Raw genomic sequence first — 55,630 nt, forward strand, 5'->3', positions numbered from 1 at the left:
CCTGCAATCCCTGTTCGGTCGTCGGATAGCGCTGGTTGTCCAGCCGGTAGAGCTTGAGCGCCTGCATGATGTTGGTGATGTCGGTGCGCGCCGCCGTGCGACGCGCGTCATCCGCGCGGTCGAGCAGGTTGGGCACGATCAGCGCGCCGAGCACGCCGATGATGACAAGCACCACCATCAGCTCGATCAGCGTGAAACCACGCTGTACGGCCTGGCGCAGCGGGCGCGCCGGTGTGCATTGCGGAACTGTCATGGAATTCAGTAGCTGTAACGTCATATGAACCCATGATAATGCGTCATGGTGACAAATTCGCTTCAAAATTGGCGCGTGCGTTTGTGCACGTTCATTCTCTGGGCGGTCGCGGGAGCGTGCCTGGTGTTCTGGACTCTGCGCCTGGCTTCCCCGGTCGAGGCGGCGATGGTCGCGGTTGCCGCGCCCGGCCCCGTCGCAGTGGACCTGCAGGCGCTGGCCCAGGTGCTGGGTGCGGGACCGGCCGCACCCACGGCCCAGGCGCCGGCCACGCCCAGCCGTTATACGCTCCAGGGACTGTTGGCGGGACGCGACAGTGGCCGCGGCGCAGCGGTGATCGGGGTCAACGGCCAACCCGCGCGGGCGTTTCCCGTGGGCGCGCAAGTCGATCAAGGCCTGGTGCTGCAGTCGGTCGGCGTACAGCAGGCGCGGCTCGGGCCTTCGCGCCAGGGTGAAGCCACCGTGACGCTAGAACTGCCGATCAAGAAATAAACCACTGCCCGGGCGCGGGCGCGGCCTGGGTCCACGCAGCGGCCGTCGCCGGTTTTCCGCGCTCGGTGCGCAGCCAATGCACGCAGCGCGCCACGCCCGCATGGCTGATCCAGACCCTGTCGGTGTCGGCGGGGCCCGGTTCCTCTAGCGCCAAACGCACGCGCGCGAGCATCGCGGCCAGTGCCTCGCCACCGCCGGGCGCATAGCCATGCAGGTCGGCGGCCCAGGCATCGAGTTCGGCGCGCGGCAGCGCATCCCAGGGCTGGCCTTCCCAGGCGCCGAAATCCATTTCCTGCAGGCGCGCATCCGCCTGGCTGCACAGGTCGGGCCGCAGCGCGCGCACGGCATCCGCCAATTGCACGCAGCGCCTCAGCGGTGAATGGCGCAGCAGCACGCCGCCGGGCAAGGCCTGCGCCAGTTGCTGGGCGGCCTGTTGCGTCGCCTGGGCATCGGCGTCCACATCCAGCCGGCCGTAGCAGATGCCCGGCGCGACCAGCGGCAGCGCATGGCGTACCAGCCACAGCCGCGTCATCCGGCGCCGCGCAGCACGCCGACAGCAGCGCCCAGGTAGAACGCAATCTCGCTGATCTGCTGGGTCGCGCCCAGGCAGTCGCCCGTGAAGCCCTGCAGCCGCCGGGCAAACCAGCGCGCGAGCCACAGCGCCGCGAATGCGCTGCCCAGCAGGCCCAGGCCCAAGGCCAGCACGGGCTGAGCCAGCGCGTACAGCGCCAGGGGAGCGAGGCACCACAGGCCGGCCGCGACCAGCGTGCGGGCGCTGATCTGGTCCGCCAGGGGTTTGCTCTTGGAGCGCGCGGTGTCGCCTACATGCGGCAGCAGGCGCACCAGGCACAGCGGCCAGAAGCGCGAAACCACATGCGCGACGGCCACGGCCGCGGCCGCGGCGGTCAGGCTGTGGCTGCCCAGCACCGCGAGCAGGCTGATCTTGGCCAGCAAGGCCAGCACCAGCGCCAGCGCGCCATAGGCACCCAGGCGCGAGTCCTTCATGATGTCGAGCGCGCGCTCGCGGTCGGCGCTACCGCCCAGGCCGTCGGCCACGTCGGCCAGGCCGTCTTCATGGAAGCCGCCGGTCATCCAGGCCGTGGCGATGCAACTGAGCACCGCGGCGGCCAGCGGCGCGAACACGCTGGGCGTGAGCGCGGCGCAGACTGCCGCATAGGTGCCCGCGCCGACCGCGCCCGCGATCCAGCCTATGCCGGGGAAGTGGGCCGCGCTCGCGCGCAGCATCGCCGGGCTGAAGCCCACCCAGGCGGCGAGCCGCCCGGTCACGGGAATGCGCGTGAAGAACTGCAGGGCCAGCAGGAAGTGGCGCAGGGCTTGCATGGTCGGGTGCCGGCCGCGCGAGAATTACTGCAGGAACAGGCGGTAGGCCGGATTGAGCGTTTCTTCGACCCAGGGATAGCCCACCGAGGCGAGGAAGGCGTCGAACGCAGCGGCGTCCTCGGCCGGCACCTGCATGCCGACCAGGATGCGCCCATAGTCCGCGCCCTGGTTGCGGTAGTGGAACAGCGAAATGTTCCAGGTCGGCGCCATCATGCTGAGGAACTTGAACAGCGCGCCCGGGCGCTCGGGGAACACGAAGCGCAGCAGCCGTTCTTCCTGGGCCAGCGGCGAATGGCCGCCCACCATGTGGCGCAGATGCTCCTTGGCCATTTCGTCGAACGTCAGGTCGAGCGCCTCGAAGCCGTTCTTCTGGAAGTTCTTCGCGATCTTTTCCGATTCGCCCTTGGCCGCCGTCGTCAGGCCGACAAACACATGCGCGCGCTGCTGGTGGCTGATGCGGTAGTTGAATTCGGTCACATTGCGCTGGCCGCCGGGCAGCTTGCCCACGACTTCGCAGAAGCGCTTGAAGCTGCCGCGTTCCTCGGGGATGGTGACCGCGAACAGCGCTTCGCGCTCCTCGCCGACTTCGGCGCGCTCGGCGACGAAGCGCAGGCGGTCGAAATTCATGTTGGCGCCGCACAGGATGGCGGCATAGGTCTCGCCCTTGGTCTTGTGCGTGGCCACATATTGCTTGATCGCGGCCACGGCCAGCGCGCCCGAAGGCTCGACGATGGCGCGCGTGTCGACAAACACATCCTTGATCGCCGCGCAGACCGCGTCGGTGTCGACCACCACATATTCATCGACCAGATCGCGCGCAATGCGGAAGGTCTCCTCGCCCACGAGCTTGACGGCCGTGCCGTCGGCAAACAGTCCCACATCGCCCAGCTCGATGCGCTTGCCGGCCTGCACCGAACGCGCCATCGCGTCCGAGTCGCGCGTCTGCACACCTATCACCTTGATGTCGGGGCGCACGGCCTTGAGGTAATTGGCCACGCCCGAGATCAGGCCGCCGCCGCCTATGGCCACGAACACCGCATCAAGGCGCTGGGTGCCGAGCTTTTGCAGCTGGCTCAGCATTTCCATGGCGATCGTGCCCTGGCCCGCGATCACGTCCGGATCATCGAACGGGTGCACGAAGGTCAGTCCCTGCTCCTGCTGCAGCTGCAGCGAATGCTTGTAGGCATCGGAATAGCTTTCACCCGCGAGTACCACTTCGCCGCCCAGTGCCTGCACAGCATCGACCTTGAGCTGGGGCGTGGTGGTGGGCATCACGATCACCGCGCGGCAGCCGAGCTTGCGCGCGCTCATGGCCACACCCTGGGCATGGTTGCCGGCCGAGGCACAGATCACGCCGCGCTGCAACTGCTCCTGGCTCAGGTGGGCCATCTTGTTATAGGCACCGCGCAGCTTGAAGCTGAACACCGGCTGCTGGTCCTCGCGCTTGAACAACACCTTGTTGTGCAGCCGGCGGCTCAGGTTCTTGGCGGGCTGCAGGTCCGATTCCACAGCCACGTCATAGACGCGCGCGGTCAGGATACGGGTGAGGTAGTCGGCGGGAGTGAGGTGTTTTGTCATGGTCGGCGAAAAGGCTGGGCCGCGAAGGCAAGCCCGCGGGTAGGCTGGGCCGCCATCATAGGCGTTCGAGCGTTTGCGGGTGAGTCCGACAGGTGTTCGCAGGCTTGCGATCCGCCGGTCTGCCAAGTCAATCGACCAAAAAAAAGCCCCAGGCTGTGAAGCCTGGGGCTGAATCCACCATTAGAGGAGGTGGAGGAGACAAAGGGTGCGATACAGGAATAATGTCCTGCGGTCCGCCTGAAAATTACAATCACTTCAGGTAACGCTTGAGCCAATTGTATCGCAAAAGATGCTGCGTTGCAGCAAAATCAGGGTTTACCGGAATGGCGATGCCATTTCGCAACAGTTAAAGCAAAGGAATCGGCATGGAATGCACAGTGAGTTGGACCGGTGCCAGCGGCACCCGCTCGGGAATGGGCTTTGTGGCGGAGACCGGCAGCGGCCATATCCTGGCAATGGACGGTGCGCCCGATGAAAAGAATCCGGACAACGGCGGGCGCAACCTCGCGCCGCGCCCCATGGAAGCGCTGCTCGCCGGCACCGGCGGCTGCACCGCCTATGACGTGGTGCTGATCCTCAAGCGCGGTCGCCACGATGTGCGCGGCTGCAGCGTCAAGCTCAGTTCCGAGCGCGCCGACACCGACCCCAAGGTCTTCACCAAGATCCACATGCAGTTCACCGTGACCGGCAAGGGCCTGCCCGCGAGCGCCGTCGAGCGCGCGATCGCCATGAGCCACGAGAAGTATTGCTCGGCCAGCATCATGCTCGGCAAGACCGCCGAGATCACGACGGGTTTCGATATCGTCGAAGCGTAAAAGGAAGCACCCGCCAGGCGGTGGGTGTTTCTATACGTAATGCGCGGTGGTGGTCATGACCTTGGCCGCGGCGCGCATCAGGTTCTGCACGGGCGGCGGCAGCAGCACTGCGCCGGCTTCCAGCGCGTCGGCCGCATGCCGCTCCTCGTCTTCCTTCATGCGCTGCACCACGGCGCGCGAGGCCAGGTCCTGTTCGGGCAGGCGATCGAGATGGCTGCCCAGATGCGCCGATACCTGATTTTCCGTTTCCACCACGAAGCCCAGGCTCACGCGGTCGCTGATCTTGGCGGCCACCAGGCCGATCGCAAACGCTCCCGCGAACCACAGCGGGTTGAGCAGGCTGGGACGCTGGCCCAGCGCATCCAGGCGCGCGCGCGACCAGGCCAGGTGGTCGGTCTCCTCGCGCGCCGCTTCGATCAGATGTTCGCGCAGATGCGCATCGCGCGTGACCATGGCCTGGGCGTTGTACAGCGCCTGGGCACAGACCTCCCCCACATGATTGACACGCATCAGTGCGCCTGCGAGGCGCTGCTCGGCTTCATCCAGGTCTGCCTCGGCAATGCCCTGCGCAGGCGAGGGCTGCGACGCCGCCGGGCGGGCAAACAGGGTGCGAAGCGCAGCGTCCGCTGCCGTCAAGATCTTGTCCATAGAGATAAAAAGCTGCTGCAAGGCGAAAGGCGCGGGCTGACCGGAGGCAGCGCCGCGAGAAGCCGGGACCGGGTGCGGCCCCTGTGCACGATTGTGCCGCGCATTGAAGCGGTGTTGCAACCGTGCAACGAATTCCCGGAATCGAGCGGCTTATCGGTGAATTGCTTTGCGCATCGGTCGGTCGTCTGTTGCAATAGCAAGAGCTTCCCCACCAGGAGGTTGGCGCGGGTAACCGGCGAATCCAGGGTTTGACCCTGCTCTTTTTGCCTACCGACGCCCTCTGTTAAACCTTGGAGTAATTCGCAATGAAAAAATCCCTGATTGCCCTGGCCGTGTTGGCTGCTTCCGGCGCCGCCATGGCCCAATCCTCCGTGACCCTGTTCGGTATCATCGATGCCGGCGTTGGTTACGTTGACAACGTCAATGCAGCTGGCGACAACAAGTTCGGCGTGGGCACCAGCGGCAACGCTACCAGCCGTATCGGCTTCCGCGGCGTGGAAGACCTGGGCGGCGGTCTGAAGGCTGGTTTCTGGCTCGAAGGCGAAGTTTTCGCTGACGGCGGCAATCCTGATGGCCTGAACTTCAAGCGTCGTTCGACCGTTGGCCTGGAAGGCAACTTCGGTGAAGTGCGCCTGGGTCGTGACCTGGTTGCAGGCTACAACAAGACCAGCTCGTACGATCTGTTCAGCCAAACCGGCATCGGCCAATTCTCCGGCTGGCGCAATTGGGACAGCGCTGCTGCCACCAACGGTGACGAAAACGGCATCCGTTCGAACAACCTGATCAGCTACTACACGCCTAACTTCGGCGGCTTCAAGGCTGGCGTGAGCTACGGTTTCGACGAACAAACCACCGGCAAGGCTGGTCGTTACGTCGGCGGCAACGTGTCGTATGACAACGGCCCCATCAGCGCTGCAGTGTCGTATGACCGCCTGAACGTGATCGGTGCCGGCACGCGCGGCGCTGGCGACCGTGACGCCCTGACCCTGGCTGCTTCGTACAACTTCGGCGTGGCCAAGCTGATCGGTATCGCTCAGCGTCAAGAGTACTCGTACAACGCTGGTGCTGACCGCAAGTTCAACAACTACGCTCTGGGCGTGTCGGCACCTGTCGGCGGCGCTGGCGAAGTCAAGCTGCAATACGCACGCTACGACCAGAAGGCAATCAACGGCGAAGCCGACCAACTGTCGCTGGGCTACGTGCACAACCTGTCGAAGCGCACTGCTGTGTACGGCACCGTTGCTTACCTGAAGAACAAGGACGGCTCGGCTCTGGGTCTGCAGTCGAAGGGTATCAACACCACTTCCGCAGCCAACGAAAAGCAAACCGGCGTGCAAGTCGGCGTGCGCCACTCGTTCTAATGATGGGCTGAGTTCGCTCAGCTTTTCATAGAAATCAAAAAAGCCAGTCTTCGGACTGGCTTTTTTTATGGTGTTTTCGCTCAGAGGGAAACTGCTATCTAGGGAAAATCCTGCAGGGAAAACCTGTGTTGTGATGCTGCACTGCTATCTAGGCGCAATAAAAGTGGGTACTTAGAATGGATTCTCCCAGCCACACTTTTATTCATAAAGAGAGACAGCAGCATGCAAAAATCGTTTGTGAAAAATGCCATCGCATTGGCCGCCTTGGTGGTTGCAACCCCTGCCGTATTCGCCCAGCAGGGCACCAGCAGCGTTCAGCTGTACGGTATTGTGGATGCTGCAGTGCGTCATACCAATAATGAAGGCGTAGGCGGAAACTCATCGTTGACCAAAATGATTGGTGGCGGCATGTCGCAAAGCCGCTGGGGCATTAATGTGACCGAAGACCTGGGTGGCGGCCTCAAGGCCATTGCCAATCTGGAAAATCGTTTCCTGACCGATTCGGGATCGACGGCAACCGCCAACTATTGGCAGCAATCCTGGCTGGGTCTGCAAGGCGGCATGGGCCGGCTGACCATGGGTCGCCAGTACAACGTGCTGTTCGATCTGGTGACTTCGACCTATTCGTCGTTCCCCTACTCGCCTTACATGGAAGCCTACAAGCCTGAAATCGGCATGTCGCTGGGCGCGCGCGCCAACAACATGCTCAAGTACACGGCCGAGTTCGGCGCCGTGCGCGGTGCCTTGCAGTATTCGTTCGATGAGAAGGACGTGAGCGGCGCGAGCGCGAAGACCGCGGGCGGCTATCTGCGCTATTCGGCCAACGGCATTTCTGCGGGTGTGGGCTACCAAAACTATGACCTGCCGCAGAACGCCAAGGTCGATGCCTGGACCCTGGGTGGATCCTACCGCATGAATGCGCTGTACTTCAATCTCGGCTACGGCGTGAACAAACTCAAGGGCACGCCTGGACCGGTCGATTCGGCGATTGTCGGCGGCATGTGGGGCGGCGACACCAACGGCGGCTTCACGCGCGGCGCGGCCGACAAGCGCCAGATGGCCAAGATCGGTTTCGGCTACCAGGTCACGCCTCAGCTGAATGCCGGCCTGCATTACTACCATGCCAAGCAGTCGGGCAGCCCGGTGGCAGCAGACAACGGCAAGGCCAACTTCATTGTTGCCGTGGCTGATTATGCTTTCTCCAAGCGTACCGATGCCTATTTCGGTGTGGATTACACCAAGATCAAGGGCGGAACCAATATTGTGCTGGACCCGACCAGCCGCGCGCGTGATCGCACCGGCATCACTGCCGGCCTGCGCCACCGCTTCTAATCCTGATAAATCCCCGCAAGGGGATTTGCCCGGGATATATTGCGTATTCAGAGGTTTTTTGGCAGGGGTGCCTATGTTCGATGCATGAATAATCGAATATAGGCACCCCTGCTGTTTTGCTGCTCAGGTATATCGCTTGGCGTGCAGACTGTCCTTCATTTTCTGCAGCACGGGTTGCAATGGCTCGCCGATGCGCAGCGCTACGCAGGTGGCGAGCACATCGATAATCAGCAGGTGCATCAGCCGCGAGACCATGGGGCTGTAGCGATCGTAGCCTTCGGGGTGGTCGGCGGCGAGCAATATGTCACAGGCATGGGCCAGGGGCGAGCCGCTGGCCGTGATCGCAATCGTGGTCGCGCCGCGCTCGCGCGCGATGTCGGCCGCATCCATGAGGTCGCGTGTGCGCCCGGAATTCGAGATGATCAACGCGCAGTCGCCCGGTCCGAGCAACGTGGCGCTCATCACCTGGATATGTCCGTCGCTGCTCGCAAGGCTGGTCACGCCCAGCCGGAAGAACTTGTGCTGGGCATCCTGGGCAACGATGCCCGAATTGCCGGCGCCATAGAACTCGATGCGCCGCCCCTGTTGCCAGCTGCTGACGATGGCCAGCGCTGCGCGTTCGAGGTCGGGCACGCGCGCGGCATTGCGATACTGCAGGAATGCGGCCACGGCATTGTCGACGACCTTGACCAGCACATCGCCGGTCTTGTCATCGCTGTCGACGCTGCGGTGAATGAAGGGCACGCCTTCGTTGGCGTTGTTCACGAGCTTGACCTTGAAGTCGGCCAGGCCGTCATAGCCCATGCTGCGGCAAAAGCGCACGACAGTCGGCTTGCTCACATGGGCGCGCTCGGCAAGCAGCCGCACCGGCAGTTGCGCAAAGGCCTGCGGGTCGGCCAGCACGAGACGCGCCACGCGCTGTTCGGCCGGGGCCAGGGAAGGCAGGGAGGCGGTGATGCGATCTAACATGGAAGTCCTGGGCGGTAAGCGCTGCGTGCGTCAATGTAACCGCAGTTGCGGGCCTTGGCCGGCCCCTGCATGGCTGCGCCTACACTGCGCATTTGTATCGTGCTGTGTCTGCTCGCGGGTGCTGGCGCAGTGCGGTGGCCGCTGCTTGTAAGATAACAAGGCTACAGCATCGTGTCAGACAGGTGCTTTTCAAGAATGGAACAGGTCATGAGTCAGCTCGACGCGCTTCGACAGTTCACCACCGTGGTGGCGGACACCGGCGATTTTCGCCAGATTGCACAATATTTGCCGCAGGATGCGACCACCAATCCGTCCTTGATCCTCAAGGCCGTGCAGATGCCAGAGTATGCGCCACTGCTCAAGGCGACGGTGGTGCAGCGCCGTGGCCGGCCGCTGGACGAAATCATGGACCGGCTGCTGGTGCGCTTCGGCTGTGAAATCCTGGCACTCGTGCCGGGCCGGGTCTCGACCGAAGTCGACGCGCGGCTGTCGTTCGATACCGAAGCCACCGTGACCCGGGCGGAACGCATTGTCGAGCTCTATCAGGCCGAAGGCGTGCATATCGACCGGGTGCTGATCAAGATCGCTGCGACTTGGGAAGGCATCGAAGCCGCGCGCCGCCTCGAGCAGCGCGGCATCCATACCAATCTGACCTTGATGTTCTCGCTGTGCCAGGCGGTCGTCTGCGGCCAGGCCAGGGTGCAATTGGTGTCGCCGTTTGTCGGTCGCATCTACGACTGGTACAAGAAGCAGGCGGGCGCTTCCTGGGACGAAGCCGCGATGGCCGGAGCCAACGACCCGGGTGTGCGCTCGGTGCGCGCTATCTATGCGCATTACAAGAAGTTCGGCATCGCCACCGAAGTCATGGGCGCGAGTTTTCGCAACCTGGGGCAGATCACGGCGCTGGCCGGCTGCGATCTGCTGACGATCGCCCCCGATCTGCTGGCCAAGCTCGCTGCCAGCGATGCGACCCTGGAGCGCGCGCTCGTGCCCGAAGCGGCGCAGGCGCTAGACCTGCCCGCGCTGCATTACGATGAACCGGGTTTCCGCCTGGCGCTCAATGCCGATGCGATGGCGACCGAGAAGCTGGCCGAAGGCATCCGGGCCTTTGTCGCCGACACGCTGCAGCTCGAAACCCTGATGCAACAGGCGGCTGCCTAGGATGACAGTGTTGTGCCATGAGACCGCGGCCTGGAAGGCGCTGGCACGCCATTACCAGGAGGAAATGGCGGAATTCGATATCGTCCAGGCCTTTGCCGCCGACCCCCAGCGCCTCGCGGCGCTGAGCCAGCAGGCGCCGCATGTATTTGCTGATCTGTCCAAGAACCGCATCACGCCCGCAACCCAGCAGTTGCTGACAAACCTCGCACAGGAGTGCGGTCTGGCGCAACGCCGCGACCAGATGTTCGCCGGCGCGCTCATCAATACTTCCGAAGAGCGTGCCGCGATGCACTGGCTGCTGCGCATGCCGCGCGACGGCGGGCTGCTGCGCGAGCGTCCCATGGCGGCTGCGGTGCGCACGGCGCTGGACGCGGTGCATGAAACGCTGGACGCGATGCTTGCGCTGGCCGAGCAGGTGCGCGCGCGCCCCGAGATCACCGACATCGTCAATATCGGCATAGGCGGCTCGCATCTGGGACCGGAAGTCGTGGTCAATGCGCTCGAAGATTGGTGCAGCCCCTACAAGCGGTTTCATTTCGTCTCCAATGTCGACGGCCACGAGCTGGGCCATGTGCTGTCGCGCGTGCGCCCCGAAAGCACGCTGTTCCTCGTGGCCTCGAAGTCGTTCACCACGGCCGAGACCATGCTCAACGCACATTCCGCCCGTACCTGGTTTCTGGCCAATGGCGGAACGCAGAACGGCGAATGCGCGATTGCCGAGCATTTCGTTGCGCTGACGACCAATGTGGCAGCCGCAGCGCAGTTCGGTATCAGCCGCACGCTGGGCTTCTGGGACTGGGTCGGCGGGCGCTATTCGCTGTGGTCGGCGATAGGCCTGCCGATCGCGATCGCCGTGGGCGCCGCGCATTTCCGTGCGTTGCTGGCCGGCGCGCATGCGATGGATGCGCACTTCGTCACGGCCCCGCTGGCGCGCAATCTTCCCGTGCGCCTGGGCCTGCTCGACATCTGGTATCGCAATTTCCACGGTTTCGGCAGCCGCTGCATCGCGCCTTACAGCCACGGCCTGCGCCGGCTCACGGCCTATCTGCAGCAGTTGGAGATGGAAAGCAACGGCAAGCGCGTCGATGCCCGGGGACAAGCCGTGGGCGTGGCGACTTCGGCCGTGGTCTGGGGCGAGCCGGGCACCAATGGCCAGCATGCATTCTTCCAGATGCTGCACCAGGGGACAGATGTGATTCCCGTCGAGTTCATCGCCATGCGCGGCGGCGGCAAGTACCTGGGCGCGCACCAGCACAGCCTGCTGATCAACGCCGTCGCCCAGGCCCAGGCGTTGATGGTCGGACGCCGCCAGGAGTCGAGCGAGAAATACTGTCCCGGCAACCGTCCGAGCAGCTTTTTGCTGCTGCAGCAGCTCGATCCGGCCTCGCTGGGCGCGCTGATCGCGCTGTATGAGCACCGGGTGTTCGTCACCGGCGCGATCTGGGGCATCAACAGCTTCGATCAGTGGGGCGTGGAACTGGGCAAGAACCTGGCGCGCAACCTCGCGGACCGCCAGGAGCGCGGCGACTGGCAGGATGTCGATGCGTCGACGGCAGGATTGATGCGGCGCCTGATCGCCGCCGATCTGCCTTAGCAGCGGCTGGCACTGACGACAAAAAACCCGCAGTTCTTGCGAACTGCGGGTTTTTTGTTGCTGGTGGCAGCAGGTCTTTCGACCTGCCGGACCGCAATTTCCCTTGCAGGAAATTACATGCCCATGCCGCCCATGCCGCCCATGCCACCCATGCCGCCGCCCATGCCGCCCATGTCGGCACCTGCGTCAGCCTTGGGAGCGTCGGCAATCATGCACTCGGTGGTCAGCAGCAGCGCTGCGACGGAAGCGGCGTTCTGCAGAGCAGTACGCGTGACCTTCGTGGGATCCAGGATACCCATTTCGATCATGTCGCCGTAGGTGTCGTTGGCGGCGTTGAAGCCGAAGTTGCCCGTGCCCTTGAGCACGGCATCGACCACGACCGACGGTTCGCCACCGGCGTTGGCGACGATTTCGCGCAGAGGAGCTTCGATGGCCTTCAGGATCAGCTTGATGCCGGCGTCCTGGTCGGCGTTGTCGCCCTTGATCTCGCCCACGGCTTGCTTGGCACGCAGCAGAGCCACGCCGCCGCCGGCCACGATGCCTTCTTCCACAGCTGCACGGGTAGCGTGCAGTGCGTCTTCAACGCGGGCCTTCTTTTCCTTCATTTCGACTTCGGTGGCAGCGCCAACCTTGATCACGGCAACACCGCCGGCCAGCTTGGCCACGCGCTCTTGCAGCTTTTCACGGTCGTAGTCGGAAGTGGCTTCTTCGATCTGGATGCGGATCTGCTTCACGCGGGCTTCGATTTCAGCAGCTTGGCCAGCACCGTCGATGATGATGGTGTTTTCCTTGCCGATTTCGACGCGCTGGGCCTGGCCCAGGTCTTCCAGCGTAACCTTGTCCAGCGTCAGGCCGACTTCTTCAGCGATGACCTTGCCGCCCGTCAGGATGGCAATGTCTTCCAGCATGGCCTTGCGGCGGTCGCCGAAGCCAGGAGCCTTCACAGCCACAACCTTCAGGATGCCGCGGATGGTGTTCACAACCAGCGTCGCCAGGGCTTCGCCTTCGACGTCTTCGGCAACGATCAGCAGGGGACGACCGGCCTTGGCGACTTGCTCCAGCGTGGGCAGCAGGTCACGGATGTTGCTGATCTTCTTGTCGAACAGCAGCACGAAGGGGTTGTCCAGGATGGCCGATTGCTTTTCCTGGTTGTTGATGAAGTAGGGCGACAGGTAGCCGCGGTCGAACTGCATGCCTTCAACGACTTCGAGTTCGTTGTCCAGGCTCTTGCCTTCTTCAACCGTGATCACGCCTTCCTTGCCGACCTTGTCCATTGCATTGGCAATGATCTGGCCCACGGACTCGTCCGAGTTCGCGGAGATCGAACCGACCTGGGCGATTTCCTTGGAAGTGGTCGTGGCCTTGGATTGGGCCTTGAGCTGCTCGACCAGAACGGTCACAGCCTTGTCGATGCCGCGCTTCAGGTCCATGGGGTTCAGACCAGCGGCGACATACTTGGAGCCTTCGCGCACGATGGCCTGGGCCAGCACGGTAGCGGTCGTCGTGCCGTCACCGGCGATGTCGTTGGTCTTGGAGGCCACTTCCTTCACGAGCTGGGCGCCCATGTTCTGCAGCTTGTCCTTGAGTTCGATTTCCTTGGCCACGGACACGCCGTCCTTGGTCACGGTAGGAGCACCGAACGAGCGCTCGAGCACCACGTTGCGGCCCTTGGGGCCCAGGGTCACCTTGACCGCGTTGGCCAGGATGTTCACGCCTTCAACCATGCGGGCGCGAGCTTCACCACCGAAAACTACGTCTTTAGCTGCCATTTTGATTCTCCGAATTCAGTTAACTGGAATGCTGGGAAAGAGAAGATTTACTTCTCGACGACTGCGAACAGGTCGTCTTCCTTCATCACCAGCAGTTCGTCGCCATCGACCTTGACGGTCTGGCCGCTGTACTTGCCGAACAGAACGCGGTCGCCGACCTTGACGTTCAGTGCGATCAGTTCGCCCTTGTCGTTCTTCTTGCCGGGGCCGACGGCCAGGATTTCGCCCTGGTCAGGCTTTTCTGCGGCGTTGTCGGGGATAAAGATGCCGGAAGCAGTCTTGGTTTCGTTTTCCAGGCGCTTGACGATCACGCGATCGTGCAGGGGACGAAGTTGCATAACATCTCCAAATATCAACAGGTTTGAACAACAGCCTCGCGGTGCGCGGCATTCGAAAGCGTCTGGGGCTGGGTGCTGTTAGCACTCGACCCCAATGAGTGCTAATCATACGGTCATTTTTCGCGGTTTCAAGTGTTTTGCTGCAAGACACTGCGGATTGCCGGGTTCCCCCGGGGGGGATGACTATCAAATGATAGTGATTCTTGTTCGTGAAAAATGGGCCGACGATGTTGTGACTGGTGCGCACGCCATGTCATCTGCTCCCAGCTCGCTCAACACGCAAGTCACCGCGCTCTGCACCGATCACCATGGCTGCTTGCAGCAGGCCTGGCTGGCGGCGGGCAAGGCGCATGCCAGGGGAGCAGCGCCAGCTCACGCTGGCCGATGGCACGCAGCTGTGGCTCAACACCGACAGTGCGGTACATCCGCTTGGGCGCCCACGCGCAAGGTGCAATTGGGAATGCGCTACACCTTCCGACGCCGGCGCTGCTCCTGGCGCCTCAGACCGGCGCCGGCGGCGCGCTGGCCATCATCATCGTGGGCACGGCCAGCGGCAGGCCGGCGTTCCTGAAGTCGTCGAGCATGGTGAACAGCAGATCGCTGCGCACGCCGCTGGCCAGGCGCGGGCTGGCGACATAAGCGATGGCCTGGAAGATCAGGCTGCCGTTCTCTATGCCTTCGAGGCTCAGCGAGGGCTCGGGGGATTCCAGCACGCCGGGGTGGGCGCGGCAGGCGGCCAGCATCAGCTCGCGCACGCGCTTGGCGTCGGTCGACAGCGGCAGCGGCAGGCGGATCAGCACCCGGCCCTCGGTCGCGGTCAAAGTCATGTTGCGCACGGTCTTGGTGATGAACTCGGAGTTCGGCACGATGACGGTGGAGCGGTCGCCGAGCTGGATCTCGGTGGCGCGCACATTGATGCGCTTGATGTCGCCTTCGGTCGTGCCCAGCACCACCCAGTCGCCGACCTTCACGGGCCGCTCGGCCAGCAAGATCAATCCCGAGATGAAGTTCTGCACGATGGCCTGCAGGCCGAAGCCTATGCCCACCGACAAGGCGCTGGCGATCCAGGCGATGCGGTTGATGCCTATGCCCAAGGCCGACATCCCGGCCGCGACCACGAGCACGATGCCCACATAGTTGAGCAGCGTGGACAGCGAGCTTTGCATGCCCGGCTCCATCGTGGTGGTCGGCAGATAGCGCTCGCGCAGCCAGTTGCGGAACACACGCAGCGCGACAAAGCCGCCGACCAGCACGGCCAGCGCGCTGAAGATCGCTGCCGGCTTGATCTGGAACTCGCCTATGGTGAGCCCGGCGCGGATGCGGTCGGTCTGCTGCAGCACCTCGTCGGGCCGCGTGCCCAGCTGCGCGCCCAGCGCGATCAGCATGTACAGGAACAGCAGCACGCGCGCCAGCGCCGACAGCACCACGGCAGCCTGGTCCAGCGTGGCCGGCGCGAAGCCGAAGTTCTTCTGCAGGCGCTGGCCGAAGTCGCCGCGCGAGGAGACGAGCGCCATGGACAGGTCTTCGGCGAACTGGAACAGCACATAGAAGCTGATGACCACCAGTCCGGTCCACGCCAGTTGCGTGGCGACCAGGCTCGCGACGCTGATGTAGCCGATCGCGACCAGCAGCCCCACACCCAGCAGCGACAGCGTGACCAGGCCCAGCCCCAGGCCTACCCACAGCGGGCGCGGCGCGGGCGCTTCGGCGCTGTCCTGCGCCGGCATGCGCAGGCGTGTAAGCGTGGCGGCGATCAGCAGCGTCAGCGCCAGCGCGGTAATTCCCTGGCAGGCCCGCAGCGCGGGCAGGCTGAGTTCGGAGATGGTTGCCACCTGGGTGGGCGCCCAGACCAGTACGCCGACCAGCGCCACCAGCCAGGGAAAGGACCGCAGCCGCAGCGCCAGCGCATCGGACAGCGGCGGCAGCCGCCACGACGGCCGGGCGTTGGCCAGCAGCGCGCGGCCCAGGCTGGTCACGTAGACGATGTAGAGCACGGATTCGTCGACCAGTGCCACGAGCTTGCTCGACAGCGGGCCGAAGTCGGCGCGCGCTTTCACCGTCTGCAGAAAGCCTTGCAATGCCAGCGCCACCACCGCCATGTTGACGGCCACGATGGCGATGACCAGCAGCGAGCGCCGCAGCCGGCCGCCGGGCAGCACGCGCTGCGCCAGGCGCGTCAGGCCGCGTTCGGCCAGAAGGTCGCCGACGGTGATTGCCAGCAGCGCCAGCGCCAGCGCCAGCAGCACCGCGCCGCGGTGCTCGGACGTCGCCAGGCGCGCGCCCGCGGCCTGCATTTCGGCCACCATGGGCGCGAGCCGCGCGCTGTCGTCCGGCCAGGCCTGTCCCAGCTCGCGCCAGAATGCCGCGCCCAGCGGCGAAGGCGCGCGGTCGGTGAGCTGTGCCTGGAACTGATCGCGCTCGCGCGTGCGCAGCGCGTCGCTGCGCTGGCGGGCATCGACCACGATCAGCCGCGCCAGCCGGATCTCCGCATCCACGGCGTTGCGGTCGCGTATCAGCGTCTGGCGCTGGCTCTTGATGTCGGCGTCTTCACTGGTGCCCGGGGCCGGCGCCGTGCCCAGTTCGCCCAGCCGCGCGTTCAGGTCATTGAGTTCACCCGTGCGCGCTTCGATGATGCGGTTGGCTTGGGCGCTCAGCGCGCCGAAGCTCGCCTGCAGCGCGCGCACGGCGTCGTTGCCGTCGGCCGTCGCAGGCAGCCGGTCGAGCTGGCTGCGCAAGGTCTCGACATCGGGCAGCGGCTGCTCGGCGGCCAGCGCCGCACCTGGCGCGCCCGGTGCGGCGGGCGACGCTGGCGCGGCTTGGGCCTTGGCCGCAGGCTGGGCCTGGACCGTGGGCAGTGCCAGGCAGGAGAGGACGGCAAGGGCAAGAAAGAGCGCGCGGCGGTGGATCCAGGTCATCGAAGCCATCATAGGAGTCCTCCGCGGCTCTGTCTCCGGGCTAAGCCTGCCGCTGCGAGAGGTCTATGCGGCGGGACGGGCAAGGTCGGGGACAGGGCTGCGGGCTGTGTTGTCCTGCCGCAACGCACGCCAATTCAATGCGCAGGCCCTGCCTGGCACGCTGTCCTCTGTCAGGGTCAGCGAGTTCGAAAAAATGGCACCGGATTCACCTGGGAAGCGAGGTGGATAGTCGTGAATGTAAGAACATGATTCTTTAAAATTAACGCGAATCATTTCCAATCTCATTTTCATGAAAACACCATCGTTTGTCCTGCGCCCGACTGTAGGCGCCATTGCTTTGTGGGCCACCGCCTGTGCCGTGAGCGCACAGCAGGCGCCTGCGCCCACGCTGGAGACGGTGACCGTCGAGGCCAGCGCCGATGCGTCGGCCGAAGGCCTGGCCAAGCCGTTCGCGGGCGGACAGGTCGCCAAGGGCGGGCGCGTGGGCCTGCTGGGCCAGCAGGACATCATGGACACGCCATTCCAGCTGACCAGCTATACCAATACGCTGATCCGCGACCAGCAGGCCAAGAGCATTGGCGAAGTGCTGCTCAACGACCCGTCGGTGCGCGGTGCGCGCGGCTTCGGCAATTTCCAGGAACTCTATGTGCTGCGCGGCCTGCCTATGTATTCGGACGACCTGGCCTACAACGGCCTGTACGGCCTGCTGCCGCGCCAATATGTCGCGTCCGAATTCTTCGAGCGCGTCGAAGTGCTGCATGGCGCCAGCGCCTTCCTCAATGGCGCGGCCCCGGGCGGCAGCAACCTCGGCGGCTCGATCAACCTGATGCCCAAGCGCGCGGGCAACGAGCCGCTCAACCGTGTCGATCTGGGCGTGCAATCGGGCGGCCAGGCTTCGGCCGCGGTCGATCTGTCGCGCCGCTTCGGTCCCGACAACAGCACGGGCCTGCGCCTGAACGCGGTGCGCCGCGACGGCGGCACGGCCATTGACGGCGAGGACCGCAGCCTCACGGCGCTGGGCCTGGGCCTCGACTGGCGCGCGCGCGATGTGCGTGTCTCGGCCGATGTCGGCTACCAGAAGGACAAGCTCAAGGCCGCGCGCCCCAGCGTGACCCCGGGCGCGAACTTCATTCCCGATGTGCCCGACAACAAGACCAACTACGCCCAGCCCTGGACCTATTCCAATGCCGAGGACCTGTTTGCGACGGCGCGCGCCGAATGGGACCTCAACGACCAGATCACGGCCTGGGCCGCGGGCGGTGTCAAGCGCGGCAAGGAAGACAATTCGCTGACCACGCCCTCGATGGTCAACAGTTCGGGCCTGGCCAACACCACCCGCTTCGATACCAAGCGCGAAGACGACACCGCGACCGGCGAGATCGGCCTGCGCGGGCGCTTTGTCACCGGCCAGGTCAAGCACCAGGTGGTGGCGTCGGCATCGTGGTTCCGCCATGAGGAACGCAATGCCTGGTCCTACAATTTCTCGCCCGTGCCCATCAACATCTACCACCCCGTGGGCTCGGCGCCGCTGGCCAACACCACGGTCAGCCCCAACATGAACAATCCGCTGCGCTCGGCGGTGGACAACCTGCAAAGCTATGCGCTGGCCGACACCCTGTCGTTCCTCGACGAGCGCGTGCTGCTGACGCTGGGCCTGCGCCACCAGACCATAGAGCAGACCAGCTACAGCAATGCAACCGATCTGCAGACCGGCAGCTACAAGAAGTCGGCGACCACGCCGGTCGCGGGCCTGGTGTTCAAGGCCACGCCCCAGGTGTCGCTGTACGGCAACTATGTCGAAGGCCTGATCAAGGGTGAAGTCGCGCCGGCCACATCCGGCAATCTGCCCGTGCTCAATGCCGGCCAGGTGTTCTCGCCCTACAAGGCCAAGCAGAAGGAAGTCGGCGTGAAGTGGCAGCAGGGCGGCCTGGGCGCCACCGCTGCGCTCTATACGCTCGACAAGCCCGTCACCTATGTGCAGAACCAGACCTTTGGCGAGTTCGGCACGCAGCGCTACCGCGGCCTGGAGCTCAATGTGTTCGGTGAACCCGTCAAGGGCCTGCGCGTGCTGGGCGGGGTGAGCTTCATGGACGCCAAGCTCAAGACCACGCAAGGCGGCTTGTACGAGGGCAACAATGCGATTGGCGTGCCGCGTCGCCAGCTGACGCTGGGCGGCGACTGGGATGTGCCCGGCGTGCAGGGCCTGGCGCTCAATGCCCGCCTGATCCACACCTCGAGCCAGTACGCCAATGCGGCCAACACGCTGCAGGTCAAGGGCTGGACGCGTACCGACCTGGGCGTGCGCTACCTGATGGACATAGGCAACGACCGTCTGCTGACGCTGCGCGCGCGTGTCGACAACGTGTTTGACAAGCAGTACTGGGCTTCGGTCGGCGGCTATCCAGGCTCCAACTACCTGGTGCAGTCGATCCCGCGCACCTTTGCCATCAGCGCCAGCGTTGACTTCTGAGGCGGCACCGCATGCGTGAGTTCTGGACCGTGGTCCACCGCTGGCTGGGCCTGACCGTGGCGCTGTTCCTGATCGTTGCCGGCGCCACCGGCGCGGTGATTTCATGGGACCATGAAATCGACGAATGGCTCAACGCCGACATCATGCACACGCCGGGGCGCGGCGCGCTGCAGGACCCGCTGGCCCTGGCCGCGGCCGTAGAGGCCAGCGACCCGCGCGTCGAGGTGTCGTACATGACGCTGGCGCTGGAAGAGGGCCATGCGGCCTCCTTCCTGGTGCGGCCGAAGAAGGACCCGGCAACGGGCCGGGCCCATGTGCTGGGCTACAACAACGTGTTTGTCGACCCGGTGACGGCCAAGATCACGGGCCAGCGCGACTCCAAGAGCATTGCGCTGAGCAAGCGCAACCTGATGTCCTGGCTGCGCCACCTGCATGAAAGCCTGCACATGCCGGCGTTCTGGGGCAGCGACCGCTGGGGCTTCTGGCTCATGGGCGGGATCGCGCTGATGTGGCTGATCGACAGCTTTGTTGCGCTCTATCTGACGCTGCCGCGCCGCCTGGCCGCGCGCCGTGAATCGCCCGCAGCCGCGGCACCCCAACGCAGCTGGTGGAAACGCTGGCAGCCGTCGTGGATAGTGCGCTGGCGCGCGGGCGGCTACAAGCTCAATTTCGACCTGCACCGCGCGGGCGGGCTCTGGGTCTGGGCCATCATCATCGTCGTGTCGTTCACTTCGTTCTCGCTGAACCTGTACCGCGAGGTCTTCTATCCGGTGATGAGCCAGATTTCCAAAACCACGCCTGGTCCGTACGAGACGATCAAGCCCGCGCCGTTCGGCAGCTTCATCGAACCGAAGATCTCGTTTGCCGCGGCCATCGACATCGCGCGCGCCGAAGGCCAGCGCCAGGGCTTCGAGTTTCCGCCGGGCGGCATCTGGTATGGCGGCGACTTTCCGTTCTACAACATCTCGTTCTTCGACCCGGCCGACGAGCTGGGCGGCATGGGAATGGGCCTGTCGAACATCTACGTGAGCGCCGACAACGGCGCAGTGCTGGGCATGTACCGGCCCTGGCATGGCTCGGCGGCCGACGTGTTCGTGCAGCTGCAGCTGCCGCTGCATTCGGGCCGCATCCTGGGCCTGACGGGGCGCATCATGATGTCCATCATGGGCGTGTTCGTGGTGATGCTGGCGGTCACCGGCATCGTGATCTGGGAGCGCAAGCGGCGCGCGCGCAAGGCCACGGCGCGCACGCTGGTCGCCAGCGCGGCCTGATACAGAAACCGCCTCAGGGCGGTTTTTTCATGGGCTCCATGCCTGCAGCCGTCTGCTCCTTTATCCATTGGCGAAACGCCTTGAGCGGTGGATACCAGGCCTTGGACGCGGCGCAGGCGAGGTAGTAGTTGCCCTGGCTGCGACTGCGCACGTCGAGCGCCGACACCAGCTCGCCACGCTCGACTTCCGCCCTGAACAGGAATTCCGGCAGCAGCGCCACGCCCAGACCGGCGCAGGCCGCCTGAGTGACCGTGGCGAATTGGTCGATGCTGATGCCGCCCACGTTCGCGCCCTGAATGCCTTGCGACTCGAACCACTGGGTCCAGGCGTGCGGCCGCGAGGCCAGATGCAGCAGCGGCGCACGCAGTACATCCCGCGCGGATTCAAACCGGTAACGCGCCTTCAGGTCCCTGGAGCAGGCCGGGAAGATCGTCTCCTCGAACAGGAAATCGAGTTCGGCGCGCGGCCATTCGGGTGCGCCGTAGTGGAAGGCCGCATGCACATCGTGGGCCTCCATGTTGAACGGTTCCAGCCGCGTCACCAGATTGAGCGTCACCCCGGGATTGCGCTGCACGAAGCTGGGCAGCAGCGGCGCGAGCCAGCGCGTACCCATGGTCGGCAGGATGGCCAGCGTCAACGTGCCCGTGCCCGGGCTGGCCTTGATGCGCAGCGTCGAGTTGCCTATGTCGCGCAGCGACTGGCGAATCTCTGCGGCATAGATCTCCCCTGCGGGCGTGAGCCGCACGGCCTGGCGTTCGCGCACGAAAAGCGCCACGCCCACGATGTCCTCGAGCGCGCGGATCTGCCGGCTGACCGCGCTTTGCGTCAGGCTCAGCTCATGGGCGGCGCTGGTGAATTTCTGCAGGCGCGCGCAGGCCTCGAACGCCACGAGCAGGCCCATGGGCGGGAGGTATTTCCGTGAATTCATGATTTTTGGGAATGCTGCTTCCTTGGATTTCCATTTTAGGCAAATGCCTCATACGGGAATCTACGTACGCGGTGTCCGCAATCGAAACCAGTCATTCCGTTTTCGAATGCCTGGGTTCCAAACCATTGATTGACGTCAATAACCCCGCTGCCGATGATGACCGCAGCTTCATTACAACGAGAGAGACATACCGTGCCCCAGATCATTTCGCGCAAACAATTCCTGCGTTCGGCCGCGCTGCTCGGCGCCGCCATGGTGCTGCCCGCCGCGGCCATGGCCGACAGCTTTCCCAGCCGGCCGATCAAGCTGGTGGTGCCTTTCGCTCCGGGCGGCAATACCGACGTGGTGGCGCGACTGGTGGCCCAGGGTCTGACGGAATCGCTGGGCCAGCCGGTGATCGTCGAAAACATCGCGGGCGCGAACGGCTCGATTGGCGCCAGCCGCGTCGCGACTTCGCCCAATGACGGCTATACGCTGCTGTTCGGCACCGCGGGCACGCAGGCCATCAATCCCAGCCTCTACAAGAACCAGAGCGAGAAGACGCTGGACGATTTCGAGTACATCGCGCTGGTCACCTCCATTCCCAACGTGCTCGTGGTGAACGAGACCAAGACGCCCGTGAAGACCGTGGCCGAACTCGTGGCCCATGCGAAGGAGCGCCGCTCCGGCATGAGCTACGGCTCGCCGGGAACGGGCTCGACCGTGCATCTGTCGGGCGAGCTGTTCAAGAGCGCGGCCAAGCTCGATCTGGTGCATGTGCCGTACAAGGGCAGCGCGCCCGCGCTGACCGATCTCATCGGCGGCCAGATCGACCTGATCTTCGAGAACATCACGCCCGCGCTGCCTTTCATCCAGGGCAACCGGCTCAAGGCGCTGGCCGTGACCTCGGCCGAGCGCCTGCCGCTGCTGCCCAACGTGCCCACAATGAAGGAAAGCGGCTTCCCCGCGTTCGTCACCGCGACCTGGAACGGCGTGCTCGCGCCCAAGGGCACGCCAAAGGTCGTCGTGCAGAAGGTCGAAGCCGCGCTGCTCAAGGTGGCCGCCAGTGCCGACTTCAAGGCGCGCGTCGCGGCCCTGGGCGGCGAGCCGCGCCAGCTGGGCTCCACGGCGTTCCGTGACTTCGCGCGCAGCGAGTTCAAGCACTGGGGCGGCATCATCCAGGCCGCCAAGCTGGAAAAACAATGAGCCAACAGCCTCCTGAAATGCCCAGTGCACTGATCCCTGCGCTGGCCGCCATCGTCGGCGCCAGCCATGTGCTGACCGGCGACGACCTGGCCAGCTACGAGCAGGATTGGCGCGGCCGCGCCAAGGGCCAGGCGCTGTGCGTGGTGCGTCCCGGCACGACCGGGGAAGTCGCGCGGGTCGTGCAGGCCTGCGCGGCGGCGCGCGTGTCCATCGTGCCCCAGGGCGGCAACACCGGCCTGGTCGCGGGCTCGGTGCCCGACGCGTCGGGCGGCCAGGTGGTGCTGAGCCTGCGCCGCATGGCCGCGCTGCGTGCCATCGACCCGCAGAACATGACGATCACCGTCGAGGCCGGTTTCGTGCTGCAGGCGCTGCAGGAAACCGCTGATGAAGCCGGCTTTCTGTTCCCGCTGAGCCTGGGCGCCGAAGGCAGCTGCACCATAGGCGGCAACCTGGCGACCAATGCGGGCGGCACCCAGGTGGTGCGCTACGGCAACGCGCGCGAACTGTGCCTGGGCCTGGAAGTGGTCACGGCGCAGGGCGAAGTCTGGGACGGGCTCTCGGGCCTGCGCAAGGACAACACCGGCTACGACCTGCGCGACCTGTATGTGGGCAGCGAAGGCACGCTGGGCGTGATCACGGCAGCGACGCTGCGGCTGTATCCCAAGCCCGCGGCCCAGCTCACGGCCTGGGTCGCCGTGCCTTCGCTCGAACATGCCTGCGAGCTGCTGGGCATGGCGCATCAGCATCTGGCTGCGGGCCTCACGGGCTTCGAAGTGATGAACCAGTTCGCGCTGGGCCTGGTCGACAAGCATTACCCGCATCTGCGCGTGCCGATGTGGCAGCAGACGCCCTGGTGCGTGCTGATCGAAGTCTCGGATGCGGAGTCCGAAGCGCATGCGCGCGGGCTGTTCGAGCGCATGCTCGAAGCCGCGCTGGAGCAGGGCGTGATCGCCGATGCCATCGTTGCCGAGAACATGCGCCAGGCACATGACCTGTGGCATATCCGCGAAAGCATCACGCTGGCACAGGTCGAAGAGGGCTTCAACGTCAAGCACGACATCTCGATTCCCATCTCGCTGATCCCCGAGTTCGTGCGCGACGCCGACGCCGCGCTGGCCGCGGCCTTCGAGGGCATACGTTTCGTCAACTTCGGCCATCTGGGCGACGGCAACCTGCACTACAACATCCAGTCGCCGGCGGGCGTCGATGCCAAGGCTTTCGTGGCCCGGCATGAAGAGCAGATCAGCGCCATCGTCTACGACACGGTGAGCAAATACCGCGGCTCGATCTCTGCCGAGCACGGCATAGGCGAGCTCAAGCTGCACAAGCTGCCCCAGCACAAGTCGGCAACGGCGCTGGCGCTGATGCACACCATCAAGAACGCGCTCGATCCTCTCAATACCCTGAACCCGGGCCGCGTGCTGCAAGCCTGAACTGCCTTGAACTCTCCGACCACCATGTCCTCTTTCGTGAATTCCGACCAGATCCGCGATCTGTTTTCCCAATCCATGTCGGCGATGTACCGCCAGGAAGTGCCGCAATACGGCACCCTGCTCGAACTGGTCGCCGACATCAACCGCGCCACGCTGGAGCGCAACCCCGAACTGCGCCAGCAGCTGCAGGAGGCGGGCGAACTGGACCGCATCGACGTCGAGCGCCATGGTGCGATCCGCCTGGGAACGCCTGAGGAACTGGCGACCATGCGGCGCGTGTTCCGCGTGATGGGAATGCACCCCGTCGGTTATTACGATCTGTCGGTGGCCGGCGTGCCCGTGCATGCGACGGCGTTCCGCCCCGTCGACGACGCTGCGCTGCGCATCAACCCGTTTCGCGTCTTCACCTCGCTGCTGCGCCTCGAGCTGATCGCCGACCCCGCGCTGCGCGCCCAGGCCCAGGAAATCCTGGCCCAACGCCGCATCTTCACGCCGCGTGCGCTGGAGCTGACGCGGCAATGCGAGCTTGAGGGCGGGCTCGATGCCGAGCAGGCGGCCGAGTTCGTGCACGAAGCCACGCAGACTTTCCGCTGGCACAGCGAAGCCACGGTGAGCCATGACACCCACCAGCGGCTGCTGGCGGCACACCGGCTGATCGCCGATGTGGTGTCGTTCAAGGGCCCGCACATCAACCATCTGACGCCACGCACGCTGGACATCGACGCCGCCCAGGCCGAGATGCCGCGCCGCGGCGTGGCCGCCAAGGATGTGGTCGAAGGCCCGCCGCGCCGCCGCCACCCCATCCTGCTGCGCCAGACCAGCTTCAAGGCGCTGGAAGAAGCCATCGTGTTCGCTGGCGACGGCGCTGCCGGCGCGCACACTGCGCGCTTTGGCGAGATCGAGCAGCGCGGCGCGGCGCTCACGGCCGCCGGCCGGGCGCTCTACGACCGCCTGCTGGGCCAGGTGCGCTCCATGGGCAATGCGGGTAGCACGGGCAATGACTATGAAGCCCGGCTCACGGCAGTGTTCGCTGAATTTCCCGATGACCTCGAAGCCATGCGCGAACAGCAGCTGGCGTTCTTCCGTTACGCCGTGCGCGACCCGGCGGCCTTGGCCCGGGCCGCGGCCAGCGGCGCGGGCTTCGATCTCGCAGCGCTGCTGCGCGAACATATCGTCCAAGCCCGCCCCATCATCTATGAAGACTTCCTGCCCGTGAGCGCAGCCGGCATCTTCCAGTCGAATCTCGGCGGCGCCGAGCAGAAGAGCTATGCGGCGAATGCGGCCAAGGAACTGTTCGAGGCCGCGCTGCAAGCCCCGGTAGCCGACGAAATTGCGCTGTATGCGCAAAGCCAGCAGGCATCCATCGATGCCGTGCGCAGCGCCTATGAGGCGCTGCAGCCCGCATAAACCGCAAAGCGCGCGAGCAGCGAGGCCGCGTCGGGCGTGGGCCCGGCCTGCGCGGGCGCGCTCTTGAGGTGGGCGATGTAGCCCTGCATGGCCTGGGCGTTGAATTCCGGATGGAACTGCACGCCCCAGCAAGCCGCGCCCATGCGAAACGCATGCACGCCTTCATGGGCATTGCGCGCCAGCAGCACGGCGCCGGGCGGTGGCTGCAGCACGCTCTGGTAGTGCACGGCGTTGGCGGCAAAGGCCGGCGGCAGCGCGTGCCACAGCGGATCGGCGGCGGCGGCCGGAGTAGCTTCTACCGTCACCGTGCCCAGCTCCAGCCCCCGCGGATTGGGACCGACCACGCCGCCCAGCGCATGGCCCAGCAGCTGGTGGCCAAAGCAGATGCCCAGCACGGGCACGCCACGGTCGACGGCGGCACGCAGCCAGGCGGCGCAGGCCTGCATCCAGGGCAGCTCATCAGTCACCATCGCATGCGAGCCGGTGATCACAATGCCCGCGACCTGCGACCAGTGCGGCCAATGAAATTGCGGCGCTGCGGCCTGATCTGCCTGCAGCACCTGCAACGGGCATTGCAGCGGGCCCAGGCCGGTTCGCACCCAGTCTTCGAAGTCGCCCTGTGCAGGCACCAGTTCGGGTAGCGTGCTGCCGGTCTTGAGAATCCACAGCGCCGCGGTGCGCTCGGGTGAAAAGTCAGCAGTAGTCATGGCAGGCATTTTGCAAGTTCCATGCCCGGCGTCGGAATACAAAAAGGATCCCGCAGGACCCTTTGTCAGAGCGTCAACAGCCCTGCGGCTCAACCAGGAGCGCGTCAGCGTTGCTGCTGCTGTTTGTTGGAAGAAGGATTGGACTGCTGCTGTTGCCCCGTGGATGAGGTCTTGCTGCCCGGCTGCTGGTTTTGGCCGCTTTGCTGTTCATGCTGCTTTTGCATCTTGTCAGCAGGATTGGCCTGGTTTTGATTCTTTTGGTTGCTGTCTTGGTTGTGTTGCTGAACCATAGTCATATCTCCAAAAAGTGAAAAAACCGCTGACTGCGAATCAATCAGCGCCACTCCATGGTGCCCCCCTGGAAAACCCTTGGGTGTAGGACTTCGCCCCCCCGGCGCGGTTTTTGGTTAGCGTTTGAAACCCGTGTTTCCTCGGGTTGAATCAAGCGCGTCGAACGCTTGCGTTCGGCTTCCGTTGCACGCGCTTTATTGCGCTTGCAAGGCCAGGTTTTGCAGCGCCTGGCCAGTGAGCCGGTAGCGTATCCATTCGTTCTGCGGCTCGGCACCCAGGCTGTCGTAGAACGCGATAGACGGCGCGTTCCAGTCGAGAACGCTCCATTCGAAGCGCCCGCAGTCGCGCTCGACGGCGATGCGCGCGAGGTGGGCCAGCAAGGCCTTGCCCGCGCCCTGGCCGCGGCTGTCGGGCGAGACATAGAGGTCTTCGAGATACAGGCCGTGACGGCCCTGCCAGGTCGAATAGTTGAAGAAATACACGGCAAAGCCCAGCGGCTGGTCGCCGTTCATGCACATCAGGCCGTAGACCGCAGGCTGCGCGCAAAACAGCGTGCGGTGCACATGCTCGGGCGTGGCCAGCACTTCGTGCTCGGCATTCTCATAGATCGCCAGATCGCGGATGAAGCGCAGGATCTGTTCGGTATCGGCAATGGTGGCGGGGCGGATCAGCAAATCGGACATGTCTACGGAATCAGTGGGGCAAAGGGGCGGAGCAGGTGTTTTCCAGGCAGCGCTGGATCACATGGAAATGGTCTTCGAAGAAACAGGTTTCGAGCTGCGCCAGCTGCGCCAGCGGCACCCAGCGCGCGAGCGCGGCGTCGTCGTCGCCCTGCACGGCCGGCAGCTGCGCACGCTCGCCCAGATCGAACACATGCACATGGGTGATGGTGCGCCCGCGCAGGCTGCGGTCGGGGTGGTCGAACACCTGCACGCCCTGCAGCGCGGCTTCCAGGGTCGCGGCATCGAGCGCGCAGCCGGTTTCCTCGCGCAACTCGCGCAGGCAGGATTGCCAGAGGCTGTCGCGCGGCTCGACAAAGCCGCCGGGCAGCGCCCACAGGCCCTTGCCCGGCGCCTGGCCGCGCTCTATCAGCAGCAGATGGCTGTTGCACAGCAGCAGCGCATCGACGGTGACGAACACCGGCGGGTAGGGCGCGCCGGCCCAGGCTTCGCGGTACTTGCGCAGCATCGCGGCTTCGAGCTGCATGGCGCTGTAGTCGGGCGTGTCCATCCAGGACCGCAGGAAGTCGAGCACCGGCGCGGGCACCTGCGGCGCGAGCGCCGCCAGCACTTCGGCGCGCGGTGCGGCGTCCGCATTCCAGTAAATTTCCCGCAGCGGCGTGGCGTCAAACGCGCCCAGTCGCGGCAGGCTCAGCAGCTGCCAGCCGGGAAAGCTCTGCAGGTAGCTGCTGCTGCTGTCCTTGAAGTGACCGACCAGCGCCACGGCGGCGCCCGGCGGCACCAGCGCCTGCACGCCGCTGCGCACGGCTTCGACCCAGCGCGCTTCGTTGTAATGGTCACGCACGGGAATGCAGTGCACGCGCGCGCGCTCGGCCGGCGCCAGGCAGGCCTGCACCATGGCCGCGCGCTCCTGCCAGGTGAACGGGTTCTTGGGGCTGCGCGCCTGGTGGGCGCTGCCCAGCACCACCACCACCTGCTGCGCCTGCTGCAGCGCCGCCTGCAGCAGCGCCATATGGCCGTTGTGCCAGGGCTGGAAACGCCCGATCAGCACGGCGGTGTGCGGCGGCGAACGGTCTGTATCGGGGGAAAGGGCCATGCTTGTCTCTTCGGGTGCGGACGCGCCGCAATCCGCCATTTTCGGCCAAAAACACGCGCGCGCCGCGGCGCTTCAGGGGTAGTGTGCGGCGATAGGCATCTGGCGGCCCGTGCCGAACGCGCGCGGACGCACCCGCAGTATGGGCGGCGCCTGGCGGCGCTTGTACTCGCTGCGGTAGATCATGCGCTGCACCTTGTCGACCAGCGCCGGTCCTTCGGGCTGCAGCAGCAGCGCGTCGACGAACTGGCGCGCGCTGGCGTATTCGAGGCCGGGCAGGTGCGCGCCTTCGATCAGCAGCTTGAGGATTTCATCGAGCACGGCATAGGGCGGCAGGCTGTCCTCGTCCTTCTGGTCGGGAGCGAGCTCGGCCGACGGCGGCTTATCGATGATGACCTGCGGAATCAGCTCGCGTCCGGCCGTCGCGTTGATGTGGCGCGACAGCGCGAAGACTTCGGTCTTGTAGATGTCGCCCAGCAGCCCCAGGCCGCCGTTGGTGTCGCCGTAGAGCGTGCAATAGCCGACCGAGACTTCGGACTTGTTGCCGGTGGTCAGCAGCAGGTGGCCGAAGGCATTCGAATGCTCCATCAGGATGGTGCCGCGGATGCGCGCCTGCAGATTCTCCAGCGGCAGACCCTGCAGCGGCTGGCCGAAGCTGCGCGCAAAGCCCTGGGCGTAGCCGTCGACGAGTGCGCCTATCGGGTGCTGGTGCAGCGTGATGCCCAGGTTGGCGCACAGCGCCACCGAGTCGTCGACCGAGCCCGCCGAGGAAAAGCCCGAAGGCATGGTCACGCCGACGACATTCTCCGCGCCCAGCGCCTCCACCGCCAGCGCCAGCGTCAGCGCGCTGTCTATGCCGCCCGAGCTGCCGACCACGGCCTGGGAAAAGCCGCAGCGGCGCGCATAGTCGCGCAGGCCCAGCACGATCTGCTGGCGGTAGAACTCCATTGTCGGCAGGCCTTGGGCCGGCACGGCCGGCAGCGCGGCGCCATCGGCGCGGCCGAAACGGCCGTTTTCAAAGACCAGCGTGTTCACGCATTCGCAAAAGCGCGGCGCTTCCAGCACCACGCCGCGCTCGGGCTCGACGGCAAACGAAGCGCCGTCAAACACGATCTGGTCCTGGCCGCCGATCTGGTTGACGTAGAGCAGCGGCAGCGCGTGGCGGCTGGCCGCGGCGCTGAAGACCTGGTGGCGCTGCTCGCGCTTGCCCAGATGGCTGGGGCTGGCGTTGATGCTGACCACCAGGTCGGGCGCAGCATCGGCCATGCGCCGGAAAGGATTGGTCGCGTAGTCGGCGCCGCTGTCGTTCCAGCCGTCCTCGCAGATCAGGAAGCCGACCTGCGACTGGCCAATGCGCAACACCTTGGCCACATCGGGGCCGGGCTCGAAATGCCGGCGTTCGTCAAAGATGTTGTAGGTCGGCAGCAGCTGCTTGTCGTACTGCAGGCGCAGCTTGCCGCCCTGCAGCACCAGCAGGCTGTTGTGCAGCGGCTTGCCCGGGCCCGCGGCGCGCGTCGGCGCGCCGACCACCCAGTGCAGATCGGGATACTCTGCCGAAGCGCTGCGCAGGGCTTCCAGGCCCTCCTGCACGCGCTGCATGAACGTCGGCTCGTCCAGCAGGTCGCTGGGGTAGTAGCCGCTGAGCGAGAGTTCGCTGAACACCACCATGTCGGCCTGCTCGGCATGGGCCTGGCGCGCGGCGGCACGCATGCGCTCTACGTTGCCGGCGATGTCGCCAACGGTGTAATTGAGTTGGGCCAGCGTGATGCGCAGCATGGAAGCTCCTTGATGTCAGTGGGAAAGGGGCTCGGGGTCGGGAATGTCGAACACCTGGCGCAGATAGGCCAGATAGGTCTCGTCGGTGCACAGCGTCTTGCCCGGGCTGTCCGAAATCTTGGCCACGGGCTGGCCGTTGGCATGGGTCAGCTTCATCACGATGTTCAGCGGCGTCAGTCCCATGTCGTTGGTCAGGCGCGTGCCTATGCCGAAGCCCAGCTGGATGCGGTCGGCAAAGCGGTGGTACAGCTGCAGCGCGCTGTCGAGGTTCAGTCCGTCGGAGAACACCAGGCGCTTGCTGTGGGCGTCTATGCGCAGGCGCTGGTAGTGGGCCAGCGCCTTCTCGCCCCAGGCAAACGGGTCGCCCGAGTCATGGCGCAGGCCGTCAAACAGCTTGGCGAAGTACAGGTCGAAGTCGTGCAGGAAAGCGTTCATGCCCACGGTGTCCGTGAGGGCGATGCCCAGGTCGCCGCGGTATTCCTGTACCCAGTCCTCGAGCGCGGCGTTCTGGAAGTCGCGCAGGCGCACGCCCAGCGCCTGGTAGCTTTGCATGTACTCATGGGCCATGGTGCCTATGGGCACGATCTGCAGGTCGCGCGCCAGCAGCACGTTGGACGTGCCCTTGAACCATTGCGGCGTCTCGGTCGCGAAGCGCTGCACGACTTCGCGCTGCCAGGCGCCCGAGAAACGCCGGCGCACGCCGAAGTCGAACATTTCGAACGGATGGCGGCGCTGGGCCGCGCCGGCCAGCGCCTTGAGCTGCTCGACCTTGTGGGTGAGCCGCACGCGGCCTTCGCGCAGCGCGGCTGCGGCGTCGAAGCGGCGGAAGTACAACTCGTTGACGATGGCCAGCACATAGATCTCGAAGCCCATCACATGCACCTGCGGGCCGTGGGCGACGATCTGCAGCGTATCGCCTTCGGCGCGCGCTTCGATGAACGCGCGCTGGAAGCGGAAGATGCGCAGGAAGTCGATGAAGTCGCTCTTGATGAAGCGCAGCGAGCCTATGTAGTCGAGTTCGTCCGGCGCAAACGACAGCGCGCACAGCGCATCGAGTTCGCGTTCGACTTCGGGCAACAGCTCGCTCAGCGGGTACTCCGGCGTGTTGCGGCAGACGAATTCATAGCGCGCCTGGGTCTGCGGATGGCGGTGCAGCATCGCCTGCCACATGGTGAACTTGTAGAGGTCGGTGTCGAGCAGGCTGGAAATGATGGGCGGCATGGTGCAGGCAGGGCGTTCAGTCGGTCAATGTCAGGGTGTCGCTGGTGGCGAATTGCACGCCTCGGGCGCGCATGGCGGTGAAGAACTCCTGCTCGGCCGACTCGAAGCCCGCGACCGGGCCCATGCAGTCGGTCAGCAGCAGCAGGCGCTGGGCATGACCTTCGGGCAGGTATTGCACCAGGTGTTCGACGGTGGCGCGCACGCAGTGGCTGCTGGCTTCGCCCGCGATCACCAGCAGGTCGGCCCGGGCCAGGCGTTCCAGCAGCACGCTGTTGAGCGCCGTGCCCGGGTCGGTGGGGTCGACGACTTCGGCCATCAGCGCGCTGTAGTGTTCGGTCCAGGGGTTCATTCCCTTGAACACGCTGCAGACCGCGCGCTGGCGCTGCATCTGCCAGGCCGCGCAGGCGTCCAGCAGTTCGGCATGCAGGCCATGGCCCCAGCTGCCGATTTCGCAGTGCACGGGCCAGACGATCAGCGTATGCCGGCCCTGGCTTTCAAGCGCATCGAGATAGGCCAGCGCGAGCGCGAGGTGCAGGGGCTCGCGCGGAATGAATTCAGCGCTGCGCACCTGCTGTGCGGAAATGGCAGTGAAGGGCGCGACCGGCTGGCCATCGGCCTGCTGCCAGAAAACGGGGTGGGCGATGTCGAAACGCTGATGGGAGTCGAGCGTGACCGTGATTTCATCGATATGCGCGGCCTGCGTGCGCACCCAGTGCGCGAGGCGCTGCATGTGGCGATGGGCGCCGGCCACGGGAAGGCTGGGTGCAGTTGTGCCGCGCGTCGGATGGACAGGCCACCAGTCTGCGGGCACATCGCAAAAGTCATTCTGCGGGTCTATGGCCAGCAGCTGGATGGAACGCGTCATGGAGCCAGTGTAGACGCGCTGTCGCCACGCCGCCGCGTTGACCTGGGCAGCGGCGCGGCGAATCGGCGGGAGACGGCGATTACTTGAGCGCCTTGCGAGCCGCGCCCACGCCCAGCACGGCAAGCACCACGAAGATCACGGCCAGCACCAGGAAGACGATGAACAGCAGCTTGGCAATGCCTGCCGCGCCTGCGGCCACGCCGGTGAAGCCCAGGGCGCCGGCCAGCAGCGAGATGACGGCGAAGATGATGGCGTATTTGAGCATGGTGTTTTCCTTGGAAGCTGAGGGCGTCGGTCAATGCGCCGACGAGCAGTTGCTACGTTAGCGTTTGCAACCGGGCTCGGCTGTGGGCCGGACAGCGCTGCTGGCGTAGGAACAAACCTGCGTCGCCCGCCAAAGAAAAAGGCCTGCACGCTGGCAGGCCTCGGGGCTTAGAACGGACAATGCCCGTTGTCCAAGTTAACGCAAGCCGGCAGCGGCGCGCAGCAAAGCGGCCTTGTCGGTCTTTTCCCAGGTGAATTCGGGCTCTTCGCGGCCGAAGTGGCCGTAGGCCGCGGTCTTGCTGTAGATCGGGCGCAGCAGGTCGAGCATCTGGATGATGCCCTTGGGACGCAGGTCGAAATGTTCGGCCACGAGCTTGGCGATCTGGTCGTCGGGAATCACGCCCGTGCCTTCGGTGTAGACCGTGATGTTCATCGGGCGCGCGACGCCGATCGCGTAGGCGACCTGGATCTGGCACTGGCGCGCCAGCCCTGCGGCGACGATGTTCTTGGCCACGTAGCGCGCGGCGTAGGCGGCCGAGCGGTCGACCTTGGTTGGATCCTTGCCCGAGAACGCACCGCCGCCATGGGGGCAGGCGCCGCCGTAGGTGTCGACGATGATCTTGCGGCCGGTCAGGCCGCAATCGCCTTGCGGGCCACCGACCACGAAGCGGCCCGTGGGGTTGATCAGGTACTTGGTGTCCTGCAGCCACTCGTTGGGCAGCACGGGCTTGATGATTTCCTCAATTATGGCTTCGGTGAAGCTGGCCTTCATCTTGGTCGCGGTTTCCGACTGGTCGGGGCTGTGCTGGGTCGACAGCACCACGGTGTCTATGCTGTGCGGCTTGCCGTCGACATAGCGCATGGTCACCTGGCTCTTGGCGTCGGGGCGCAGGAACGGCAGGCGGCCGTCCTTGCGCAGCTGCGCCTGGCGCTCGACCAGACGGTGGGCGTAATAGATGGGCGCGGGCATCAGCTCGGGCGTTTCATCGCAGGCATAGCCGAACATCAGGCCCTGGTCGCCGGCGCCCGTGTTGAGTTCGTCGTCGCTGGCCTTGTCCACGCCCTGGGCGATGTCCTGGCTCTGCTTGTCATAGGCCACGAGCACGGCGCAGCCCTTGTAGTCGATGCCGTATTCGGTGTTGTCGTAGCCGATGCGCTTGATGGTGTCGCGCGCGACCTGGATGTAGTCGACATTCGCGCCGGTGGTGATTTCACCCGCCAGAACCACCAGGCCGGTGTTGGTCAGCGTCTCGGCTGCCACACGCGAGTGGGGGTCTTGGGTGAAAATGGCATCCAGGATCGCATCGGAGATCTGGTCGGCCACCTTGTCGGGGTGTCCTTCAGAGACAGATTCCGAAGTGAAAAGAAAATCGTTCGCCATTGAATAAACTCCTGTGTTCCAGCATTTGAGGCGTTGCCCAAGCTGACGGAGCCCGGCGAACGCTTTAGCAGAATTTTTTTACGTCGCCCTGCAAGTTGCTCATTTAACTCAGCGACCTTTCTATTTTAATGCCAAGCCTGTTCCACTTGTTCTCGTTGCTGCCTTTATGGCTTTTGCATGGTGTCGGTGCCGCCCTGGGGTGGCTGGTATTCCTGGTTTCCGGCACCTACCGCCGGCGCTTCCTGCAGAACGTGCATCAGGCGGGCTACCGCTTTGCCGATGTGCGCGCTGCCGTGGGCCATGCGGGCCGCATGGTCGCCGAGCTGCCGCGCATGTGGCTGCGCTCCGAACCCCCGGCCTGCGAAATGGTCGAGCCCGAGCGCGTGGAGCAGGCCTGGGCCAGGGGCCGCGGTCTGGTTTTCCTCACGCCGCATCTGGGCTGCTTCGAGCTGTCGGTGCAGGCCGCGGCGCGCCGCTGGAGCGCCGAGCGCGGCCCCATCACCATTCTTTACCGGCCCGCGCGCCAGGCCTGGCTGGCCCAGGTGATGGAAACCGCGCGCAACCGGCCCGGCGTGCAGGCCGTGCCGACCGCGCTGGCGGGCGTGCGCCAGATGATCAAGGCGTTGCGCCGTGGCGAAGCCGTAGGCCTGCTGCCCGACCAGGTGCCGCCTGATGGACAGGGCCTGTGGTCGCCGTTTTTCGGCCGTGACGCCTACACCATGACCCTGGCGGCGCGGCTGGTGCAGCAGACCGGTGCCAGCGTGATCATCGCCCGCTGCGAGCGCAAGTCCTGGGGCCGCGGCTATACGCTGTATTTTGAGGAGTTGCCCTTGCCTTTGTCAGATTCGTTGGAGACCGCTGTGCTGCAGCTCAACCAGGCCATGGAGCAGACCATTCGCCAATGCCCGTCGCAATACCTCTGGGGCTATGCACGCTACAAGAAACCCCGGGCCGAGCAGTCCGCCGCCGCGCAGGTGGCTCCATGAGCGCGCGCTTCGGTGTCTGGCTGATGGGCGCGCTGGGGCGTCTGCCGCTGCGCTGGCTGCGCGCGCTCGGCTGGCTGCTGGGCCGCGTGCTGTTCGTGGTCGCCGTACCGCGGCGCAAGATCGCCTTGCGCAATCTGGAGCTCTGTTTTCCGCATCTATCGCTTGCCGAGCGCCAGGCGCTGGCCCGGCGCAATTTCGTGGTGTTCTGCCAGACCTGGCTGGACCGGGGCTGGCTCTGGTCGGCGCCCGAGGCCGTGGTGCGCTCGCGCGTGAAGCTCGAAGGCGCGCTGCATGAACTCGAAGGCGATACGCCGACCATCGTCTTCGCGCCGCATTTCTACAGCATGGACGCGGGCGGGCTCACGCTGCCGCTCAACACCACGCGCGCGTTCACCTCGATCTTTTCGACCCATCCCAATCCGACCATAGACGACTGGTTCATGGGCGGGCGCCAGCGCTTTGGCGACGTGCGCATGCTCAACCGCGCCGACGGCGTCAAGCCCATCATCTCGAGCCTGCGCCAGGGCGGGCTGCTGTATCTGCTGCCCGACATGGATTTCGGCAAGAACGACTCGGTGTTCGTGCCGTTCTACGGCGTCACGGCCGCGACCATCCCCTCGCTGTCGCGCTTTGCGCGCCTGGGCCGGGCCAAGGTCATAGGCATGTATACGCGGCTCACGCCCGAAGGCTATGTGGCGCAGATCACGCCGGCCTGGGAAGACTTTCCGACCGCGGATGCAGTCGCCGACACCGCGCGCATGAATCGCGAGCTCGAGAAGTGGATAGACACCATGCCCGAGCAGTACTACTGGGTCCACAAGCGCTTCAAGACCCGGCCCGAGGGCGAGCCTTCGCTGTACAGCTAGCGTTTCTACGCCGCAAGGCGGTGCTCGTCGAACTGCTGCTGCACGAAATGCTCGAGCTCGTCGATCACGCGCGCCGGGCGTTCGTGCACCACCCAGTGCGAGGTGTTGCGCAGGTGCTGGATCTGCAGCCGCGGCACCCATTCTTCCAGCCCGTCCAGAAGTCCCGGGCGCAGCGCCGGGTCGCTCATGCCCCACAGCACCAGCGTGGGCACATCGACGCGCAGTGCGGAATCGGGCAGTTGCAGGTGTGCGAGATGGTCGGGCTCGCCCGGTGCCGGCGGATAGAGCGGGCTGGCACCGTAGTAATGGCAGGCGCCCTGCATGCCGCGCGACCAATGCTTGCGGTAGCGGGCCTGCAGCGCGGGCGTGAGCCAGGCGGGCAGCCGGCCATCGGGTTGGGCGAAAAAGCCGAACGCGCGCCGGTAGTCGTGCTCGGCGAGCAGCGCGGGCGCGTCGGCGCGGCGCAGAAAGCGCATGTAATCGCTGGCCTGGCGTTGCTCTTCCTGTTCGCGCAGCTCGCGCAAAAACGCCCCCGCGTGGGGGGCGTTGAGCACCATGAGGCGTTCCATGCTGTCCGGATGCTGGCTGGCCACGCTCCAGGCCAGCGCGCCGCCCCAGTCGTGGGCGACCAGGCAGGCCAGCGGGGCATCGGGGCTTTCCAAGGCAATCAGTGCGCGGATGTCCTGCACCAGATGGCGTGCGTGGTAGGCCGTGACTTCGGTCGGGCTGCTCGACTTGCCGAAGCCGCGCAGATTCGGCGCGACGCAGCGAAAGCCGCCGTTTTCAGGCGCCGAGAAATGCGCCAGCAGCGCATCCCAGATGAATGCGCCTTCGGGAAAGCCGTGGAGGAACAGCAGCACCGGCCGGCCCGGCGTGCCCGCGGTGCGGCAGCGCAGGGTGGTGCCGTGGGGCAGGACATGGTCGCAAGTCTGGATCATGGAGCTACTCTCTCGGTAGCCTCCAGCCTTGGCTGAACCTGCTGGAAGCTAGTTGGCCTGGGGTTCGTCAGCGCTGTCCGACGCGGTGGACGGCGCTGCGGGCGTGGCTTCGTCCGGCGCCGTGGCGGGCACTTCCGGATGCGACCAACGCCATAGTAGCTGAGCCACATCGTCCACACCCTGTTTCTTGAGTGCCGAGAACAACATTGCCTCGCCGCCGCCGGCCTGCAGGCGCGCGATGGACAGCGCCTTGCTCTGCTCGGCGCGCGTGAGCTTGTCGGCCTTGGTCAGCAGGATCAGGAACTTCATTCCGTCTTCCACACGTGGGCGCACGGCTTCGAGCAGCGCCTCGTCGAGTTCGGTCAGGCCCAGGCGCGGATCGCACAACAGCACGATGCCGGTGAGGCTGCTGCGGGTAATCAGGTAGTTGACCATCACCTGTTGCCAGCGTATCTTGTCCGAGCGCGACACTGCGGCATAGCCGTAGCCCGGCAGATCGGCCAGCACCGCATCGGTGACGCCTTGGCGTCCCAGCGAGAACAGGTTGATGTGCTGCGTGCGGCCAGGTTTCTTGGATGCGAAAGCCAGCTGCTTTTGCTGCGTCAACGTGTTGATGCAGGTGGACTTACCGGCGTTGGAGCGGCCGACAAAGGCGATTTCCGGGACGTCGATAGCAGGCAGGTGGTGCAGTTGCGCGGCGGTGGTCAGAAAGCGCGCAGTGTGCATCCAACCCATGGCGAGCTTGCCATCGATAACGGGAGAAGGCTTGCCCGCAGCCGGTGCGGGAGATGAGTTCGTCATGGGGGGTATCTATGCTTTGGAGCCTCATTGTAGAATTGTGCGGTTCAGTGCACCTAACAACAGACCCTCGATATGAAGTTGCTCGCCTCTATGCTGATGGCTGCCTTTCTGGCAGCACCAATTCTCCCGGCCGTTGCGGCAGGAGAAAAGCCTGCGGCGCCGCAGGCAAGCGCCAAGCTTGATCTTGCGCAAGGAGCCGCAAGGTATTCTGAAGTATGCGTAGCATGCCACGCAGCGGATGGCAACTCGACCATTGTGGCTAATCCTGTGCTGGCGCAGCAGCATCCCGAGTATCTCGTCAAGCAACTGCAGGACTTCAAAAGCGGCGTCCGCAAGGACGCCGTGATGCAGGGTTTCGCCTCCATGCTGTCCGACCAGGAAATGAAGAACATTGCGGGCTGGCTCGCAACGCAAAAGTCCAAGGGCGGTTTTGCCAAGGACAAGGAACTGGTCATGCTGGGCGAGCGCATCTTCCGCGGCGGCATCCAGGAGCGCAATATCGCGGCCTGCGTCGGCTGCCACAGCCCCAACGGCGCCGGTCTGCCTGTGCAGTACCCGCGCCTGGCCGGCCAGCACGCTGACTACACTATTAAACAACTGGTAGAGTTTCGGGACGGCAAGCGCGGCAACAGCCTGCCCATGACCCAGGTGGCGGCCAAGCTCAACGACCGTGAAATCAAGGCGGTTGCGGATTACATCGCCGGCCTGCGTTGATGCGTTGAACGGTTTCAGCGGGTTGTTGGCCAGGCGCTGAACGGTTTCACTCCAGCGCAGGGAACCAAACGCCAATCACAAACCCCAATGGGCGGGTCCATCCTTTGCTGAGGTGGCCCCGCTTTTTTGCTTTCGGGCTTTGCGTTATTTCCTCCATGTCAGATACCTCTTCCCGCGCGACTTCTTCCTTCGGCTCACAGGCTCGGCGCGCGACCGTTGAGCTGCTGTCGTCGATGCGCTTTGCGATTGCCTTGCTCACGGTGATCTGCATCGCTTCGGTGATCGGCACGGTGCTCAAGCAGCACGAGCCCGCCGTCAACTATGTGAACCAGTTCGGTCCGTTCTGGGCGCAGCTGTTTCTCGCGCTCAAGCTCAACGCGGTCTACAGCGCCTGGTGGTTTCTGCTGATCCTGGCGTTTCTGGTGGTCAGCACCAGCCTGTGCGTGGCGCGCAATGCGCCAAAGTACCTGGCCGACCTGCGCACGTACAAGGAAAACATCCGCGAAAAAAGCCTCGAAGCCTTTCGCCACCGCGCCCAGGCCGACGTGCGCGGCAACCCGCAGGAAGCGGCCCAGCGCCTGGGCAAGCTGCTGGTCACGGGCGGCTGGAAAGTCAAGCTGCAGCCGCGCGATACCGCCGCAGGCCAGGGCTGGATGGTCGCGGCGAAGGCCGGCGCGGCGCACAAGCTGGGCTACATTGCGGCGCACAGCGCCATCGTGCTGATCTGCCTGGGCGGGCTTTTTGACGGCGACCTGATCGTGCGCGCGCAGATGCTGTTCGGCGACAAGACGCCCTACACGGGCGGCGGCCGGGTATCGGATGTCGCGCCCGAACATCGTCTGTCGGAGCGCAACCCCACTTTCCGCGGCAACCTGATGGTCGCCGAAGGCACGCAGTCGAGCACTGCCATCCTGAACCAGTCGGATGGCGTGCTGCTGCAGGAGCTGCCTTTCGCGGTGGAACTCAAGAAATTCATCGTCGAGTACTACTCGACCGGCATGCCCAAGCTGTTTGCCAGCGAAGTGATCATTCACGACAAGCATACGGGCGAGCAGACGGCGCAGCGCATCGAAGTCAACCATCCCGCGCATTACAAGGGCGTGGAAATCTACCAGTCGAGCTTCGATGACGGCGGCTCGGCGGTCAAGATGCGCGCCGTGCCCATGGACGGCACGGGCAAGCCGTTCATGGTCGAAGGCGTGATCGGCGGCACCAGCGAATTCACGCGCGCGGGTGCAGGCCGCGGCAATGCCGACGACACGCTGACGCTCGAATACACGGCGCTGCGCACCATCAACGTCGAGAACTTCGGTGCTGCAAAGGGCGCGGGCGCGCTGGCCTCGGCCACCGATGTGCGCAAGGTCGATCTCAAGTCGGCGATAGACGCGCGCCTGGGTGCGGGCCACAAGACCACGACCGAAAAAGAGCTGCGCAACATCGGCCCCAGCATTGGCTACAAGCTGCGCGATGCCTCGGGCCAGGCGCGCGAATACCAGAACTACATGATGCCGGTCGACACCGGCGACGGCAACCCGGTGTTCCTGCTGGGCGTGCGCGACAACCCGGTCGATGCCTTCCGTTTCCTGCGCGTTCCGGCCGACGCCGAAAGCTCGATGGACACGTTCCTGCGCCTGCGCGTGGCGCTGGCCGATCCGGCGCTGCGCGAGCAGGCCGCGCGCCGCTATGTGGCGACGGCGGTCGATGCGTCGCGCCCCGATCTGCGCGAGCCGCTGATGCAGTCGGCGCTGCGCGCGCTCGAAATGTATGCGGGCACGACCGACGACGCGGGCGAGAAGGTCGGCGGCCTGCAGGCGATTGCGCGCTTCATGGAGCAGAACGTTCCCGAAGCCGAGCGCTCGCGCGCCAGCGAAGTGCTGGTGCGCATTCTCAACGGCGTGCTGTTCGAGATGGCGCAGTCGCTGCGCGAGAAGAACGGCCTCAAGCCCATGGAAAACGACGCGCAGACGCTGGCGTTCATGACGCAGGCGGTGTTCTCGCTGAGCGACGCCCAGTTCTACCCCGCGCCCATGACGTTCATGCTCGACGATTTCACGCATGTGCAAGCCAGCGTTTTCCAGGTCACACGCGGACCCGGCAAGAACGTAGTCTATCTGGGTTGCCTGTTCCTGATTCTGGGGATCTTTGCCATGCTCTACGTGCGTGATCGACGCCTGTGGATCTGGCTGGCCCCCGCCGGCGAGGGCAGCAGCCACGCCACCGTGGCCCTTTCCACCAACCGCCAGACCATGGAAGGTGACAAGGACTTCGCCATGCTGACCGAAAAACTCATTGGGGCCCAGCCGATTGCGCGCCGCCCGGGAGCTTCTGAATGACGACCGCAACGACCGACCCCTCCGAGACCATCACCCTGCATTCGGGGTATTTTTCGCGCCGCAACTGGTTCGACTGGCTGTTCGCCGTGATTGTCACGGCCGGCGGGCTGTTCGCGCTGCAGCGCTACGCGGCCTATATGGATGTCTATGAGAAGGCCATTCTGCTGGGCACCATTCCTGCGCTGATCTGGCTGTGCTGGTTCTGGCGTCCGCTGCGCGTGCTGGTGCTGGCCGTCGCCGGCTTCTCGCTGCTCGCATTGAGTCTGTACCAGGTGGATGGCGCGGGCGATCTGGCGCGCGCCGACGCAGTGTTCGGCCTCAAATATTTCCTGTCGAGCCAGTCGGCCATCCTCTGGATGAGCATGCTGTTCTTCATGAGCACCATCTTCTACTGGATAGGCATGTTCTCGCGCAACGAGGGCCGGACCATGTCGCTGCTGGGCTCGCGCATCGCCTGGGTGGCGGTCGCGATGGCGCTGATCGGCACCATGGTGCGCTGGTACGAAAGCTATCTGCTGGGTGCCGACATCGGCCACATTCCGGTCAGCAATCTCTACGAAGTGTTCGTGATGTTCTGCTGGATGACAGCGACTTTCTACCTCTACTACGAGGAAAACTACGACACCCGCGCGCTGGGCGCATTCGTCATGCTGGTGGTCAGCGCGGCCGTGGGCTTTCTGCTCTGGTACACGCTGGTGCGCGAAGCGCATGAAATCCAGCCGCTGGTGCCGGCGCTCAAGAGCTGGTGGATGAAGCTGCATGTGCCCGCCAACTTCATCGGCTACGGCACGTTCGCGCTCGCGGCCATGGTCGCTTTCGCCTATCTGATCAAGCAGCAGGCCGGCGAGACCCGCTGGTACAAGCTCGCGCCGCTGTGGCTGCTGGGCATCGTGCTGTGCTTCGAGCCCATCGTGTTCCGCCAGGGCGCGACCGAGAACGGCGGCAGCTACTGGACTGTGTATTTCGGCATCTCGGCGCTGATCGTCGCCGGCATCCTGCTGGCGCGCAAGCACATCGCCGCGCGCCTGCCGTCGTTCGAGATCCTCGACGACGTGATGTACAAGTCGATTGCCGTGGGCTTTGCGTTCTTCACCATCGCCACCGTGCTGGGCGCGCTGTGGGCCGCCGAAGCCTGGGGCGGCTACTGGAGCTGGGACCCGAAGGAAACCTGGGCGCTGATCGTCTGGCTCAACTACGCGGCCTGGCTGCACATGCGCCTGGTCAAGGGCCTGCGCGGCACGGTGTCGGCCTGGTGGGCGCTGACCGGCCTGGGCGTGACCACGTTTGCCTTCCTGGGCGTCAACATGTTCCTCAGCGGGCTGCACAGCTACGGCGAATTGTAAAGACACCCCCTGAGCGCCTTCGGCGCTTCCCCCTCTCAACCTTCGGTGGAGGGGGCGCCCGGCTAGGGACGGCAGCCTCGCTGCGGGGCGGCCCTTGCTCGCTGCCCCCATGCTGGGGCACGCCAGTTGCATAAGCTGCTCATAATGCCTGGGCCTTCAATCTCTCGTTACGCAAAAGGAGCGTCCAGCGATGGGCGCTCTTTTTTTGTTGCCGCGCAGGTTGAACCAACCGCGGTCACAATGCATCAGACAAGGAAATTTGTCCAAGGAATTGCCATGCTGATAAGAACCGATAGCGACGGCTTCAACCATCCCCGGGGCAGTGAGATCACGCCCCAGCCGGTCTACGAGGCACGGCGCCAGTTGTTGCGCACCATGGCTGCGGGGGCGGCCGGCGGCACGCTCGCGGCCTGGGCCGGGCGCGATGCACTGGCCGCGGTGCCGCGTCCGGGCAAGCTGGCCGCATTGCCCGGTCAACCCAGCCAGGTGGTGGGCGCGAACACCATGGAAGCGCTGACGCCCTATGCCGATGCGTCCCAATACAACAACTATTACGAGTTCGGTCTCGACAAGGCCGATCCCGCGCGCAACGCCCACACGCTCAAGACCACGCCCTGGAGCGTCAAGGTCGAAGGCCTGGTCGCCAAGCCCGGCACCTTCAGCCTCGAAGATCTGATCAAGCTCAGCCCGCAGGAAGAGCGCATCTACCGCCTGCGCTGCGTCGAAGGCTGGTCCATGGTCATTCCCTGGGTCGGCTACTCGCTGGCCCAGCTGCTGCGCCAGGTGCAGCCGCTGGGCAGCGCCAAATACGTGGAGTTCGTCACGCTGGCCGATCAGAAGATGATGCCCGGGCTGCGCTCCAACGTGCTCGACTGGCCCTACACCGAAGGCCTGCGCCTCGACGAAGCCATGCACCCGCTGACGCTGCTGGCGTTCGGCATGTATGGCGAAGTGCTGCCCGCGCAGAACGGCGCGCCCGTGCGCCTGGTCGTGCCCTGGAAGTACGGCTTCAAGAGTGCCAAGAGCATTGTTGCCATCCGCCTGACCGACAAGCAGCCCGGAACGGCCTGGAACAAGGCGGCGCGCAATGAGTATGGCTTCTACTCGAACGTCAACCCCGATGTGCCGCACCCGCGCTGGAGCCAGGCCACGGAGCGGCGCATTGGCGAAGGCGGGCTGTTCGCCAAGAAGCGCAAGACGCTGATGTTCAACGGCTACGGCGAGCAGGTCGGCCAGCTGTACGCAGGCATGGACCTCAAGCAACAGTTTTGACCGCCACCCCGCAAAAGCGCGCCTTGCCCGCGCGCTGGAAAACCTGGTTCATGCACCCGGCGGCCAAGCCCCTGGTGTTCGTGCTGTGCCTGCTGCCGTTTGCCCAGCTGCTTTACGGCGCGGTGTTCGACACGCTGGGCGCGAACCCGGCCGAGGCGCTGATCCGCGCGACCGGCGACTGGACGCTGCGCTTCCTGTGCGTGGTGCTCGCGGTCACGCCGGCGCGCATTGTGCTGGGCCTGCCCGCGCTCGCGCGCTTTCGGCGCATGCTGGGCCTGTTCGTGTTTTTCTATGCGACGCTGCACCTGCTGTGCTACTCGGTCTTCGACCAGGGGCTGGACTTCGCGGAGATCTGGCGCGACATTGTCGAGCGGCCGTTCATTCTGGTCGGCATGCTGGCGTTCGCGCTGCTCACGGCGCTGGCCGTGACTTCGCCGCACCGCGTGCTGCGCTGGATGGGCGCGCGCCGCTGGCAATGGCTGCACCGCAGCGTCTATGCGATCGCCGGCCTGGCCATCCTGCATTTCTTCTGGATGCGCGCCGGCAAGAACAACTTCAACGAAGTGTTTGTCTACGCCGCCATCCTGGCCCTGCTGCTGGGCTGGCGCCTGCAGCGCGCCTTGCGCAAGCGCTGGGCCGCGAAGCCGGAAGCGATCAGCCGTTGACGGCGCGCAGCGGCGCGCGCGTGAGGCGCGAGATCGGGTCGATCACGGCATTCGACTGCTGGTAGGCGCGCTGGTCGAACAGGTCTATGCCGCAGGCCAGGGTCTCGAGCCAGTCGAAGAAGGCCTCGATCGCGGGCCGGCCCTGGATGGGTGCGCCGTGCTGGGGCACGATCATCGCGATATCGAGCTGGCGCGCCATGTGCAGCCACAGCCGCAGGATCTTGTTCGACACCATGTAGCGCCGGTGAAAGCCTTCCATGTGCGCAATGTGCGGGCCCAGGTCGGTCACGGGCACGGAAGCCTGGGCGCCGGTCACCATCGACGCCCCGAGATCGCCCGTGAACAGGATGCGGCTGACCGGATCGTAGAAGTGGAAATTGCCTTCGGAGTGCAGGAAGTGCGCGGGCAGCAGCAGCAGCTCGTTGCGCCCCAGCGGCAGGCGCCCGCCCGCGTCGGGCACGCCGATGATGCGCTCGTCGGTCTTGCCGACCTTGGCGAAATGCGGCACGAAGCGCTCCCAGACGCGCGAGATCACCAGCGAAGCCTTGGTGCTGCTCATCCAGCGGTCGAGCGAGGCAATGATGTCGGGGTCGGCATGCGAGGCGATCACATACGACAGCTTGGCAGGCGCGAAATGGCGCACCATGCCCATGAACAATTCGTTGAACGCGAGGTTGCCGCCGGGGTCGATGATGGCGCCGGTATCACCGTCGACGATCAGGAACTGGTTGGCCTGCACGGCCTGGCCATCTTCCTCGATCAGGTCGCAGAACATTAGGCAGGCATGGTGCTTGTCGCGGTACAGCTCAATCGGCATGGCAGGGCAATCCAGCGGAAAATCCCACTGTAGGCTCTGGCGCAGCCTGCGCTGTTGACCTGGATCAAGCAGGCCGGGATCAGCGGGCGTTCGCGGGCTGAACGGGGGCGCGCACCGGCGCCGTGGCGGCATCGTCGAAGATCTGCGAGCGCAGCGTTTCGGGCAAGGTGGCGCGTTGCGCGGCCTCGGGTGCGGTGGGAAGATACAGGGGGCCGCGCTGGCCGCAGGCACCGAGTGACGCCGCACACAGCGCAAGGGCAAAAGACCTGACTAGAATTTGGGAAGCTCTCAACATGTGCGGATTGTAATGAACGACCTAGAATTTCTCGATTGCGCTGAAAAGCTGCTGCTCGCGGTGGAGCAGGGATGCGACCGCATCAATGACGAATCGGACGCCGATATCGATGCCCAGCGCGCGGGCGGCATGGTCACGCTGTCCTTTCCCAACCGCAGCCAGATTGTGATCAATCTGCAAAGACCTCTGCACGAAGTGTGGCTGGCGGCCAAGGCCGGCGGCTTTCATTTCCGCTATGACGCCGACCAGGCCTGCTGGCTGGACACCAAGGGCGAAGGCGAGTTCTTTGCCTGCCTGAGCCGCTATGCGTCGCAACAGTCGAATCTGCCGCTGACCTTCAGCGCCTGATCGCGCTTGCGCCGGACATGAAAAAGCCCCTCGCGAGGGGCTTTTTCCATGGGGCGCACGGCTGTCAGTTGCGGAACAGGTCCAGGATGCGGTTGCGCTCTTCCGAGGGCGGCGGCGCCGATGGACTGCCTTCGGTCGCGCCTTCGGGCACGCCCAGGCTGCTCACGCCCGCATTGCGCGCGAATTCCTCGTAGAACCATTCGCCACCGACGTTGACCACACCAGGCGGCACGGGCAGCTCGGCCACGGGAACGCCCTTGAGCGCGTGCTGCATGAAGTCGATCCAGATCGGCAGGCTCAGACCGCCGCCGGTCTCGCGCGAGCCCAGATTGCGCGGCGTGTCGTAGCCGATCCAGGTCACTGCCGCCAGCGTGGGCTGGAAGCCGCCGAACCAGGCGTCGACCGAGTCGTTGGTGGTGCCGGTCTTGCCGTAGAGGTCGGGGCGCTTGAGCGTGGCCTGGGCGCGCGCCGCGGTGCCGACCCGCGCCACGTCCTGCAGCATGCTGTTCATGATGAACGCATTGCGCGGCGGAATGGCTTCGGGCAATTGTTCCAGCGGCTGGGGCTGGAACTCGGACAGCACGCGGCCCTTGTGGTCGGTGATGCGCGTGATCAGCCAGGGGTTGACGCGGTGTCCGCCGTTGGCGAACACCGAGTAGCCCGCGGCCATCTGCATGGGGGTGACCGAGCCCGCGCCCAGTGCCATCGTCAGGTAGGGCGGGTGCTTGTCGGCGTCGAAGCCGAAATGCGTGACCCATTCCTGGCCGAACTTTGGGCCTATGGCCTGCAGCAGGCGGATCGAGATCATGTTCTTCGACTTGTTCAGGCCGGTGCGCATGCTCATCGGGCCGTCGTAGCGGCTGTCGTAGTTCTTGGGCTCCCAGGGCTGGCCGCCCGTGGTGCCGGCGCTGAAGAAGATGGGCGCGTCGTTGATCATCGTGGCCGGCGAAAAGCCTTTCTCGAGCGCAGCCGAGTAGATGAACGGCTTGAAGCTCGAGCCGGGCTGGCGCCAGGCCTGGGTCACGTGGTTGAACTTGTTCTTGCCGAAGTCGAAGCCGCCGACCAGCGCGCGGATCGCGCCGGTTTTCGGGTCGAGCGCGACGAATGCGCCTTCGACTTCGGGCAACTGGGTGATTTCCCAGGTGTTCTTGGGCGTCTTGACCACGCGGATCACAGCGCCGGCGCGCAGCTTGATATTGGGCGGTGCCTTGTCGCTGAGGCCCGACTGCGCGGGCTTGAGGCCGTCGCCCGTGATCTCGAACTTTTCGCCATCGGCGCGCGTGGCGACGATCTTGCGCGGGTTCGCGTCCAGCACCACGGCCGACATCACGTTGCCGTTGTCGGGGTGGTTGGCGAGCACGTCGTCGATCGCATTTTCCCGCTCTTCGGCATCCTGGGGCAGGGCAATGAAGCGTTCCGGGCCGCGGTAGTGCTGGCGGCGCTCGTAATCCATGATGCCCTTGCGCAAGGCGGTATAGGCTGCGTCCTGTTCACCCGCGTTGAGCGTGGTATAGACATTGATGCCTCGCGTATAGGCTTCGTTGCCGTACTGGGCGAAGATCAGCTGGCGCGCCATTTCGGCCACATATTCGGCGTGCACGCGCGTGTTGTTGCTGCCCGAACTGATCTTGAGCTCTTCCTGCTTGGCCTGCTGGGCTTCGGCGGAAGTGATGAAGCCGTTTTCCTCCATGCGCTCGATGATGTAGAGCTGGCGGCTGCGCGCGCGCTTGGGGTTGCTGATCGGGTTGTAGGCCGACGGTGCCTTGGGCAGGCCGGCGAGCATCGCGGCTTCGGCAATGGAGATCTGCTTGAGCGGCTTGCCGAAATAGGCTTCGGACGCGGCCGCGAAACCGTAGGCGCGATTGCCCAGATAGATCTGGTTCATGTAGATCTCAAGGATCTGGTTCTTGGTCAGCAGATGCTCGAGCTTGAACGTCAGCAACACCTCGTAGATCTTGCGCGTGAATGTCTTTTCCGAAGAAAGATAGACATTGCGCGCGACCTGCATGGTGATCGTGGACGCGCCCTGGCTCTTGCCGCCCGCGCCGAGGTTGGCGAGCACGGCGCGGGCAATGCCCTTGTAATCCACGCCGCCATGCTCGAAGAAACGCGTGTCCTCGATAGCGAGCACCGCATCGGTCATGACCTTGGGGATTTCCTGTATGGGCGTGAGCGTGCGGCGTTCCTCGCCGAACTCGCCGAGCAGCGCGCCTTCGGCTGAATAGATGCGCAGCGGCAGCTTGGGACGGTAGTCCGCGAGTTCGGAGACGTCGGGCAGGTTGGGGTAGGCCATTGCCAGCGCCACGGCCACCGTCAGCAGCACACCCACGACGCCGGCCACAGCGAGTCCGATCAGCCCGAACAGGACTTTGGTCAACCAGTGGAGGGGAGGGCGGGGAGAAGACGCGCGGGACGGCGAGGACTTTTCGGTTTTTTCAGAAGTCGGCATGGCGCAGCATAAGGAGAAGAACTGGCATTATAAAAATCGCTGCGATCCGGGGTCGGCGCAGCAACGCAATGCCATGAGGGAGAAATGCTCCAGCCGGAACTGGCGTGGACCAAGTGTCGACGAAGTGAGGATTCCTTCGCATGTAAACGTCTTATTTAGGCCACGCAAAGGCGATACAGTTGATACAACCTTAGGTTTTCATTGAGCGCTTGCTGATAGCATCAACGCGAAATGTGAGACCTTGTTGCATTTCTTACAGGCTCGGGAGGGCACGTTGATCACAGTAGGTTCCCTGTTCAGTCGCCAGCCTGCATCTTTGTTAGGTATTGACATCAGTTCTTCGAGCATCAAGCTCGTTGAGCTTGGCCGCGATGCGTCAGGGACGCTGGTGTTGGAGCGTTGCAGTATCGAGCCGCTGGAGCGCGGCTGGATTGCCGACGGCAATATTGAAAAATTCGATGAAGTCGCCGAAGCGCTGCGCCGCTTGGTGAAGAAAAGCGGCACGCGCAGCAAGAACGTGGCCATGGCGCTGCCGCCTTCGGCCGTGATCACCAAGCGGATTTCGCTGCCCGGAGAAATGAGCGAGCAGGAACTTGAAGTCCAGGTCGAGTCCGAAGCCAATCAGTACATTCCCTTTTCGCTCGACGAAGTGAGCCTGGATTTCTGCGTGATCGGCCCGACCGCGAATTCGCCCGGAGATGTCGACGTGCTGATCGCGGCCTCGCGCCGCGAGAAGGTCCAGGACCGCCAGGGCCTGGCTGAAGCCGCGGGCCTGACGCCGGTGATCGTCGATATCGAATCGCATTGCGCGCGCCTGGCCGCGGGCCGGCTGATCGATAACCTGCCGAAGAAAGGCCAGGATGCGATCGTCGCCTTGTTCGAAGTCGGCGCGCTCACGACCAGCATGCAGGTGCTGCGCAACGAAGAAGTGCTCTATGAGCGCGACCAGGCGTTCGGCGGTGCCCAGTTGACGCAATTGATTGCGCGCCAGTACGGCTTTTCGCTTGAGGAAGCCGAAGCCAAGAAGCGCAATGCCGAATTGCCCGAAGACTATTCGCAGGTCGTTCTCAAGCCGTTTGTCGAAAGCATGACGCAGGAAGTGGCGCGCGCGCTGCAATTTTTCTTCACCAGCACGCCCTACAACCGCGTCGACCACATTCTGCTGGCCGGGGGCTCGGCCCCCCTGCCTGGTCTGGTCGAGGCCATCACTCAACACACGGGCTTTGCCTGCGGCCTGGTGAACCCGTTCGATGGCATGCAGATCGGCAGCAATGTGCGGCTCAAGAAGATGGCGCGCGAGGCCCCGTCCTATCTGACGGCCTGCGGCCTGGCCCTGAGAAGGTTTCTCCAGTGATACTGATCAACCTACTTCCCCACCGCGAAGCGGCGCGCAAGCGCCGCAAGCAGATGTTCCAGACCACGATGCTGCTGTCGTTCGTCTGTGGGCTGCTGATCGCGGGACTGATCTACTCGATGCTGCAAAGCCAGATTGCCGACCAGCAGGGCAAGAACAGCCTGCTGCAATCGGAAATCACGGTGCTGGAAAAGCAGATCGTGGAGATCGCCGGACTGGAAAATGAAATCACCGCCCTGCGCGCGCGCCAGAAGGCGGTCGAGGACCTGCAGTCGGACCGCAATCTGCCGGTCCATCTGCTGCATGAGCTCGTGGCCCAGTTGCCTGACGGCGTCTACATCACCAGCCTCAAGCAGGATGGGCAGGTGATCAGCATGCAAGGCATGGCCCAGTCCAACGAGCGTGTCTCGGAGATGCTGCGCAACCTGTCGGAAAACACGCCCTGGTTCTCCAAGCCTGAGCTCACGGAAATCGTCGCGACCAATCTGTCGCTGACGGCCAAGGACCAGCGGCGCGTGGCTTCGTTCAATCTGCGCTTTCGGCTGATGCGCACCAGCGAAGCGCAAAAGGCGATGGACGCCGTCCCGCCAGCTGCGGGCGGGAGATAAGCGATGGCCAAGAAAACCCGCAAGGGCCCGGATTTCGCCCGGCTGCAAGCCGAGCTGAAGAAGCAGTTCAGCAACCTGCATCCCAACGACCCGTCGCAATGGCCGGTCGTTCCGCGCACGCTGCTGTGCATTGCGATCGCCGTCGGCGTGGCGGTCGTGCTGTGGTTCGTGCAGCTGAGCGACTACCGCGATGAACTGCGCATGGAGCAGGAGCGCGAAGCGACGCTGCGCCAGGACTTCCAGAAAAAACTGACAAAGGCCGTGAGCCTGGAGGCGCTCAAGCAGCAGCGCGAACAGGTGCAGCAATACGTGATCCAGCTCGAGAAGCAGTTGCCCAGCAAGGCCGAAATGGCGGCACTGCTGTCCGATATCAACCAGGCGGGGCTGGGGCGCAGCCTGCAGTTCGAACTGTTCCGTCCCGGCCAGATGGTGGTCAAGGACTACTACGCCGAGCTGCCTATCTCGCTCAAGGTCACTGGCAGCTACCACGACATCGGTGCATTCGCCTCCGATATCGCCCACTTGTCGCGCATCGTGACGCTCAACAACATTGCCATTGCGCCGGTCGCCAAGGATGGCAACGGCACGCTGACGATGGATGCGACGGCGCGCACTTTCCGCTACCTCGATGCGGATGAGATCGCGACGCAGAAGAAAGCGGCTTCGGGGAAGAAGAAATAATGCATCAACGACCGCTGATCCTCGCGCTGGGACTGTCCGTGGTGTTGCTCGGCGGCTGCGCCGACACTGAACAGGAAGAGCTGCAGCAATGGATGGCGCAGCAGCGCGCCCAGGCACGGCCCCGGATCACCCCGATCGAGGAACCGAAGAAATTCCAGCCCCAAACCTATGCGGTGGATGGTGGTGCCGATCCTTTCGATTCAGGCAAGCTGACCCAGGCCCTGCGGCGCGACGCCAAGCAAGGCGGGCAGCAGGCCGGCCTGATGCAGTCGGAACTCAATCGCCGCAAGGAACCGCTGGAAGCCATGCCCCTGGACGCAATGGTGATGGTCGGCAGCCTGCAAAAGCTGGGCCAGCCGACCGCCCTGGTCAAGGTGGACCGGCTGCTCTACCAGGTGCGGGTAGGCAATTACCTCGGCCAGAACTACGGAAAAATCATCCGGATCACGGAAAACTCCATCCAGCTGCGTGAAATCATCCAGGATGTCACGGGAGAGTGGATTGAGCGCAATACCGAACTGGTGTTGCAGGAGACACAGAAATGATGAACAACATGCACGGAAATCTGGCGCAGCGCTTGCTGGCGCAATGCCGACACGCGGCGGTGACGGCAGGGCTGCTGCTTTCGTCATCGGCGTTTGCTCAGGGCGCCATCCAGTCGGTGGCGGGTTCTCTGCAGGACGGCAGCGAGGTGCTGCGCATCGAGCTGTCGGAGCCGCTCGCCAAACCGCCCACAGGCTTTGCCATCCAGTCCCCAGCGCGCATTGCGCTCGACTTCCCGGGAACGCAGAACGCGACCGGCCAGTCGCAGGTCGAACTCAACCAGGGCAATCTCAAGTCGGTCAATGTGGTCGAAGCCGGCGGTCGTTCGCGCGTGGTGCTCAACCTCAAGACCGCGACTTCCTACAGGACCGATATCCAGGGCAAGAGCCTGTTCGTCATTCTGGCGCCCGTGCCTTCGGCCGCGACCGCACAGGCCGCGGCCGAGCCGCGCGTGTTGACCGCCCGGCCTGCGGGCAGCGATGTGCTGCCTATCCGCGACGTGGACTTCCGCCGCGGCGCCGACAGCTCCGGGCGCATCGTGATCGGGCTGGCCAGCAATCAGGTGGCCGTCGACCTGCGCCAGGAAGGCAAGGCGCTGGTCGCCGATTTCCTGCGCTCCTCGCTGCCTGAAGGCCTGCGTCGAAAGCTCGATGTGACCGACTTCGGTACGCCCGTGCAGACGATCACCACGACCGAGTCCGGCGGTCGCGTGCGCATGCGCATAGAGCCCACAGGGGACTGGGAACACAGTGCCTACCAGAGCGACAACCAGTTCGTCATCGAAGTGCGGCCCAAGAAGGTCGACGCATCGAAGCTGAGTCAGGGGCCGGACTACACGGGTGAAAAGCTGTCGCTGAACTTCCAGAGCATCGAAGTGCGTTCGCTGCTGCAGGTCATCGCGGATTTCACGAATTTCAACATCGTGACCTCCGACACCGTCACGGGCTCGCTGACGCTGCGCCTCAAGGACGTGCCCTGGGACCAGGCGCTGCAGATCATCATGGACGCCAAGGGTCTTGGCATGCGCAAGTCGGGCTCGGTGCTGTGGATCGCGCCCAAGGATGAAATCGACGCGCGCACCAAGAAGGACTATGAGGCAGCAATGGCCATTCAAAAGCTCGAACCCCTGCGCACCCAGGGCTTCCAGCTGAATTACGCCAAGGCGACCGACATGATCAAGCAGATCGCGAGCCATTCGAGCGGCAGCGGCTCCACCACGCGCTTTCTGTCGGAACGCGGCTCGGCAATCGCCGAACCGCGCACCAACCAGCTGTTCGTGACCGACACGCCGACCAAGCTCGAGGAAGTCAAGACCCTGCTCGCAACACTGGACATTCCCGTGCGCCAGGTGCTGATCGAAGCGCGCATCGTCGAAGCCCGCGACACCTTCGGCCGTTCGCTGGGCGTCAAGCTCGGCGGTGGCGATCTGCGCGCGCAGAACGGCGGCAACGGCGGCTATTCGATAGGCGGCGGCAACCGTGTCGGCATAGGCACCAACTACGGCAATGCGACCGCGACGGGCGGCGTGGGCACCACGGTCGATACATCGGGCACTTTCGTCAACCTGCCGGCGTCGTTGTCCAACGTGCAGTCTGCGGGGACGTTCGCGCTGTCGATCTTCAATTCGGCCGCCAATCGCTTCCTGACGCTCGAACTCTCGGCGATGGAAGCCGACGGCAACGGCAAGGTGGTGTCCAGCCCGCGGCTGATCACCGCCGATCAGACCAAGGCGCTGATCGAGCAGGGCACGGAGTACCCGTACTCGGTCACGGCGCCGAACGGCGCGACCACGATAGCGTTCAAGAAGGCCGTGCTCAAGCTCGAAGTCACGCCGCAGATCACGCCCGAAGGCAACATCATTCTGGATCTCGACGTCAACAAGGACAGCCGTGGCGAGACCACGAGCCAGGGCGTGGCGATCGACACCAAACATATCCAGACGCAGGTGCTGGTCGAGAACGGCGGTACGGTGGTGATTGGTGGCATCTTCGAAATGGAAGAAACCAACAACGAGACCAAGGTGCCGCTGCTCGGCGATGTGCCGGTTCTGGGCAATCTGTTCAAGAGCCGCACGCGCGAGACGTCGAAGCGGGAAATGCTGGTCTTCATCACGCCCAAGATGCTGATGCAGAACAAGAGCGCGCGCTGATTTTTCCATTGAGAGACATGTATGAAGATCTATAACTGTGTATTGGCGGTCGTGATGACTGCTGCCTTGGCGGCTTGCGGCGGGGGCGGCGGCAGCGGCGGCACGCCCGGATTTGGCGGCAGCACGGGCAACGGCAGCGGCACGTCCGCAACCTATGTCGTGCAACTGCAGTTGCAGACGAGCGCGGGCGTGGACCTCGCCAGCAACTCCTTCGCAGCATCGGACTCGGTGCGGCTGCTGGCCACGCTCAAGACGGCGGCCGGTGTCGCCGTACCCAATGAAATCGTGACTTTTTCCGAAAGCGGCAGCGGATTGCTGCAATTCACTCCCGCGGCCGCCACGGCGCTGACGAACGCCAGTGGCCAGGCCGTGATCGAAGCCAAGGCCGGCGCACTCGATGCGCTGGGCGCGACGACCGTCACCGCGACGGCCACCCTGGCTGCCAAGCCCTATGCCGCATCGCGCAACCTGGCGGTCACGGGCGCCGTGGTCGAGGGCGTGGATCCGCAGACGCTGGCACGTGGCGTGAACTTTGTCTCGGCCGTGCCGGCCGACAAATCCATTGTGATTGCCGGCGCGGGCGGCAACGGCCGTTCCGAAACCGCCATCCTGCAATACAAGGTGGTCGATGGCACCGGCGCTGCCGTTCCCGGCGTGCGTGTGACCTTCGAAGCGATCCCGGCCAATGTGGTGACGCTCAACAGCACCACGGGCACGACCGATGCCAGCGGCGTTGTCTCTGCTTCCGTGTCTTCCAAGACCTTGCCGACTTCGGTGGTCGTGAAGGCCACCGTGACCGGCTCCACGCTGCTCACCCAGTCCGACACCTTGACCGTGACCACGGGTACGGCCGTTCCTGGCGCCTTTGATCTGTCGGCCACCAAGTTTGTGCTCAACCGCGATATTTCGGGTGACTCCAGCATCATTCGCGTGGCCGTCTCCGATGCCAATGGCAACCCGGTGGCGGACGGCTTCCCCGTGGTGGCAACCACCACCTACGGCCGTGTCGGCACCTCCGATCGCGGTGGCTGCACGACCATCAACGGTCTGTGCGACATCGAATACCAGGTGCAGAATCCACGCCCCCTGGACGGGGTACGCATTCCCGTGGTGGTGAGCGGCCAGGCCTTCTCCGCGGCTGCTGGCAAGGATGTGAGCATTTCCGATACCATCTACTTCAATGCCACGAGCGTGAGCGAAGGCGGTCTCTACAGCGGCAATTCGCTGGTGACGTCGTTCGATGGGCTGGCGTTCGATGGAACCTGCAAGGCCATCTGGACGGGCAGCGTGGGCACGGTCAAGGGCTTTGCCTTGCCGGCCGGCAGCACGCTGTCGATCGAATCGCTGTCGACTGTCGCTTCGGCCAGCGTCCTGTCCGGCTCGCCCGTGCTGGATGCTCTGAATGCGCGTGCGCCTGAGCAATCTTCGCCCAACACCCGTACGGCAGTGGCACTGACATTCAGCCTGACCAAGGCTACAGCACCGGGAACAGCCAACCTGCTGTTCAAGCTTACGGCCGGCACCCGCGTGCAGCAATTCGCCATTCCGGTGAACTACCCCGCCTGTACGCCTGCGGCTTGATACAGGTCATTTCCATGGGCCCGGAAGTCAGCGCCCGCCACTTGCGCTAAGCTCGGCGGCGGCGACTTCCTCGGACCTTCAGACAAATCCGCCTTAGGGCGGATTTTTTCCATCCCATGTACACATTGATCGGCCTTCCGGGCAGCGGAAAAACCACCATCGGCAAGCAACTCGCCCATCTCTGGGGCATGGGCTTTGTCGACAGCGATCATGTGATCGAGCAGCGCCTGGGCTGCACCATAGCGGACTACTTCAGCGCGCATGGCGAAGCGGCATTCCGCGATGTGGAGCAGCAGGTCATCGACGAGATCACGGCCGTGCCCCAGCCCTTGCTGCTGTCCACGGGCGGTGGTGTGGTGCTGCGCGAGGCCAACCGCATCCATCTGCATTCGCGCTCTACCGTGTTCTATCTGCAGGCCGCACCCGACGATATCGCGCGGCGGCTGCGCAACGACACCACCCGACCGTTGCTCAAGGGCCAGGACCCGGCCCTGCGTCTGCGCGAGTTGATGCAGCAGCGCCATGCGCTCTATCTGGCGACCGCGCATTACACGATCAAGACCGCACGGCTGTCCGTGACCCAGGTGGTGCGCAAGCTCGCGATGCAGGCCGAGCTCGGTGAATATGATTTTCCCGCGCCGCACGGCGGTGCGATGGCCACGCCGCGATAGATGTTCTGCGCCGCTGGGCGTCGCTTGCGGCTACGATAGAAGGCTTGGGGCGACGCGCCGCCGCCTTTGACCACGATACGCGCACTTGCGGTGCTTTTTGAGAACGGACGGAACACAATGGATCTGAGCGCAGTGGCAGGTTGCCAGCACCAGGTGAATATTGATTTGGGCGAGCGCTCCTACCCGATTCTGATTGGCAGCGGTCTGCTGTCCGATCCATCGGTCTACGCCGCCTTGCCGCGCGCGCGCACCGCGCTCATCGTGACCAATGAAACGGTCGCTCCGCTGTATGCGGCCCAGCTCCAGGCCGCGCTGGCGCCGCATTACCCGCAGGTGCAGGTGGTGACGCTGCCCGACGGCGAAGAACACAAGAACTGGCAGACGCTCAACCAGATCTTCGACGCGCTGCTGGGCCAGGGCTGCGACCGCAAGACAGTGCTGTTCGCGCTCGGCGGCGGCGTGATTGGCGACATGACGGGATTTGCCGCCGCCTGCTACATGCGCGGCGTGCCTTTCGTGCAGGTGCCGACCACGCTGCTGTCGCAGGTCGATTCCTCGGTCGGCGGCAAGACGGCCATCAACCACCCGCTGGGCAAGAACATGGTTGGCGCGTTCTACCAGCCGCAGCTCGTGGTCTGCGATCTCGACACCATGGCCACGCTGCCGCCGCGCGAACTCGCT

Annotated in this window: 52 protein-coding genes (2 of these 52 cut by a window edge); 28 read left to right on the forward strand and 24 right to left on the reverse strand. The window is 64.7% G+C overall.

Features of this window, described 5'->3' with window-relative positions; translation table 11 throughout:
• Window positions 1–253 carry the 5' portion of a type II secretion system major pseudopilin GspG gene (gspG, locus tag ACSVDO_RS03090; protein ID WP_332533957.1) on the reverse strand. It extends 200 nt beyond the left edge of the window, so the window shows 253 of its 453 coding nt (coding positions 1–253); it begins with the start codon at window positions 251–253; its stop codon lies beyond the left edge, outside the window.
• Between the two features lie 75 nt (window positions 254–328).
• On the opposite strand from gspG, the gene ACSVDO_RS03095 reads away from it, so the two are divergent.
• Window positions 329–742 carry a type II secretion system protein N gene (locus ACSVDO_RS03095; RefSeq protein ID WP_489594862.1) on the forward strand — a complete coding sequence of 138 codons (414 nt, stop codon included), beginning with the start codon at window positions 329–331 and terminating at the stop codon, window positions 740–742.
• Here the strand turns inward: ACSVDO_RS03095 and ACSVDO_RS03100 are convergent.
• From ACSVDO_RS03100 to ilvA, 3 genes are read right to left on the reverse strand one after another with little or no spacing between them, the layout of a single operon-like run.
• The gene (locus tag ACSVDO_RS03100; RefSeq protein ID WP_489594863.1) at window positions 732–1,274 is read right to left on the reverse strand and encodes a histidine phosphatase family protein; all 543 of its coding nucleotides are present in this window, start codon (window positions 1,272–1,274) and stop codon (window positions 732–734) included. The genes ACSVDO_RS03095 and ACSVDO_RS03100 overlap by 11 nt on opposite strands.
• Entirely contained in the window at window positions 1,271–2,083 is an 813-nt protein-coding gene (cobS, locus tag ACSVDO_RS03105; RefSeq protein ID WP_489594864.1) for an adenosylcobinamide-GDP ribazoletransferase, read from the reverse strand. Before cobS ends, ACSVDO_RS03100 begins: the two co-directional genes overlap by 4 nt.
• Window positions 2,084–2,107: 24 nt before the next feature.
• Window positions 2,108–3,661, reverse strand: coding sequence for a threonine ammonia-lyase, biosynthetic (gene ilvA, locus ACSVDO_RS03110; RefSeq protein WP_332683540.1), 1,554 nt, complete (start codon window positions 3,659–3,661; stop codon window positions 2,108–2,110).
• 365 nt (window positions 3,662–4,026) lie between these two features.
• On the opposite strand from ilvA, the gene ACSVDO_RS03115 reads away from it, so the two are divergent.
• On the forward strand, window positions 4,027–4,476 hold the full coding sequence (locus tag ACSVDO_RS03115) for an OsmC family protein (protein WP_332533962.1): 450 nt from the start codon (window positions 4,027–4,029) through the stop codon (window positions 4,474–4,476).
• A gap of 30 nt (window positions 4,477–4,506) precedes the next feature.
• On the opposite strand, the gene coq7 is transcribed toward ACSVDO_RS03115, so the two are convergent.
• Window positions 4,507–5,082: a 2-polyprenyl-3-methyl-6-methoxy-1,4-benzoquinone monooxygenase gene (gene coq7 / locus ACSVDO_RS03120; protein ID WP_332533973.1), complete on the reverse strand. Its 576-nt coding sequence runs from the start codon at window positions 5,080–5,082 to the stop codon at window positions 4,507–4,509.
• Between coq7 and ACSVDO_RS03125 the strand changes: the two genes are divergently transcribed.
• From ACSVDO_RS03125 to ACSVDO_RS03135, 3 genes are all read left to right on the forward strand, one after another.
• Window positions 4,972–5,376, forward strand: a complete 405-nt coding sequence (locus tag ACSVDO_RS03125; RefSeq protein ID WP_332533974.1) for a hypothetical protein — start codon at window positions 4,972–4,974, stop codon at window positions 5,374–5,376. The genes coq7 and ACSVDO_RS03125 overlap by 111 nt on opposite strands.
• 53 nt (window positions 5,377–5,429) lie before the next feature.
• Window positions 5,430–6,485, forward strand: coding sequence for a porin (locus tag ACSVDO_RS03130; RefSeq protein WP_332533963.1), 1,056 nt, complete (start codon window positions 5,430–5,432; stop codon window positions 6,483–6,485).
• A 222-nt stretch (window positions 6,486–6,707) separates the two neighbouring features.
• On the forward strand, window positions 6,708–7,817 hold the full coding sequence (locus tag ACSVDO_RS03135; protein ID WP_332533964.1) for a porin: 1,110 nt from the start codon (window positions 6,708–6,710) through the stop codon (window positions 7,815–7,817).
• Window positions 7,818–7,940: 123 nt separating this feature from the next.
• Here the strand turns inward: ACSVDO_RS03135 and ACSVDO_RS03140 are convergent, their stop codons facing one another.
• On the reverse strand, window positions 7,941–8,786 hold the full coding sequence (locus tag ACSVDO_RS03140) for a MurR/RpiR family transcriptional regulator (RefSeq protein WP_332533965.1): 846 nt from the start codon (window positions 8,784–8,786) through the stop codon (window positions 7,941–7,943).
• A gap of 207 nt (window positions 8,787–8,993) precedes the next feature.
• Here ACSVDO_RS03140 and tal point away from each other — a divergent pair, with 207 nt between their 5' ends.
• Both tal and pgi read left to right on the forward strand, forming a co-directional pair.
• Window positions 8,994–9,947 (forward strand): transaldolase, encoded by a 954-nt coding sequence (gene tal, locus ACSVDO_RS03145; RefSeq protein ID WP_489594865.1) that lies wholly within the window; start codon window positions 8,994–8,996, stop codon window positions 9,945–9,947.
• Between the two features lies 1 nt (window position 9,948).
• Window positions 9,949–11,541, forward strand: coding sequence for a glucose-6-phosphate isomerase (gene pgi / locus ACSVDO_RS03150; RefSeq protein ID WP_489594866.1), 1,593 nt, complete (start codon window positions 9,949–9,951; stop codon window positions 11,539–11,541).
• A gap of 113 nt (window positions 11,542–11,654) precedes the next feature.
• Here pgi and groL read toward each other — a convergent pair whose 3' ends face one another.
• From groL to ACSVDO_RS03165, 3 genes are all read right to left on the reverse strand, one after another.
• Window positions 11,655–13,310 (reverse strand): chaperonin GroEL, encoded by a 1,656-nt coding sequence (gene groL, locus ACSVDO_RS03155; protein WP_489594867.1) that lies wholly within the window; start codon window positions 13,308–13,310, stop codon window positions 11,655–11,657.
• A gap of 47 nt (window positions 13,311–13,357) precedes the next feature.
• Entirely contained in the window at window positions 13,358–13,648 is a 291-nt protein-coding gene (locus ACSVDO_RS03160; RefSeq protein ID WP_119558898.1) for a co-chaperone GroES, read from the reverse strand.
• A gap of 500 nt (window positions 13,649–14,148) precedes the next feature.
• Entirely contained in the window at window positions 14,149–16,575 is a 2,427-nt protein-coding gene (locus ACSVDO_RS03165; RefSeq protein ID WP_489594868.1) for a DUF3772 domain-containing protein, read from the reverse strand.
• A 277-nt stretch (window positions 16,576–16,852) separates the two neighbouring features.
• Between ACSVDO_RS03165 and ACSVDO_RS03170 the strand changes: the two genes are divergently transcribed.
• Together ACSVDO_RS03170 and ACSVDO_RS03175 are read left to right on the forward strand one after the other, a co-directional pair.
• Window positions 16,853–19,033: a TonB-dependent receptor gene (locus ACSVDO_RS03170; RefSeq protein WP_489594869.1), complete on the forward strand. Its 2,181-nt coding sequence runs from the start codon at window positions 16,853–16,855 to the stop codon at window positions 19,031–19,033.
• Window positions 19,034–19,044: 11 nt separating this feature from the next.
• Window positions 19,045–20,304 carry a PepSY-associated TM helix domain-containing protein gene (locus ACSVDO_RS03175; RefSeq protein WP_489594870.1) on the forward strand — a complete coding sequence of 420 codons (1,260 nt, stop codon included), beginning with the start codon at window positions 19,045–19,047 and terminating at the stop codon, window positions 20,302–20,304.
• 13 nt (window positions 20,305–20,317) lie between these two features.
• Here the strand turns inward: ACSVDO_RS03175 and ACSVDO_RS03180 are convergent, their stop codons facing one another.
• Window positions 20,318–21,232 carry a LysR family transcriptional regulator gene (locus tag ACSVDO_RS03180; RefSeq protein WP_489594871.1) on the reverse strand — a complete coding sequence of 305 codons (915 nt, stop codon included), beginning with the start codon at window positions 21,230–21,232 and terminating at the stop codon, window positions 20,318–20,320.
• A 192-nt stretch (window positions 21,233–21,424) separates the two neighbouring features.
• Here ACSVDO_RS03180 and ACSVDO_RS03185 point away from each other — a divergent pair, with 192 nt between their 5' ends.
• From ACSVDO_RS03185 to hglS, 3 genes are read left to right on the forward strand one after another with little or no spacing between them, the layout of a single operon-like run.
• On the forward strand, window positions 21,425–22,417 hold the full coding sequence (locus ACSVDO_RS03185) for a Bug family tripartite tricarboxylate transporter substrate binding protein (RefSeq protein WP_489594872.1): 993 nt from the start codon (window positions 21,425–21,427) through the stop codon (window positions 22,415–22,417).
• Entirely contained in the window at window positions 22,414–23,850 is a 1,437-nt protein-coding gene (locus ACSVDO_RS03190) for an FAD-binding oxidoreductase (RefSeq protein ID WP_489594873.1), read from the forward strand. The genes ACSVDO_RS03185 and ACSVDO_RS03190 overlap by 4 nt, the downstream gene beginning before the upstream one ends.
• A gap of 24 nt (window positions 23,851–23,874) precedes the next feature.
• Window positions 23,875–25,257, forward strand: coding sequence for a 2-oxoadipate dioxygenase/decarboxylase HglS (gene hglS, locus ACSVDO_RS03195; protein WP_489594874.1), 1,383 nt, complete (start codon window positions 23,875–23,877; stop codon window positions 25,255–25,257).
• Here hglS and ACSVDO_RS03200 read toward each other — a convergent pair.
• The 9 genes from ACSVDO_RS03200 to metK all read right to left on the reverse strand — a co-directional run bounded on the left by ACSVDO_RS03200 (window position 25,233) and on the right by metK (window position 33,535).
• Window positions 25,233–25,964, reverse strand: a complete 732-nt coding sequence (locus tag ACSVDO_RS03200) for a glutamine amidotransferase (protein WP_489594875.1) — start codon at window positions 25,962–25,964, stop codon at window positions 25,233–25,235. The genes hglS and ACSVDO_RS03200 overlap by 25 nt on opposite strands.
• A 104-nt stretch (window positions 25,965–26,068) precedes the next feature.
• Window positions 26,069–26,254, reverse strand: coding sequence for a hypothetical protein (locus tag ACSVDO_RS03205; protein WP_332534570.1), 186 nt, complete (start codon window positions 26,252–26,254; stop codon window positions 26,069–26,071).
• 195 nt (window positions 26,255–26,449) lie between these two features.
• The gene (locus tag ACSVDO_RS03210; RefSeq protein ID WP_332534569.1) at window positions 26,450–26,938 is read right to left on the reverse strand and encodes a GNAT family N-acetyltransferase; all 489 of its coding nucleotides are present in this window, start codon (window positions 26,936–26,938) and stop codon (window positions 26,450–26,452) included.
• Between the two features lie 10 nt (window positions 26,939–26,948).
• A complete protein-coding gene (locus ACSVDO_RS03215; RefSeq protein ID WP_489594876.1) occupies window positions 26,949–28,031 on the reverse strand; it encodes a bifunctional nicotinamide-nucleotide adenylyltransferase/Nudix hydroxylase in 1,083 nt (360 codons plus the stop codon).
• A 72-nt stretch (window positions 28,032–28,103) separates the two neighbouring features.
• Window positions 28,104–29,804, reverse strand: coding sequence for an NAD+ synthase (locus ACSVDO_RS03220; protein WP_489594877.1), 1,701 nt, complete (start codon window positions 29,802–29,804; stop codon window positions 28,104–28,106).
• A 15-nt stretch (window positions 29,805–29,819) separates the two neighbouring features.
• Entirely contained in the window at window positions 29,820–31,025 is a 1,206-nt protein-coding gene (gene pncB / locus ACSVDO_RS03225; RefSeq protein WP_489594878.1) for a nicotinate phosphoribosyltransferase, read from the reverse strand.
• Between the two features lie 16 nt (window positions 31,026–31,041).
• Complete coding sequence (locus ACSVDO_RS03230; RefSeq protein ID WP_489594879.1) at window positions 31,042–31,890, reverse strand: cysteine hydrolase family protein; 849 nt, start codon at window positions 31,888–31,890, stop codon at window positions 31,042–31,044.
• Window positions 31,891–31,969: 79 nt separating this feature from the next.
• Window positions 31,970–32,155, reverse strand: coding sequence for a DUF1328 domain-containing protein (locus tag ACSVDO_RS03235; protein ID WP_159910842.1), 186 nt, complete (start codon window positions 32,153–32,155; stop codon window positions 31,970–31,972).
• Window positions 32,156–32,350: 195 nt separating this feature from the next.
• Window positions 32,351–33,535 carry a methionine adenosyltransferase gene (metK, locus tag ACSVDO_RS03240; protein ID WP_332534560.1) on the reverse strand — a complete coding sequence of 395 codons (1,185 nt, stop codon included), beginning with the start codon at window positions 33,533–33,535 and terminating at the stop codon, window positions 32,351–32,353.
• A 128-nt stretch (window positions 33,536–33,663) separates the two neighbouring features.
• Between metK and ACSVDO_RS03245 the strand changes: the two genes are divergently transcribed.
• Both ACSVDO_RS03245 and ACSVDO_RS03250 read left to right on the forward strand, forming a co-directional pair.
• On the forward strand, window positions 33,664–34,521 hold the full coding sequence (locus ACSVDO_RS03245; protein WP_489594880.1) for a lysophospholipid acyltransferase family protein: 858 nt from the start codon (window positions 33,664–33,666) through the stop codon (window positions 34,519–34,521).
• A complete protein-coding gene (locus tag ACSVDO_RS03250) occupies window positions 34,518–35,387 on the forward strand; it encodes a lysophospholipid acyltransferase family protein (protein WP_332534556.1) in 870 nt (289 codons plus the stop codon). The genes ACSVDO_RS03245 and ACSVDO_RS03250 overlap by 4 nt, the downstream gene beginning before the upstream one ends.
• 5 nt (window positions 35,388–35,392) lie before the next feature.
• Here the strand turns inward: ACSVDO_RS03250 and ACSVDO_RS03255 are convergent, their stop codons facing one another.
• Both ACSVDO_RS03255 and yihA read right to left on the reverse strand, forming a co-directional pair.
• Window positions 35,393–36,325 (reverse strand): alpha/beta hydrolase, encoded by a 933-nt coding sequence (locus tag ACSVDO_RS03255; RefSeq protein ID WP_332547986.1) that lies wholly within the window; start codon window positions 36,323–36,325, stop codon window positions 35,393–35,395.
• A 48-nt stretch (window positions 36,326–36,373) separates the two neighbouring features.
• Window positions 36,374–37,126: a ribosome biogenesis GTP-binding protein YihA/YsxC gene (gene yihA / locus ACSVDO_RS03260; protein WP_332534552.1), complete on the reverse strand. Its 753-nt coding sequence runs from the start codon at window positions 37,124–37,126 to the stop codon at window positions 36,374–36,376.
• A gap of 72 nt (window positions 37,127–37,198) precedes the next feature.
• On the opposite strand from yihA, the gene ACSVDO_RS03265 reads away from it, so the two are divergent.
• The 5 genes from ACSVDO_RS03265 (at window position 37,199) to msrQ (ending at window position 43,453) form a co-directional block, all read left to right on the forward strand.
• The gene (locus ACSVDO_RS03265; RefSeq protein WP_489594882.1) at window positions 37,199–37,840 is read left to right on the forward strand and encodes a c-type cytochrome; all 642 of its coding nucleotides are present in this window, start codon (window positions 37,199–37,201) and stop codon (window positions 37,838–37,840) included.
• Between the two features lie 155 nt (window positions 37,841–37,995).
• Window positions 37,996–40,173: a cytochrome c biogenesis protein ResB gene (locus tag ACSVDO_RS03270; RefSeq protein WP_489594883.1), complete on the forward strand. Its 2,178-nt coding sequence runs from the start codon at window positions 37,996–37,998 to the stop codon at window positions 40,171–40,173.
• Window positions 40,170–41,516 carry a c-type cytochrome biogenesis protein CcsB gene (gene ccsB / locus ACSVDO_RS03275; RefSeq protein WP_332534546.1) on the forward strand — a complete coding sequence of 449 codons (1,347 nt, stop codon included), beginning with the start codon at window positions 40,170–40,172 and terminating at the stop codon, window positions 41,514–41,516. The genes ACSVDO_RS03270 and ccsB overlap by 4 nt, the downstream gene beginning before the upstream one ends.
• Before the next feature lie 276 nt (window positions 41,517–41,792).
• Window positions 41,793–42,788, forward strand: coding sequence for a protein-methionine-sulfoxide reductase catalytic subunit MsrP (msrP, locus tag ACSVDO_RS03280; protein WP_489594884.1), 996 nt, complete (start codon window positions 41,793–41,795; stop codon window positions 42,786–42,788).
• Between the two features lie 50 nt (window positions 42,789–42,838).
• A complete protein-coding gene (gene msrQ / locus ACSVDO_RS03285; RefSeq protein WP_332683112.1) occupies window positions 42,839–43,453 on the forward strand; it encodes a protein-methionine-sulfoxide reductase heme-binding subunit MsrQ in 615 nt (204 codons plus the stop codon).
• Here msrQ and ACSVDO_RS03290 read toward each other — a convergent pair.
• Together ACSVDO_RS03290 and lptM are read right to left on the reverse strand one after the other, a co-directional pair.
• Window positions 43,443–44,270 carry an oxygen-binding di-iron domain-containing protein gene (locus ACSVDO_RS03290; protein ID WP_332534542.1) on the reverse strand — a complete coding sequence of 276 codons (828 nt, stop codon included), beginning with the start codon at window positions 44,268–44,270 and terminating at the stop codon, window positions 43,443–43,445. The genes msrQ and ACSVDO_RS03290 overlap by 11 nt on opposite strands.
• Window positions 44,271–44,349: 79 nt before the next feature.
• The gene (gene lptM, locus ACSVDO_RS03295) at window positions 44,350–44,565 is read right to left on the reverse strand and encodes an LPS translocon maturation chaperone LptM (protein WP_332534541.1); all 216 of its coding nucleotides are present in this window, start codon (window positions 44,563–44,565) and stop codon (window positions 44,350–44,352) included.
• A gap of 12 nt (window positions 44,566–44,577) precedes the next feature.
• Here lptM and cyaY point away from each other — a divergent pair, with 12 nt between their 5' ends.
• The gene (gene cyaY / locus ACSVDO_RS03300) at window positions 44,578–44,913 is read left to right on the forward strand and encodes an iron donor protein CyaY (RefSeq protein WP_332534540.1); all 336 of its coding nucleotides are present in this window, start codon (window positions 44,578–44,580) and stop codon (window positions 44,911–44,913) included.
• 64 nt (window positions 44,914–44,977) lie between these two features.
• Here the strand turns inward: cyaY and ACSVDO_RS03305 are convergent, their stop codons facing one another.
• On the reverse strand, window positions 44,978–47,362 hold the full coding sequence (locus ACSVDO_RS03305; protein WP_489594885.1) for a penicillin-binding protein 1A: 2,385 nt from the start codon (window positions 47,360–47,362) through the stop codon (window positions 44,978–44,980).
• 274 nt (window positions 47,363–47,636) lie between these two features.
• Between ACSVDO_RS03305 and ACSVDO_RS03310 the strand changes: the two genes are divergently transcribed.
• From ACSVDO_RS03310 to aroB, 8 genes are all read left to right on the forward strand, one after another.
• Window positions 47,637–48,716 carry a pilus assembly protein PilM gene (locus ACSVDO_RS03310; RefSeq protein WP_332534536.1) on the forward strand — a complete coding sequence of 360 codons (1,080 nt, stop codon included), beginning with the start codon at window positions 47,637–47,639 and terminating at the stop codon, window positions 48,714–48,716.
• Window positions 48,713–49,324 carry a PilN domain-containing protein gene (locus ACSVDO_RS03315; protein WP_489594887.1) on the forward strand — a complete coding sequence of 204 codons (612 nt, stop codon included), beginning with the start codon at window positions 48,713–48,715 and terminating at the stop codon, window positions 49,322–49,324. Before ACSVDO_RS03310 ends, ACSVDO_RS03315 begins: the two co-directional genes overlap by 4 nt.
• Window positions 49,325–49,327: 3 nt before the next feature.
• The gene (locus ACSVDO_RS03320) at window positions 49,328–50,005 is read left to right on the forward strand and encodes a type IV pilus inner membrane component PilO (protein WP_489594888.1); all 678 of its coding nucleotides are present in this window, start codon (window positions 49,328–49,330) and stop codon (window positions 50,003–50,005) included.
• Window positions 50,005–50,550, forward strand: coding sequence for a pilus assembly protein PilP (locus ACSVDO_RS03325; RefSeq protein ID WP_489594890.1), 546 nt, complete (start codon window positions 50,005–50,007; stop codon window positions 50,548–50,550). Before ACSVDO_RS03320 ends, ACSVDO_RS03325 begins: the two co-directional genes overlap by 1 nt.
• Before the next feature lie 8 nt (window positions 50,551–50,558).
• Window positions 50,559–52,697 (forward strand): type IV pilus secretin PilQ, encoded by a 2,139-nt coding sequence (locus ACSVDO_RS03330; protein WP_489596319.1) that lies wholly within the window; start codon window positions 50,559–50,561, stop codon window positions 52,695–52,697.
• A gap of 54 nt (window positions 52,698–52,751) precedes the next feature.
• The gene (locus ACSVDO_RS03335; protein ID WP_489594891.1) at window positions 52,752–54,278 is read left to right on the forward strand and encodes a hypothetical protein; all 1,527 of its coding nucleotides are present in this window, start codon (window positions 52,752–52,754) and stop codon (window positions 54,276–54,278) included.
• Window positions 54,279–54,394: 116 nt separating this feature from the next.
• On the forward strand, window positions 54,395–54,949 hold the full coding sequence (locus tag ACSVDO_RS03340) for a shikimate kinase (RefSeq protein WP_332534529.1): 555 nt from the start codon (window positions 54,395–54,397) through the stop codon (window positions 54,947–54,949).
• 117 nt (window positions 54,950–55,066) lie between these two features.
• On the forward strand, window positions 55,067–55,630 hold the 5' portion of the coding sequence (gene aroB, locus ACSVDO_RS03345; RefSeq protein ID WP_332547990.1) for a 3-dehydroquinate synthase. Its footprint extends 555 nt past the window's final position; the window shows 564 of its 1,119 coding nt (coding positions 1–564); it begins with the start codon at window positions 55,067–55,069; its stop codon lies off the right edge, out of view.

The sequence above is a fragment of the Comamonas sp. DB36 genome (assembly GCF_057914905.1).

Bases quoted from the DNA above. Each gene is read 5' to 3' on its own strand.
- ACSVDO_RS03100 (WP_489594863.1), bottom strand. From the start codon at position 1,274: ATGACGCGGCTGTGGCTGGTACGCCATGCGCTGCCGCTGGTCGCGCCG.
- cobS (WP_489594864.1), bottom strand. From the start codon at position 2,083: ATGCAAGCCCTGCGCCACTTCCTGCTGGCCCTGCAGTTCTTCACGCGC.
- ilvA (WP_332683540.1), bottom strand. From the start codon at position 3,661: ATGACAAAACACCTCACTCCCGCCGACTACCTCACCCGTATCCTGACC.
- ACSVDO_RS03115 (WP_332533962.1), top strand. From the start codon at position 4,027: ATGGAATGCACAGTGAGTTGGACCGGTGCCAGCGGCACCCGCTCGGGA.
- ACSVDO_RS03125 (WP_332533974.1), top strand. From the start codon at position 4,972: ATGATTGACACGCATCAGTGCGCCTGCGAGGCGCTGCTCGGCTTCATC.
- ACSVDO_RS03130 (WP_332533963.1), top strand. From the start codon at position 5,430: ATGAAAAAATCCCTGATTGCCCTGGCCGTGTTGGCTGCTTCCGGCGCC.
- ACSVDO_RS03135 (WP_332533964.1), top strand. From the start codon at position 6,708: ATGCAAAAATCGTTTGTGAAAAATGCCATCGCATTGGCCGCCTTGGTG.
- ACSVDO_RS03140 (WP_332533965.1), bottom strand. From the start codon at position 8,786: ATGTTAGATCGCATCACCGCCTCCCTGCCTTCCCTGGCCCCGGCCGAA.
- tal (WP_489594865.1), top strand. From the start codon at position 8,994: ATGAGTCAGCTCGACGCGCTTCGACAGTTCACCACCGTGGTGGCGGAC.
- pgi (WP_489594866.1), top strand. From the start codon at position 9,949: ATGACAGTGTTGTGCCATGAGACCGCGGCCTGGAAGGCGCTGGCACGC.
- groL (WP_489594867.1), bottom strand. From the start codon at position 13,310: ATGGCAGCTAAAGACGTAGTTTTCGGTGGTGAAGCTCGCGCCCGCATG.
- ACSVDO_RS03160 (WP_119558898.1), bottom strand. From the start codon at position 13,648: ATGCAACTTCGTCCCCTGCACGATCGCGTGATCGTCAAGCGCCTGGAA.
- ACSVDO_RS03165 (WP_489594868.1), bottom strand. From the start codon at position 16,575: ATGATGGCTTCGATGACCTGGATCCACCGCCGCGCGCTCTTTCTTGCC.
- ACSVDO_RS03170 (WP_489594869.1), top strand. From the start codon at position 16,853: ATGAAAACACCATCGTTTGTCCTGCGCCCGACTGTAGGCGCCATTGCT.
- ACSVDO_RS03175 (WP_489594870.1), top strand. From the start codon at position 19,045: ATGCGTGAGTTCTGGACCGTGGTCCACCGCTGGCTGGGCCTGACCGTG.
- ACSVDO_RS03180 (WP_489594871.1), bottom strand. From the start codon at position 21,232: ATGAATTCACGGAAATACCTCCCGCCCATGGGCCTGCTCGTGGCGTTC.
- ACSVDO_RS03190 (WP_489594873.1), top strand. From the start codon at position 22,414: ATGAGCCAACAGCCTCCTGAAATGCCCAGTGCACTGATCCCTGCGCTG.
- hglS (WP_489594874.1), top strand. From the start codon at position 23,875: ATGTCCTCTTTCGTGAATTCCGACCAGATCCGCGATCTGTTTTCCCAA.
- ACSVDO_RS03200 (WP_489594875.1), bottom strand. From the start codon at position 25,964: ATGACTACTGCTGACTTTTCACCCGAGCGCACCGCGGCGCTGTGGATT.
- ACSVDO_RS03205 (WP_332534570.1), bottom strand. From the start codon at position 26,254: ATGGTTCAGCAACACAACCAAGACAGCAACCAAAAGAATCAAAACCAG.
- ACSVDO_RS03210 (WP_332534569.1), bottom strand. From the start codon at position 26,938: ATGTCCGATTTGCTGATCCGCCCCGCCACCATTGCCGATACCGAACAG.
- ACSVDO_RS03215 (WP_489594876.1), bottom strand. From the start codon at position 28,031: ATGGCCCTTTCCCCCGATACAGACCGTTCGCCGCCGCACACCGCCGTG.
- ACSVDO_RS03220 (WP_489594877.1), bottom strand. From the start codon at position 29,804: ATGCTGCGCATCACGCTGGCCCAACTCAATTACACCGTTGGCGACATC.
- pncB (WP_489594878.1), bottom strand. From the start codon at position 31,025: ATGCCGCCCATCATTTCCAGCCTGCTCGACACCGACCTCTACAAGTTC.
- ACSVDO_RS03230 (WP_489594879.1), bottom strand. From the start codon at position 31,890: ATGACGCGTTCCATCCAGCTGCTGGCCATAGACCCGCAGAATGACTTT.
- ACSVDO_RS03235 (WP_159910842.1), bottom strand. From the start codon at position 32,155: ATGCTCAAATACGCCATCATCTTCGCCGTCATCTCGCTGCTGGCCGGC.
- metK (WP_332534560.1), bottom strand. From the start codon at position 33,535: ATGGCGAACGATTTTCTTTTCACTTCGGAATCTGTCTCTGAAGGACAC.
- ACSVDO_RS03245 (WP_489594880.1), top strand. From the start codon at position 33,664: ATGCCAAGCCTGTTCCACTTGTTCTCGTTGCTGCCTTTATGGCTTTTG.
- ACSVDO_RS03250 (WP_332534556.1), top strand. From the start codon at position 34,518: ATGAGCGCGCGCTTCGGTGTCTGGCTGATGGGCGCGCTGGGGCGTCTG.
- ACSVDO_RS03255 (WP_332547986.1), bottom strand. From the start codon at position 36,325: ATGATCCAGACTTGCGACCATGTCCTGCCCCACGGCACCACCCTGCGC.
- yihA (WP_332534552.1), bottom strand. From the start codon at position 37,126: ATGACGAACTCATCTCCCGCACCGGCTGCGGGCAAGCCTTCTCCCGTT.
- ACSVDO_RS03265 (WP_489594882.1), top strand. From the start codon at position 37,199: ATGAAGTTGCTCGCCTCTATGCTGATGGCTGCCTTTCTGGCAGCACCA.
- ACSVDO_RS03270 (WP_489594883.1), top strand. From the start codon at position 37,996: ATGTCAGATACCTCTTCCCGCGCGACTTCTTCCTTCGGCTCACAGGCT.
- ccsB (WP_332534546.1), top strand. From the start codon at position 40,170: ATGACGACCGCAACGACCGACCCCTCCGAGACCATCACCCTGCATTCG.
- msrP (WP_489594884.1), top strand. From the start codon at position 41,793: ATGCTGATAAGAACCGATAGCGACGGCTTCAACCATCCCCGGGGCAGT.
- msrQ (WP_332683112.1), top strand. From the start codon at position 42,839: ATGCACCCGGCGGCCAAGCCCCTGGTGTTCGTGCTGTGCCTGCTGCCG.
- ACSVDO_RS03290 (WP_332534542.1), bottom strand. From the start codon at position 44,270: ATGCCGATTGAGCTGTACCGCGACAAGCACCATGCCTGCCTAATGTTC.
- lptM (WP_332534541.1), bottom strand. From the start codon at position 44,565: ATGTTGAGAGCTTCCCAAATTCTAGTCAGGTCTTTTGCCCTTGCGCTG.
- cyaY (WP_332534540.1), top strand. From the start codon at position 44,578: ATGAACGACCTAGAATTTCTCGATTGCGCTGAAAAGCTGCTGCTCGCG.
- ACSVDO_RS03305 (WP_489594885.1), bottom strand. From the start codon at position 47,362: ATGCCGACTTCTGAAAAAACCGAAAAGTCCTCGCCGTCCCGCGCGTCT.
- ACSVDO_RS03320 (WP_489594888.1), top strand. From the start codon at position 49,328: ATGGCCAAGAAAACCCGCAAGGGCCCGGATTTCGCCCGGCTGCAAGCC.
- ACSVDO_RS03325 (WP_489594890.1), top strand. From the start codon at position 50,005: ATGCATCAACGACCGCTGATCCTCGCGCTGGGACTGTCCGTGGTGTTG.
- ACSVDO_RS03330 (WP_489596319.1), top strand. From the start codon at position 50,559: ATGCACGGAAATCTGGCGCAGCGCTTGCTGGCGCAATGCCGACACGCG.
- ACSVDO_RS03335 (WP_489594891.1), top strand. From the start codon at position 52,752: ATGACTGCTGCCTTGGCGGCTTGCGGCGGGGGCGGCGGCAGCGGCGGC.
- ACSVDO_RS03340 (WP_332534529.1), top strand. From the start codon at position 54,395: ATGTACACATTGATCGGCCTTCCGGGCAGCGGAAAAACCACCATCGGC.